The organism is Streptomyces sp. S.PB5, assembly GCF_030403745.1.
In the GTDB taxonomy this organism is placed as follows: domain Bacteria; phylum Actinomycetota; class Actinomycetes; order Streptomycetales; family Streptomycetaceae; genus Streptomyces.
Window position 1 is genome coordinate 1,027,729 of sequence record NZ_JAQMWP010000001.1, and the last position, 53,873, is coordinate 1,081,601.

Here is a 53,873-nt window from a genome sequence, read left to right on the forward strand (position 1 = left end):
TTGGTGACGAGCAGGCTGGTGAGCCGGGAGATGCTGGTGGCGACATGCAGCCCGGCCTCGATCGCACGGTCCTCCAGGAGGTCGCGCTCGGTCGAGGTGTCACCGGAGAACGCGACACGCATGCCCTGCTTGAGCGGTTTGCCCTCTTCGTAGCGGCCTGGGTTGGGATAGGGGCATGCGGGCCTTTTGCGGGCGGGGCGCCAACTGGTCGGCCGATAGCTGCTGTAGCCCGGCGTCTGCTGCTGCCGCGGCACGGACCGGTCCGTCCACTCGGTCAGCGGGCGGCACTCGTGCAGCGGCAGCCGTACGCCGCCCTCGGCCGCGGCCCGCAGGCTCGGCCGGAACGCCTCCGCCAGCACGCGCGCGTCGTCGAGCGCGTGGTGCGCGCGCTGCTGCACGACGCCGAAGTGGGCGGCCAGCGACTCCAGCTTGTGGTTGGGCAGCGGCAGAGCGAGCTCCTTGGAGAGCGCGATGGTGCACAGCCGCTGCCGCACCGGCGCCTCGCGCTCCGCGCGCGCGTACTCCCGCGCGATCATCTGCCAGTCGAAGACCGCGTTGTGCGCGACGAGCACCCGGCCGTCCAGGCGGGCCGAGAACTCCTCGACGATGTCCTGGAAGAGGGGCGCGCCCTCCAGCACGTCGGTCGTCAGACCGTGGATCCAGACGGGGCCCGGGTCCCGCTCCGGATTGACCAGCGTGTACCAGTGGTCCTCGACCTCGCCACGTGCGTCCAGCCGGTACACGGCCGCGGAGATTATCCGGTCGTCCCGGGCGAGCCCGGTGGTCTCCACGTCAACGACCGCGTACCCCTGCGGATACGCGGCCGGCCACGCCGTGGGGGAGGACGCTGCGGTCGTACGGTCTTCGAGCATGGTCCCTGAGGATACGGGCCCCCACTGACAGTGCCGCGCGCACCCGGTCCTGCGCCACGGACCGGCAAGGGTGACGCAACACTCGTCCGGTGCCCGGCACTTCTCCCCTCACCCCAGCGCCGCCACCAGATCCCCCGCCGTCAGGCCCTCCAGGCCGCAGCCGTCCACCGGCCCCGGCAGCAGCCGGTACACCGATCCGGTCGCACCCGTCGGCGCCACACCCCCGTGGACCAGCGCGAGGAACACATGCTTGTCCGTGGCCGCTTCACCCGCGAGGGCGTCGGCGTCGTCCGCCGGCTGCCGTCGCTCCGGCGGCTCCAGCGCACGCACGCGTGCCGCGAACTCCGTGTCCGGCTCCCCGGAGCGCCGTGCGTAGTGCCAGAGCTCGTCGACGGCGCGCGGATCCGGCGCACGCCGTACCACCGCGACCTCGTCGCCCCGCGCGGCCGCCCGCCACACGGCCAGATCCCACAGTGTCGTACGGCCCGACGAGAAGTACTGGTGCAGGTCCTGGGCGACCCGGCCGAGGTCCGCGCCGTGCCGGTACAGGCTGTGGAAGCCCTCGTCGGCCGGCAGATGCAGGTCGGTCCACAGGAACGTACGGCGACGCAGGTCGACCAGCATCGGGACGTGGATGCGCGAGTCGCCCACCAGGTCGTACCGCTGACGGACCGTACGCGGGTCGTACGACGCGTCGCGGTCCTCCTCGGCCGCGGACGGCAGTGCCATGAACCCGGCGAAGGCGTCCAGGAGTTCCTCGAAGGCGACGTCGTTGTAGCTGAAGACGACGGGCAGCGCGAACCGCACCCCGCGCTCGGCGAGCGCGCCCAGGTCCAGGTCGACGTACTCCGTCGCCCCGTCCGGAGCGGGTCCCGAGGTCAGATCGCCGGAGTGGACCGCCGAACGGCCCTCGTGCACGAGGCTGGTGTAGTCGCACAGCCCCGCGAACTCCCACGCCTCGTCGTACAGCGCCACCGACAGATCCAGGTCCACCCGGGTCTTCGCGGGCTCCGTCCAGTGCAGGAAGAGCCGCAGCACCTCACCCTCGGGGAGCGGCTGGGTGCTGCCGCGCGGCACGGTGACGAGCGCCTTGGAGGCGGCGGTCTCGGCGGCCGGCACCGCGAGACCGGTGAGCGCCGAGTCGAGCACGGACAGGTCCAGACGCGGCCCGTCCGCGAGCCGGCGCAGCGCCTCGGCCTCCAGGAGCGCGCACACCTCGCCGGTCACCTTCGACGACAGCGGCACGCGCGTGTCGTCGATCGTGAACGAACGGGTCACCTGGCCCCGCGGGAAGAACACCCGCCGCCCGCCCGGCAGATGACGGATCCGCATCCGCCCGAGCGCGGCCAGCAGCGGCCCGGGGCCCGCGTTGGGCAGCACGCGGCGCAGGACGTCCCCGAACCCCTCCGGCAGTACGTCGAGTTCGCGCAGCCGCAGCAGATGGTCGAGCCGGCGCAGCAGTTCGCCCGGCCGCTGAGCGAGCAGGTCCAGAGCGGCCTCTGCGTCCTTCTCGTAAAGCGCCTGTTCGACGCGTGCCGTCCAGGTGGCCGGCTTGACGCGGTCGCCGTCGACCCGCACCGCGTCCGGATGCTCCGCGGCCGTCCGCAGCAGCGCCTCGCCCAGGTCGCCCGAGGAGGTGTCGGTGGCCCGCAGGACGGCGAAGGCGAGCGCGGCCTTCGGATGGCGGGCGTAGTGCTCGTACGGGTGCAGGATCTCGGCGGCCCGCTTCCAGGCGCCGGGGTGCCGCAGCACGTCCTCGACCAGCGAGGGCATCGCCAGGCCGTCGAGCAGGCCCAGCAGCTGTCGGCGCAGCCCGCGCGGGAGCGACCGCATACGCGGCGGGTCGAGCAGATCGGCCTCGCCGCCGGACCACACGCACAGCAGCCGCAGTACGTCCGTAGCCGTCGTCAGCTGCCCGGCGAGCAGTTCCGTCGCCGCCACGCGCGTGTGCCGGTCGAGCAGCAGCATGCCGAGGGCCAGCGCCTTCGTCTGACGCACCGGGACGTCCTCGGGGAACCAGCCGAGGTCGTGCGGCGCGTGCGACAGCAGGATCTTCACGTCGTCACGGTCCTGCGGCGGCAGCGGAGTCCGCCGGGCCAGCAGCTTCAGCAGTGCCTTGACCGCGTCCGCCTCGGCGTCCTTGCCGAGCGTCAGCAACTTCAGCGGACCCACCGCCACTTCGGGCGCGGTGCGCGGATGCGCCGGCTTCAGGAAGGGATCGGTCCGGTCGATTCGGCGGTGGCAGATCGGGCAGCCCGCGTAGTCCGCGCCGTCCCAGCACTCCCGGCACACCAGATGCGCGCACGGCGACACCGGGTGCACGCTGCCGACCGTGCCGCACAGCACGCACGGCTGCTTCGGCCACTGCAGCAGCAGTGTGAAGACCCGGTCGACGAACAGCTGGAACGTGTCGTCCGGCACCGAGGCCGGGAAGCTGCGGAACATCGGCATATGGGTGCGGTCCGCGCCCAGTTCGGCGTCGATGTGCCGGATCAGCTGCTTCCCCGCCGCCCCGAGACCGGCGGGCCCGAGCCAGGCGAGCGCCGCGTGCAGCTCCGCCGTCGGTACGAATCCCCGGTCCAGCAGCTCGGCTTCGAGCGCGACGAGCCCTTGCGTCGTCGACGGGTCGCCCGGGCGCGGCCCGGCCTGGTCGACGTAGACGGTACGAAGGCGGCGGAGCAGCACGGACGACAGTACGGACAAGCGGAAGCCCCCGGCGGGAAGGAAGAGAGAAGAAGGCGGGGCGGAGAGTGAGCGCGCTGTGGTGTCGTAGAAAAGAGAGAAGGAAGCACGCTTGCGGAGCCGCCCCCGCGATCACGACTGTAGGAGGGCGTTGCAGCGGGCCGCCACCTATTTATTGCCGCCCGGGGACTCGAGCAATGACTGCGTCAACGCCCTCACGGACGTGACGAACAGCCGCTCCTGGTTCACCGGCCGGGCCAGCGCGCGGGCGAGCGCCGGGTCTCCGTACGCGGTCGTCGTCTCCTCCGCGGGCTGCTGCGCCGGCGCGCGCTCGCGATTGCGTTCCACGAGGACGAAGCCCACGACCTGGAACTGCACCGCCCGCACCGCCTCCGCCGCCCGGGCGCCCCGCAGCCCCGCCGCGTGCACCTCCCGCACCAGCGCCTGCTGCGCGGGCAGGAACATCCGCTCGGTCAGGCCGCGTTCATGGACCATCGCGATCAGATGCGGATGGTCCCGCAGCCGCCGCCGCAGAATGCGGGCCACCGAGACGATCCGCTCGACGGGGGTGCGCCCCGCGGGCCGGAACTCGCCGAGGCCGGCCACGGTCCGCCGCACCAGCGCGTCCAGCAGCGACTCCCGGTTGCCGACGTGCCAGTAGATCGAGGTCACCGCGGTCCCCAGCTCCGCCGCGAGCTTGCGCATCGTCAGGGCCTCGGGGCCGTGCTGCTTCACCAGGTCCGCGGCCGTGTCCAGGATCTCCTCCCGGGTGAGCGACGCTCTCGCCATGCTGCCCCCAAGTCCGGCTCGTGCACGCGTATTTACCCGGCAGGCGGTGTGCTGTAACTGTGTTACAGGTGACGGCCCATCAGAAGAAGGGCGGTACGACATGGCACGCGTACGGTACGGCGCACGGACCGAGGCGGAGATCGCCGCAGCGCGCACCGCGAGCTCCAGGCTTCCCGACATCTGGTCCACCGGCGTGGTGGCGATCTGGGAGACCGATCCGGACGCGGTCGCGGCGGTCCTGCCGCCGCCTCTGAAACCCACGGACCGGCCACTGGCCCGCGTCAACATCAGCAAGGTCGACCTGCCCGGATACCCGCTCGGCGCGGGTTCGTTCGCGGTTGCCGCCGCCCATGACGGCGTCGAGGGCTGGTACCCCCTCGTCATGCCGATGACCCACGAACGGGCCCTCATCGGCGGCCGCGAGGTCTTCGGTGAACCCAAGAAGCTCGGCGAGGTCGTCGTCGAGCGCGACGGCCTGGTCGTCCGCGCCTCCCTCGCCCGGCACGGCATCGCCTTCGCCGAGGTGCGCGGCGCGGTCGCGGGCGAGCTGCCGCTTCCGGAGCCGGCCCAGAAGACCGACTTCTACTTCAAGTTCCTCCCCGCGGTGGACGGTTCGGGCTTCGACGCCGACCCGGTGCTCGTGCACTGCCTGCGCAACGAGAAGGTGCGCAGGCTGGAGCGCATCACCGGCGACGTCGTCCTGCGCGAGTCCATGTACGACCCGGTGGCCGACTTCCCCGTCCGCCGCCTCGTCGAGATCACGATCGGCGAGAAGACCAGCGACCAGCGCGGCAAGGTCGTCGCACGGGTCGACGCCCGGGCGCTGCTGCCGTACATCCACCAGCGCTACGACGATCCGGCGCAGGTCCTCGACGCGCCTCCCGAGGGGAGCGTCTGATGCGGCTCGGGGAAGGGCAGGTCGCCGTCGTCACCGGTGCCGCGAGCGGTATCGGTCTCGCGATGGCCCGGCGGTTCGCCGCCGAGGGACTGAAGATCGTCCTCGCCGACGTAGAGGAGGGCGCCCTGGAGAAAGCCGTGGCGGCACTCCGCGCGGACGGTGCCGATGTGCACGCGCGCGTGGTCGACGTCGGCGAGCGGGAACAGGTGCTGGAGTTGGCGGAGTTCGCCTACGAGACGTACGGCGCCGTCCATGTGCTGTGCAACAACGCCGGGGTCGGCTCGGGCGCCGAGGGACGCATGTGGGAGCACGAGCCGAACGACTGGAAGTGGGCGTTCTCCGTCAATGTGTGGGGTGTCTTCCATGGCATCCAGGCGTTCGTTCCCCACATGATCAAGTCGGGTCAACCCGGTCATGTGGTCAATACATCCTCCGGTGACGGCGGTATCGCCCCGCTCCCCACCGCGTCCGTCTACGCCGTCACCAAGGCGGCCGTCGTGACGATGACGGAGTCCCTGTACGCCCACTTGAAGGCCGAGCACGCGCGCGTGGGCGCCTCCGTCCTCTTCCCCGGCCCGCACATGCTCCGCACCGGCCTGTGGGAGTCGCACCGCAACCGGCCCGGGCGGTACGCCAAGGAACGGCCGCGCAGGACGCCGTACCGCAGCCTCGACCAGTGGGAGGCCGCGATGCGGGAGGCGGGCCGGGAGGTGGAGTTCACGCCGGTCGAGGAGGTGGCCGAGACGGTGGTCGACGGCATCCGCGCGGACCGCTTCTGGATGCTGCCGGCGAGCGAGCACAGTGACGCGCAGATCAGGGCGCGGGCACAGTCGATGCTCGACCGCGCGAACCCGTCGTACCTGGAGAACTTCATCTTGGACTAGGGGGACTTCGATGACCGAACCCTGGATCAACCCGATCAACCGGATCAGGAGGCTTCGATGACCGACCGGGACGAGCCGTACCTGATCATCTCCTCCGACTGCCACGCCGGGCTGCCCACCGAGGAGTACCGGCCCTATCTGGACGCCCGTTTCCACCGGGAGTTCGACGACTTCCTCGCCGGACGCGATCGGCGCCGCGAGGAGATGACCCGGCTCGGCATCCGCAACGAGGCGTTCGCGAACAAGTGGTTCCAGGACAACGAGGAGGGTCTGCGCGGCGGTTGGGACACCGCCCAGCGGCTGAAGGAGCTCGACGGCGACGGAGTGGCCGCCGAGGTCGTCTTCCCGGACGCCGATGCCGTCGACAGCCAGACCGCGGCGCCCTTCGGCGTCGGACTCGGGCTCTCCGGCGACCAGGACCCCGAGCTCGGCATGGCGGGCGCCCAGGCCCACAACCGCTGGCTGGCCGACTTCGTCTCCGAGAATCCCGAACGGCACTGCGGGGTCGCCCTGTTGCCGGTCACGGCCCCGACCGAGCGGGTCGTCGCGGAGGTGTACCGCGCCAAGGAGTCCGGCCTCGGAGCGTTGATGATCCCGTCCATGTGGGTCGACAAGGAGCCGTACCACGACCGCCGTTACGACCCGGTGTGGGCGGCGGCGGCCGAGTGCGGGATGCCGGTCGTCACGCACTCCGGGGCGGCCCCGCGCCACGAGTACGGCGACCATCTGGGGATCTATGTGAGCGAGGTGACCTGGTGGCCGGCCCGGCCCCTGTGGTTCCTGCTCTGGTCCGGCGTCTTCGAACGCCACCCGGGGCTGAAGTTCGGCGTCGCCGAGTCCGGCTGCTGGTGGCTGCCCAACCTGCTCTGGTTCATGGACCGCCTCTACCTCGGCGCCCACGGCGGCAAGAAACTCTCGCCCTTCCAGGAGCTCAAGCGCCCGCCGCACGAGTACCTCGACCGGCAGATCTTCATCTGCGCGACCAACACCAAGCGCCGCGAACTCGCCCAGCGCTACGAGATCGGCGTCGACAACATCCTCTGGGGCAGCGACTTCCCGCACCCCGAGGGCACCTGGCCCGACACGCGCGCGTGGCTCGAGCGCACCTTCCACGACATCCCGGTGGCGGAGACCCGCCGCATGCTCGGCCTGGCCGCGGCGGAGGTCTTCGGGTTCGACGTGGCGCGGCTGACCCCGCTCGCCCGCCGTATCGGCCCCACCCCCGCCGAACTCGGCCAGTCCGCCGACCAGACGGCCGTGGAGGCGTCCTGGGCGCGCTCGCGCGAGGTGGGCCGGCACTGGCTGACGGACCACGACTTCCCGGCCCTGGGGGTGACGCCATGAACTCCGTGGGCGAGGAGCGCTACACGGTCATCTCCGCCGACTGCCACGCGGGCGCCGACCTGCTGGACTACAAGCCCTACCTGGAGCGGCGGTACCACGACGAGTTCGACGCGTGGGCGGCGACGTACGTCAATCCCTACGAGGACCTCCTCGCCGACACGGCCGACAAGAACTGGAACTCCGAGCGGCGGCTCGCGGAGCTGGAGGAGGACGGGATCGTCGCGGAGGTGGTGTTCCCCAACACCATCCCGCCGTTCTTCCCGTCCGGCTCGCTCATGGCACCGGCGCCGGACCCGGGGGAGTTCGAGCGGCGCTGGGCCGGCCTGCGCGCCCACAACCGCTGGCTCGCGGACTTCTGCGCGGCGGCACCGGGGCGACGGGCGGGCGTCTTCCAGATCCTCCTCAACGACGTCGAGGAGGCGGTCAAAGAGATTCGTTGGGCCGTCGAGGCGGGTCTCAAGGGCGGCCTGCTGCTGCCCGGCACACCGCCGGGCTCCGGCCTCCCGGAGCTCTACTCGTCGGCGTACGACCCCATCTGGGCCGTCTGCGCAGAGCTCGGTGTCCCCGTCAACCACCACGCGGGCTCGGCCTCCCCGCCGCTCGGCGACGAACCGGCCGCCCGCGCGGTCTTCATGGTCGAGACGACCTGGTTCTCGCACCGGGCGCTGTGGCACCTGGTGTTCGGCGGCGCCTTCCGCCGTCACCCGGAGCTGAAGCTGGTGCTCACGGAGCAGGGCTCGGGCTGGATCCCGAGTGTGCTGGAGATGCTGGACTACTACCACGGGCGCCTGGTCGCCGCCGCGACGAGGGCGTCCACGGCGGAGTCCAAGTTCGGCGCCGGTCTGGCCGCCCGCATGGGCGACGCGCCCTCCGAGGTCTGGCGCGACAACTGCTTCGTCGGGGCCAGCTTCATGCGGCCGCACGAGGTGCCCCTGCGGGACCGGATCGGCATCGACAAGATCATGTGGGGCAGCGACTATCCGCACGACGAAGGGACATACCCGTACTCGCGGGAGGGCCTGCGCTACGCCTACGCGCGCGTGCCGCGCGAAGAGGTCGCCGCGATGGTCGGCGGCAACGCCGCGCGCGTGTACGGCTTCGACCTCGACCTCCTCGATCCGATCGCCGCGAAGGTGGGCCCGACGGTCGAGGAGATCGCCGAGCCGCTCACCGCGCCACCGGCGGACGCGACGAGCCCGGTGTTCGCGAAGGGGGCGTCGGTACGGGTCTGGTGAGACCTCGGCGGGGCGGGCCCGGTGTGCGTCGGTCCGGACCTGCGGGCGCCCGGAGTGCCATCCTCCCGTCTGTGACCGAACCAACGCACGACGAGACCCACGGCGGCGCGCTCGCCGAGCGGCTCAACTGGCTGCGCGCGGCCGTCCTCGGAGCCAACGACGGCATCGTGTCCACCGCGGGCCTCGTCGTCGGTGTCGCCGGCGCCACGGACGACCGCTCGGCCCTCCTCACGGCGGGTATGGCGGGGCTGCTCGCGGGGTCGATGTCGATGGCGGCCGGGGAGTACGTCTCCGTCTCCACCCAACGGGACTCGGAGAAGGCCGCCCTCGCCGTCGAGAAGCGGGAGCTGCGCGAGCGGCCCGAGGCCGAACTGGAGGAGCTCACGGAACTCCTCCAGGACCGCGGCCTGTCCCGGGACGTGGCCAGGGAGGCCGCCGAACAGCTCACCGCGCGGGACGCCCTGCGTGCCCACGCACGCGTGGAGCTCGGCATCGACCCCGACCGGCTCACCAACCCCTGGCACGCGGCGTGGGCGAGCTTCCTGTCCTTCACGGTCGGCGCCCTGCTCCCGCTGCTCGCCATCGTCCTGCCGCCCGCCGACTGGCGTCTGACCGTCACCGTCGTCTCCTCCCTGGCCGCCCTCGTCCTCACCGGCTGGAGCAGCGCCCGCCTCGGCGCCGCCGACCCGGTCCGCGCTGCACTGCGCAACGTGATGGGCGGGGCGCTGGCCATGGGGGTGACGTATGCGGCGGGGACGCTGCTGGGGGCGGCCGGAGTCTGAAAGGGAGGCTGAGGGGAGTCTGAAACCGCCGGTGGTGACTTTGGCGGAGATCGCCAACAAGTAAGCGCGTACTCGCTGTAATACTTGTCAGTAACAACGTCTAGCCGCGGCCGACCAGCGGTTCTACGGTCCCCTTATGCCGAACCTGCCCGATGTCGTGCTGTGGTCGATACCCGCCTTCGTGCTGCTCACCGTGGTGGAGATGATCAGCGTCCGTCTCCATCCCGATGAGGACGCCGCCGGATACGAGACGAAGGACGCCGCGACCAGCGTCGGCATGGGGCTGGGAAGCCTCGTCTTCGACTTCCTCTGGAAGATCCCGATCGTCGCGCTCTACACGGCGATCCACGAACTCACGCCCCTGCGCGTCCCCGTGCTGTGGTGGACGATCCCGCTGATGCTGCTCGCGCAGGACTTCTTCTACTACTGGTCGCACCGCGGCCACCACGTCATCCGCATCCTGTGGGCCTGCCACGTGGTCCACCACTCCAGCGAGAAGTTCAACCTCACCACCGCCCTGCGCCAGCCCTGGACCACGCTGACCGTCTGGCCGTTCTACGTCCCCCTCATCGCCGCCGGCGTGCACCCCGCCGCCCTGGCCTTCTGCTCCTCCGCGAACCTCGTCTACCAGTTCTGGATCCACACCGAGCGCATCGACAGGACGCCCCGGTGGTTCGAGTCCGTGTTCAACACGCCCTCCCACCACCGGGTCCACCACGCCTCTCAGGGCGGCTATCTCGACCGCAACTTCGGCGGCATCCTCATCGTGTGGGACCGGCTCTTCGGGTCGTTCGTCGCCGAGACCGAACGGCCTGTCTACGGGTTGACCAAGAACATCAACACGTTCAACCCGGTCAAGGTCGCCACTCATGAGTACGTGTCGATCGCCAAGGACATCAAGGCCACCCGGGGATGGCGCAACCGCGCGGGACTCGTCTTCCGGGGGCCGGGCTGGAAACCCGATACCGCTCCGGAGCCGGCCGAGGAGATCATCGCCGCGTGACACGCCTCCTCCTTTGGGCCTTCGCCCTCGCGGCCGCCGTCGACCTCGTCTCCCTGGCCGCCGGGTGGGACACCGGGCACACGGTCGCCAAGCCGCTCCTGATGCCGCTCCTGGCCGCGTACGCGGCGTCCAGGGGCGCACCCCGCCTCCTGACGGCCGCCCTTCTGTGCGGCTGGGGCGGCGACACCCTGCTCCTCCTCGACGCCGAACCGGCCTTCCTCGCGGGGATGGCCTCCTTCGCGGCCGGACACGTCTGCTACATCGTGCTGTTCCAGAAGTACGGGACGGACGTGGCGACCGTACGCGCGCGCGGCGGGTTCCTCGCCGTCATCTACACCGTCGTCCTGGCCAACACCGTCCTGTCCCTGTGGCCCGACCTGCCCGCCGACCTGCGGGTCCCCGTGGCCGGCTACAGCGTCCTGCTCACGGTCATGGCCTACCTCGCCGCCGCCCGCATGGGCCGTGTCGCCGGGATCGGCGGCGCGCTGTTCGTGCTCTCCGACCTGCTCATCGCCACCGGCGTCGCGGAGTGGCCCCAGCCGCCCCGGCCGGACCTGTGGATCATGCTCACCTATATCGCCGCGCAGTCACTGCTGGTCACCGGCGTACTCGGCGCGCGGCAGCAGGCGCGGTCGGCGTACGGTGAAGTGCGCTCGACCACCCCCTGAGCGCACGTACGACCACAGACGAGAAGGACCCCCGCCATGCGCGCCACCACCATCCACGCCCCCTTCGACATGCGCGTGGAGGATGTGCCCGACCCCGTGGTGCAGCTGTCCACCGACGCCGTGGTCCGTGTGCTGCGGTCCTGCATCTGCGGCAGCGACCTGTGGGCGTACCGCGGCGACGCGGTCCGGCAGCCGGGTCAGCGCATCGGGCACGAGTTCCTCGGCATCGTGGAGGAGACCGGCTCCGAGGTGGGCACCGTCCGCCGCGGTGATCTCGTGGTCGCGCCCTTCATGTGGTCCGACGGCGTCTGCGACTACTGCCGCGAGGGCCTCAACACCTCCTGCGAACACGGCGGTTTCTGGGGCTCCGTCGGCTACGACGGCGGTCAGGGCGAGGCAGTGCGCGTGCCCTTCGCCGACGGCACGCTCGTCGGGCTGCCCAAGGAGGCGGCCTCCGACGACCGACTGCTCGCCGCGCTGCTGAGCCTGTCCGACGTCATGGGCACCGGCCACCACGCCGCCCTCGGCGCCGGGGCCCGGCCGGGCGCCACGGTCGCCGTCGTCGGCGACGGAGCCGTCGGCCTGTGTGCGGTGCTCGCCGCCAAGCGGCTGGGTGCCGAGCGGATCATCGCGCTCGGCCGTCACGAGGTCCGCACCGACATCGCCCGCCGCTTCGGTGCCACCGACGTCGTCGCCGAGCGTGGGGACGCCGCGGTCGAGGCCGTCCGCGAACTCACCGCCGGCCAGGGCGCGCACGCGGTCGTCGAGGCGGTCGGCACCGAGCAGTCCATGCGCACAGCGGTCGGCATCACCCGCGACGGCGGCACCGTCGGCTGGGTCGGCGTACCGCACGGCAGCGGCACCGGGCTCGACCTCAGCGACATGTTCGACCGGAACATCGCCCTGCGCGGCGGTGTCGCGCCGGTCCGCGCGTACATCCCGGAGCTGCTGCCCGACGTCCTGGACGGCACCATCGACCCGTCGCCCGTCTTCGACCTGACCCTCGGCCTGGAGGACGTCCCGGCCGGCTACAAGGCGATGGACGAGCGGACGGCGCTCAAGGTGCTCGTCGCCGACTGAGGCCGAGGGAGGCCGCCGGGAGGCCGAAGGGAGCCCGACGGGCCTGGCCTGCGCCAACTCACCAGCGGATCGGCACCGGCAGCGCCGTCAGCAGCCCCGACACCACGACCACCACGCCCAGCGCGACGACCTCCGCCCGTGCGGGGGAGCAGGCGGTCAGCGGGTCGGGCGCCCGGCGCAGCCGGATCCGCGCCCAGAGCGCGAGGACGGCGACCGCGGCCACGAGCAGCACCTTGGCGAGGAGCACGCGCCCGTACGCGGTCGACGTCAGCTGGTCCAGGACCGTCTCCTGCGGCATCCGGCGCAGGGTGCTCCAGACGCCGGTCGCGGTGATGACGGCGAGGAGCACGGCGGCTACGCGCGCGTAGAGGCCCAGGAGGGCGGCGCTTGCCTGCGCGGGGGCGGCGACGGGACGGAGACCTCCGTCGGCGGTCGTCCCGCCGGGCACTCCCCGGGCCGCCCCGACTTCCGTGCCTGCCGCTCCCCCTGTCGCCTCGGCTTCCGCGCGTGCCTCTCCCCGTTCCGCCCCGGCCGCTCCCGGATCCGGCTCGGTTCCCGCGGCCGGCCCTGCCCGCTCCGTCCCGGCTCCCGCGACCGGCCCTCCCCGTGCCACCCCGGCTCCCGAGACTCTCCCCGCTCCCCACCCCCGCAGCGTCCGCAAGACGTGCAGCAGTCCGCCCACCCACAGTGCCGCACACGTCAGATGAACCAGCGTGAGCCCCGACCCCACCCACGGGCTGTACTCGGTCGTCGGATGCGCCCGCAGGGCCTCCGCCGCGACGACCGCGGCCAACGGCCACACCTGGCTGCCCGGACGGGCCGAACGGGCGCACAGTGCGGCCGCGAGGAACGCGTTCACCTCGACCAGGGCCAGCTTGCCGTCCCGGGACTCGTAGAGCCCGCCGACATCGATCTCGGCGAGGCTGTGCGGCACGAGATTGCCGGTCGCCACGACCGAGGCGAGCCCCAGCGCGGCGACGAGACCGACGGCCGCCGCATACGGGGCCCAGCTGCGCGGCGCGGCCGGGGGAGCGCCGGGCACGGAACGGGCCAGCCGGTTCACGAACAGCTCACCCACCGGGACGCACAGCGCCGCGAACAGCACCGCCCGCAGCAGCGCGATGCCACCGACGCCGGGCGCCGCGGCCTCCCCGGTGCCGTGCAGTGCGGCGGACGGGCCGAGCAGCGGGATCAGCGCGCCGAGCGCCACCAGGACGAGGACGGCGACGGCTCGGCCGGTACCGGGGCGCGACGTCGGCCCGGTCGCGCCGTCAGCCCCGGCCATGGGTCTTGTCAAGGTCACCTCATGATCTTCACCAGCTGCCCCAGAACCGGGCAAGTGCAGTGAAACAACTGGCGGTACGGCATTCCGCCCATGGATACGTCTTCCGGCCCGCCGCCGCTCACCCCCACGCCTTCCGGCCCCCCGGCCGCCTCTCGCTCACACCCACCGCGCGGGATCCGTCCCCCACGGCCCCGGCGGCCGCGCCCAGTCCGTCGGCCCGCCCGCGAAGGAGACCGGGGGCAGTGCGTACCGCAGCCGCCCGATGCCGCTGTCCGTCTCGGCGAGCCAGGCGCCGGGCCCGTCGTACGGAGCATCCCCGCGCGCGTCGGCCTCGATGCCGTTCATCAGCCACTCCGCAGTCCGGGCCAGCGCCAGCCGTACGAACCGGCTGCCGCCCTCGTCCGCCTGCTCGGTCAGCGCCCGCAGCACGGCCGCCGCCAGCAGATACCCGGTCCCGTGGTCGAGAGCCTGGGCCGGCAGCGCCCCGGGCCGCTCCACCGACCCCTCGACGGCCGCGATCCCGGTCGCCACCTGCACCAGACTGTCGAACCCCCGCCGCTCCCGCCAGGGCCCGTGCGCGCCCCAGGCCGACAACTGCGCCACGACGATGCCGGGCCGCCGCTCCGCCAGCGCCTCGGGCGTCAGCCCGAACCGCTCCAGAGCGCCCGGCCGGTACCCGGTGACGACCACGTCCGCAGTGCCCAGCAGCTCCTCGAAGCTCCGCCGGCCGACCGCCAGGTCCAGCGTCGCCGACCGCTTCCCGAACCCCGTGTCGGCGTGCTGGTCGGGGAGTTCGGGCAGCCGGGGCGGGTCCAGGCGCAGCACGTCCGCGCCCAGCAGGGCGAGCGTGCGGGTGGCGACCGGTCCGGCGATGACCCGGGTCAGGTCCAGGACGCGCAGCCCGGCGGCGGGCAGCAGGGGAGCGGTGCCTTCCAGCGGCGCGAAGGCACGCGCGCGTGCGGAGTCGAGCCGCCCGTGCTCGACGAGCGGCCGCGAGGCCACCGCCGCGGCCTGCGGATGCGCCGCCCACTCCTGTGGCGTGCGCAGCGCCACGGCGAGGCCCCCGGCGGCGTACACGGACTCCTCGACCTCAAGAGCGGACCGTTCGGCGAACGCGGCCTCCAGGCCGTCCGCCGGACCCATCACCTTGAGCAACCGCTCCCTGTGGTGCGGATAGTTGGCGTGCGTCCGCACCCAGCCGTCGGACGTGCGCCAGAACCTCGACAGAGGCGCGAAGTTGACCGGCGCCCGACCATTGATCAACAGATGCCGCTCACTCACGAACGCCGTGCCGACGGCCCTGTCGTCCACCCGCACGGCAGGCACCTCACTCAGCCCGCCCCGCCGCGCCGCCAACTCCGCGGCGGCCTTCGCGCACGCTCCGACGCAGGCACGAGCCAGCTGCCGCACGGGAAGGCGCGCCTGCAGGACGCCTTCGACATTGACTCCAGTCATGACTTCACTATGCAGTATTGATTCAATCAACCTATTGACCGGTCCTCAGGTCCTCAGGTTCTCAGCTCCTCACAGCTCATGCGCATCATGCGAAAGGGCCGGACGGTGGATCCGTCCGGCCCTTCACGCGCGCGCAGGTGCTACTTGGTCACCGCGTCCAGTGCGTCCGCGGTACCCCACCCGTAGAAGCCGTTGTAGTTCTTCGGCCCCTCGCACACCGCGTCGACCTTGCCGTCGCCGTCGATGTCGTACGGGTCGGTGCACGGCGTGGCGTCGGCCTCCGCGTACAGCAGGGCCTTCACCAGGGCCGGGGAGGCCTTCGGGTGCGTCGACTTGATGAGCGCGGCCACGCCCGCGACATGCGGCGAGGCCATCGACGTACCGGCCATGTAGCCCCAGCCGCCGCCCGGCAGTGTGCCCAGGATCAGGCCGCTGGTGGCCGGCGGGGCCGGGGTCTGGAAGCGGGTCGAGTCGCCGCCGGGCGCGGCGATGTCGATGACGCCCAGACCGTGGTTGGAGAAGGACGACTTGATGCCCTTCGCCCCGGTCGCCGCGACCGTCACGACACCCGGCAGCTGGGTCGGGATGTCGTAGCACTCGGAGGGGTCGATGACCCGCTCCGTGGGCGTGGGGACGTCGTTCGGGGAGACCGGGTCGGTGATCTCGTCGGCCGCGAGGTCGTAGTTCTCGTTGCCGGCCGCGGCGACATTGACCGCGCCCTTCTTCTCCGCGTACCGCGAGGCCCGGGTGATGGCGTCGACGAGCGCCTTCTGGTCCGGGTCGTCCTTGCAGTTGAAGTACCACGGGTCGGTGTAATAGCTGTTGTTCGTCACGTCGACGCCGTGCTCGGCCGCCCACACGAAGCCGCAGACCACGGCCTCCGTGTAGAAGTATCCGGCCGTCGTGGACACCTTGATGCCGGACACCTTCACGCCGGGCGCGACACCCGTCATGCCGACGCCGTTCTTGGCGGCCGCTATCTCACCGGCGACATGCGTGCCGTGCGGGCTCTCGCCCGTGGTCGGCCGCCACGCGCCGTCCGTCGTGTCGGGCTTGCCCGTCACGCAGTTGACCGACGCGGCCCGGTCGAAGTTCGGCGCGATGTCCGGGTGCGTGTCGTCGACGCCGGTGTCGATGACGGCGACGGTCACCTTGCTGCTGCCGAGCGACTTCTCGTGCGCCTTGTCCGCCTTGATGGCGGGCAGATCCCACTGCAACGGCTCCAGCGGGTCCTGCCCCTCGGCGGCCTGGACGTCCGCGAGGTCGTCGGCGTCGAGCACCTTCGGCGTGCCCACGTCGGTCGTCGACTGCGCGGGCAGCGGCGCGTTGCGGGTGTTGCCGGCCGACTGCACCCCGCGCACCGTGCGCAGGACCTTGGCGAAGTCGGGGTTCGCCGAGTGGACGACGACCACGCCGATCCGGTCGTACGACGTGACGATCGAGCCACCGGCGTCGGCTATCGCCTTCTTCACATGCTTCGAAGGCCCGTGCCCGGGGCTGACGTTGACGACATAGCTGAGCGAGGTCGCGTCGGCGACGGCGGAGTCCTCCGCCGCGGTCGCCGAGACGTTCGGCAGGAACGCGAGTGCCGTCGCCATGGCCATCCCCACCGGGATGGCCAGCGCACGGCGATAGCGCGGGTCAGGCGCTGTCATGCTGTCTCCAGTTCGTTCGCGGTACGAGCGGACCGTGCGGGTGCTGCTCGTGGACTACTTGACCGCACGCAGCGCGTTGACGATGCCGAAACCGTAGAACCCGTTGACCCGCTTGCCCCCGACGCAGGTCGCGTCCTGCGTGCCGTCGCCGTTCTGGTCGTAGGAGTCCGGGCAGCCCGGGTTGACCGCCTGCACCTTCAGCAGCGCCTGGATCTGCGCCGCGGACGCGTGCGGGTGCGTCGACTTCAGCAGCGCGGCGACACCGGCGGCGTGCGGGGAGGCCATCGAGGTGCCCTGCAGGAAGCCGTACGAGTTGTTCGGCATGGTCGACAGGATGCGGCCGTTCTTCGACGGGGTGTCCGGGATCTGGTAGAGCCGGTCACCGCCCGGGGCCGCGACGTCGACGACGCCGTAACCGTACGAGGAGTAGTACGACTTGAGGTTGTTCACGCCCGTCGCGCTGACCGTGACGACACCCGGCAGCTGGGTCGGCACGTCGAAGCACTCGTGCGGGTCGATGGTGCGCGTCACAGGCGTGGAGTCGTCGGGGCTGCTGTCGTCGACGAGCGAGTCCGCGTCGAGGTCGTCGTTGGAGTTGCCCGCCGACGCCAGGTTGACCGTGCCCTTCTTCTGGGCATACAGCGACGCGCGGTTGACCGCGTCGACGATGGCCTTCTGGTCGGGGTCGTCGAGGCAGTTGTACAGCCACGGGTCCACGTAGTAGCTGTTGTTCGTGACCTCGACGCCGTGATCGGCGGCGAACACGAACGCACAGACGACGCTCTCCGGGTAGAAGAGACCGTTGCTCGGGTCGGTCACGTTGATGGACGAGACCTTGACCCCGGGCGCGACACCGGCCACACCGATGCCGTTGCGGGCGGCGGCGATCTCACCGGCCACGTGGGTGCCGTGGTAGTCGTCCACGGTGTACGGACGCCAGGCGCCCTCGGTGGTGTCCGGGACGCCACCGTCACAGTTGGCCGACTGGGAGGCCGAGAAGTTCGGCGCGATGTCGGGGTGGGTGTCGTCGACGCCGGTGTCGATGACGGCGACGGTCACCTTCTTGCTGCCGGGGTTGATCTGTGCGGCCTTGTCGGCGCCGATGGCGCGCAGGTCCCACTGATCGGCCTCAAGAGGCTCGCTCGCGGCGTCGCCGGCGGAGGCGGCCTCGATCTTCTCAGCCTGTTCCTTCGTCAGGAGCTGCGCCGCGCCCTCGTCCGTGGAGCCCGCGGGGGTCAGCGGCGAGGTGCGTGTGGCGCCCGCCGACTGGACCCCGCGCACCGCGCGTATCTGCGCGCCGAAGTCGGGGTTGGCGGAGTGGACGACGATCACGCCGATCTTGTCGTACGTGATGACGACCGTGCCGCCGGCGGCGGCGATGGCCTTCTTCACGGACGCGATCGTGTGACGGTCCACCTTGGTGTTGACGACGTACGACAGGTTGGGCGAGTCCGCGGCCTGTGCGGTCGGCTCCGCGTACGGGGCGGCCGACGCGGCGGACGGCAGGAAGCCGAGCGAGGCGGTCAGCGAGAGCGCGACGGGTACGGCAAGAGCGAGCCGGCGTCTGGAACGCAGACGGGACATGGGGTCTCCACATCATCCTGAAACGAAACCGCCCGAGACACAGGTGGTGCTCGGGCAGGTACATGACGGGTGTTGCAGGGCGAAGTTATCTCCCGCAGTCCCTGGCCAGCAATGACCTACCCCCGGTGACTTCGGAAAGAAGCCCCGGCGGTTGAACCACTCCTCGCGTGCCGCCGTGACCTTGGGCAGGGAGCACGAGGACGATCGAGCCCCCTGACAACCGCGAGGAACAGAGCCGTCACATGTCCGTCGTACCCAATCCGTCCCCGACCCCCGACCAGCCCGCATCCACTGTGGCAACAGCACCCGCAACGCGAGGAGACTCCGTGGCTACCGACGCACCGCCCCCCTCGAAAGAGCAACACAAACTCCCCAGCACCGAGGAGTTCGCCGCGGTGCAGGAGAGCGCGGAGTTCGGTGAACTGCGCCGCTCCTACCGCTCCTTCGCCTTCCCGCTGACCGTCGGCTTCATCGCCTGGTACCTGCTGTACGTCCTGCTGTCGAACTTCGCGGGCGACTTCATGGGCACCAAGCTCTTCGGCAACATCAACGTCGCCTTCATCCTGGGCATCGCCCAGTTCGTCACCACCTTCCTCATCGCCTGGTGGTACTCGCGGCACGCCGCCGCGAAGCTCGACCCCAAGGCCGAGGCGATCAAGTCCCGTATGGAGGGCGACGCATGAGCTTCGCGCAGCAGAGCGTCCTGGCGGCCGGCGAGGCCAGCGAGCACCGGCCGCTCATCATCAGTCTCTTCGCGGTGTTCGTCGTCGCGACCCTCGTCATCACGGTCTGGGCGGGCCGCCAGACCAAGGACGCCGCCGACTTCTACGCAGGCGGACGCCAGTTCAGCGCCTTCCAGAACGGCCTCGCGGTCTCCGGCGACTACATGTCGGCCGCGTCGTTCCTCGGCATCGCCGGCGCCATCGCCCTCTTCGGCTACGACGGCTTCCTGTACTCCATCGGCTTCCTGGTCGCCTGGCTGGTGGCCCTGCTGCTGGTCGCCGAGCCGCTCCGGAACTCCGGCCGCTACACCATGGGTGACGTACTGGCGTACCGCATGCGCCAGCGCCCGGTCCGCACCGCGGCCGGCACCTCCACGATCGTCGTCTCGATCTTCTACCTGCTGGCCCAGATGGCCGGCGCGGGCGTCCTCGTCTCGCTGCTGCTCGGCATCACCTCCGACGCGGGCAAGGTCGCGATCGTCGCCCTCGTCGGCATCCTGATGATCGTGTACGTCTCCATCGGAGGCATGAAGGGCACCACCTGGGTCCAGATGGTCAAGGCCGTCCTGCTCATCGGCGGCACGATCCTCATCACGTTCCTGGTGCTGCTGAAGTTCAACTTCAACATCTCGGATCTGCTGGGCACCGCCGCGGACAACAGCGGCAAGGGCGCCGCCTTCCTGGAGCCCGGCCTCCAGTACGGCGCCACCGGCACCTCCAAGCTGGACTTCATCTCCCTCGGCATCGCCCTGGTCCTCGGCACGGCGGGCCTGCCGCACATCCTGATCCGCTTCTACACGGTGCCCAACGCCAAGGCCGCCCGTAAGTCCGTGAACTGGGCCATCGGCATCATCGGCGGCTTCTACCTGATGACGATCGCGCTCGGCTTCGGCGCCGCGGCCCTCATCTCGCAGGACGAGATCATCGCCTCCAACCCGTCCGGCAACACGGCGGCCCCGCTGCTCGCCCTGCACCTGGGCGGCGTCGACTCGGCCTGGGGCGCGATCCTGCTGGCCACGATCTCCGCGGTGGCCTTCGCGACGATCCTCGCGGTGGTGGCCGGTCTCACCCTGGCCTCCTCGTCCTCGTTCGCGCACGACATCTACGCCAACGTCATCCGCAAGGGCCAGGCGTCCGGCAAGGAAGAGGTCCGCGCGGCCCGCTGGGCGACCGTCTTCATCGGCATCGTCTCCATCGGCCTGGGCGCCCTCGCCCGCGACCTCAACGTGGCCGGCCTGGTCGCGCTGGCCTTCGCGGTCGCCGCGTCCGCGAACCTGCCGACGATCCTCTACAGCCTCTTCTGGAAGAGGTTCACCACGCAGGGCGCCCTCTGGTCGATCTACGGCGGTCTGGTCGTCGCCGTCGGCCTGGTGCTGTTCTCGCCCGTCGTCTCCGGCGACCCCAAGGCGATGTTCCCGGACGTCGACTTCGCCTACTTCCCGCTGAAGAACCCGGGCATCATCTCCATCCCGTTCGGCTTCCTGATGGGCTTCCTGGGCACCGTCCTGTCCAAGGAGGAGCCCGACGCCGGCAAGTACGCGGAGCTGGAGGTCCGCTCCCTCACCGGCACCGGCGCGCACTAGGCGCTCCGCTGACTGTGTCGATGTGCGGCTCCGCCGCGGGGCGGCGATGTGTCGTCGTTCGACTGCGGCGCCGTCGTGGCTGGTCGCGCACCGCAGCGGAGCTGCCGACGTATACAGCCCCGCGCCCCTTCAGGGCGCTGCCGAACCGTAGCCGACATCCCCGGCCCGCTTAGCGCGATCCGCCCAGCGGCCGCGTCGTAGGTCTCTACGACGCGGCCGCTTCGTACGTCGTGTGATCGGGCTCTGTCGATGTCAGTGCGGTCGCGTAGGCTCGCAAGTGACGGAAATCGAGGAATGCTCCGCGACGCGGGAGGGGGCCCACGTGCTCATCGACACCTACGGCCGAGTGGCCACCGACCTGAGGGTCTCGCTCACGGACCGGTGCAACCTCCGCTGTACGTACTGCATGCCCGAAGAGGGCCTGCAGTGGCTGGCCAAGCCCGACCTGCTGACCGACGACGAGATCGTCCGCCTGATCGACATCGCGGTCACCTCCCTCGGCATCGAGGAGGTCCGCTTCACCGGCGGTGAGCCGCTGCTGCGCCCCGGCCTGGTCGGCATCGTCGAGCGCGTCGCAGCCCTGGAACCGCGCCCCCAGATGTCCCTGACGACCAACGGCATCGGTCTCAAGCGGACCGCGAGCGCCCTGAAGGCGGCCGGCCTGGACCGGGTCAACGTCTCCCTCGACACCCTCCGCCCCGACGTCTTCAAGGCCCTCACCCGCCGCGACCGCCACAAGGACGTCATCGAGGGCCTGCACGCCGCCCGCGAAGCCGGCCTCACCCCGGTGAAGGTCAACTCGGTGCTGATGCCGGGCCTGAACGAGGACGAGGCCCCGGACCTGCTGGCCTGGGCGGTCGAGCACGACTACGAGCTGCGCTTCATCGAGCAGATGCCCCTGGACGCCCAGCACGGCTGGAAGCGCGACGGCATGATCACCGCGGGGGACATCCTCACCTCGCTGCGCACCCGCTTCGAGCTGACGGAAGAAGGCTCGGAGAAGCGCGGCTCGGCCCCGGCGGAACGCTGGATCGTCGACGGCGGCCCCCATGTGGTGGGCGTCATCGCCTCGGTCACCCGCCCGTTCTGCTCGGCCTGCGACCGCACCCGCCTCACCGCCGACGGTCAGGTGCGTACGTGCCTGTTCGCGACGGAGGAGACGGACCTGAGGGCGGCGTTGCGTTCGGGAGCGCCGGACGAGGAGATAGCGCGTATCTGGAAGGTCGCGATGTGGGGCAAGAAGGCGGGCGCGGGGTTGGACGACCCGACGTTCGTACAGCCGGACAGGCCGATGTCGGCGATCGGCGGTTAGGCGCCTTCCGGCGCTTCCCACTCCTTCAGAAGGACCACGTCCTTCAAGAACCCCCGCACCCCGAGGAACTGGGACAGATGCTCCCGGTGCTCCTCACACGCCAGCCACGTCTTCCGCCGCTCCGGCGTGTGGATCTTCGGGTTGTTCCACGCAAGCACCCACACCGCGTCGACACGGCAGCCCTTGGCAGAGCAGATCGGGGTCTCGTCGCTCACTGATCCGTCTCACATCGCGCGGTGAACAAGGCGACGCCGAGCAGCCACGGGGGGAGCTGCCCGGCGTCGGTCTGTCGCTCCGACGGGGGATGCGGAGCGCGTAGGAAGTATGTCACGGGTAACCCGCCCCCCGGCACTGGAACAACATGATTGATCTGAGCTTTTCTTGAGCTTGGCGCGGAGGTGGCTTCCGGATCCGACCCCTCCGCCGAGGTCACGTCCGCTCGCGCGGCTCGCCCCGTACACCCGCCGCGGGACCCCCCGCACCGCCTTCCGGGAACGATTCCGCGGACGGCTCCTGAGCGGTCGGTGGCGCGATCATCGGGGGAGTCGGCGCGGTCACGAACGTCGACGGCAGCGAGGGCACGTTCTCGCGCCCCGCGTTGGCGATCACCACCGCGATGTAGGGGAGGATCATCCCCAGTACCAACGCGACGATCGCGACGTGCCGTTCGACGTTCCAGAGGGTGGCCGCGAGGATCACCGAGACCGTACGCACGGACATCGAGATGATGTACCGCCGCTGCCGGCCGCGTACATCGTCCTGCAGGCTCTGACGGGCTCCGGTGATCCGGAAAACCTCGGCTTTGCCTGCCGCGTGCTGCTTCCGCATCACATTCCACCATCCGCCCGCATCGGACTCTCCCCGGCCCGTACCCGCTCCGCCCCCGGCAGAAGTACCGGACCCGGACACGTCCTACGTTACGCCGCGCCTGCGCCGCCTACGAGACCGGGGCACCTCCCGGCTGGGCGAGCGACCTGCGCCGTAGCGCGTACGGCGTACTCGACATGCGCCGTACCGCGCATGGGCCGACACTGGGCGTAATGCTCACGTCGAGCCGTACTAGGAGGCAGCCATGGGCTGGTTGTGGGCGATCATCGTCGGATTCGTGCTGGGCCTGATCGCGAAGGCGATCATCCCGGGCAAGCAGCACAGTCCGCTCTGGCTGACGACCATCTTCGGCATGCTCGGCGCCATCGCCGGCAACGCGATCGCGCGCTGGGCGGGCGTCGACGCGACCTCCGGCATCGACTGGAGCCGCCACGCCTTCCAGCTGATCGCCGCGGTCATCATCGTCGGCGTGGGCGACATGCTGTACATGGCGACGCTGGGCAAGAGGAAACAACAGGCCTGAGAGCGCCTGCGACGAGAGGGGCGGCCTCCCCGTACGGGAGACCGCCCCTCTCGCTGTGCTCTCGCTGCGCGTGGGCTCAGGCGTCGGTGACCTCGACCGCCGCCAGGTTCTTCTTGCCCCGGCGCAGCACCAGCCACCGGCCGTGGAGCAGATCGTCCTTGGCCGGGACGAAGTCCTCCGCCGCGACCTTGACGTTGTTCACGTAGGCCCCGCCCTCCTTCACGGTCCGGCGGGCCGCGGACTTGCTGGCGACCAGACCGACCTCGGCGAAGAGGTCGACCACGGGACCGAGCTCGGCGACCTGGATGTGCGGCACCTCGGACAGCGCCGCCGCCAGCGTCCTGTCGTCGAGCTCCGCCAGCTCACCCTGACCGAAGAGAGCGCGGGACGCGGCGACCACCGCGGCCGTCTGGTCGGCGCCGTGCACCAGCGTCGTCAGCTCCTCCGCCAGCGCGCGCTGCGCGGCCCGGGCCTGCGGCCGCTCCTCGGTCTGCTTCTCCAGCTCCTCGATCTCCTCGCGGGACCTGAAGCTGAAGATCCGCAGGAACTTGGAGACGTCCCGGTCGTCCGCGTTCAGCCAGAACTGGTAGAAGGCGTACGGCGTGGTCATCTCGGGGTCCAGCCAGACCGTGCCGGACTCCGTCTTGCCGAACTTGGTGCCGTCGGCCTTGGTGATCAGCGGCGTGCCCAGGGCGTGCACCACGGCCTCCGGCTCGACCCGGTGGATCAGGTCGGTGCCCGAGGTGAGGTTGCCCCACTGGTCGCTGCCGCCGGTCTGCAAGGTGCAGCCGTACCTGCGGTACAGCTCCAGGAAGTCCATGCCCTGCAGGATCTGGTAGCTGAACTCGGTGTAGCTGATGCCCGCGTCGGAGTTGAGCCGCCGGGAGACGGCCTCCTTCGCGATCATCTTGTTGACCCGGAAGTGCTTGCCGACGTCCCGCAGGAACTCGATGGCCGACAGGCCCGAGGTCCAGTCCAGGTTGTTGACCATGACCGCGGCGTTCGGCCCCTCGAAGTCCAGCAGCGGGGCGATCTGCGCGCGCAGCCGCTCGACCCACTGGGCGACGGTGTCGGGGGCGTTGAGCGTGCGCTCGGAGTTCGGCTTCGGGTCACCGATCAGACCGGTGGCACCGCCGACCAGACCCAGCGGGCGGTTGCCGGCGTCCTGGATCCGCCGCATCGTCAGGATCTGCACGAGGTTGCCGAGGTGCAGGCTGGGCGCGGTCGGGTCGAAGCCGCAATAGAACGTGACGGGGCCGTCCGCGAACGCCTTGCGCAATGCGTCCTCGTCAGTGGAGAGGGCGATCAGCCCACGCCACTTCAGCTCGTCGACGATGTCCGTCACGGTTCTCGCGTCTCCTTGATGATCTTCGGGCAGCCGAGTGACTACCGGCTACGAGGTTATACGCCCCGACTGACAGAGCTCATATTGAAGTCCGGCACCCGCAGGGCCGGCATCGCAGCCCTAGTGAACCAGTCGCTCCATTCCCTCGGCAGCGTCTTTTCCGTGCGCCCGGCCTCGGTGGCCCGGCCCAGCAGGTCCACCGGCGACTCGTTGAACCGGAAGTTGTTGACCTCGCCGGTGACCTCGCCGTTCTCCACGAGGTAGACGCCGTCGCGGGTCAGGCCGGTCAGCAGCAGGGTGGCCGGGTCGACCTCGCGGATGTACCAGAGGCAGGTCAGCAGCAGCCCGCGCTCGGTGTTCGCGACCATCTCCTCCAGGGAGCGGTCCTCGCCGCCGTCGAGGATCAGGTTGTCGATCCCGGGCGCCACCGGCAGCCCGGTCAGCCCGGCGCTGTGCCGGCTGGTGAGCAGGTTGCTCAGCTCGCCCTCGCGCATCCACTCGGTGGCGGTCAGCGGCAGCCCGTTGTCGAACACCGAGGAGTCGCCGCCGGAGGAGTGCGTGAGCACGAACGGCGCGGACTCCAGGCCCGGCTCGTTCGGGTCGCTGCGCAGCGTCAGCGGCAGCTCGGTCAGCCGGTCGCCGAGCCGGGTGCCGCTACCCGGCTTGGAGAACACCGTCCGGCCCTCGACCGCGTCCCGGCCCGACGCCGACCACATCTGGTAGATCAGCAGGTCCGCGACGGCGGTCGGCGGCAGCAGCGTCTCGTACCGCCCGGCGGGCAGATCGTGCTTCCGCTCGGCCCAGCCGAGACGTACGGCGAGCTCGGCGTCCAGCGCCGCCGGGTCGACGTCCTTGAAGTCCCGCGTCGAGCGGCCGGCCCACGCCGAGCGCGTACGGTCCGGGGACTTGGCGTTGAGCTCCAGCGTTCCGTTGGGCTGGTCGTGCCGCAGCCGCAGCCCCGTCGACGTGCCGAGGTAGCTGGAGACCAGCTCGTGGTTGGCGAAGCCGTACAGTTCACGGCCGCCCGCACGCGCGCGTGCGAAGGACTCGCCGAGCGCCGGGGCGAAGTCGGCGAACACCGCGGAGGAGGTCTCGGCGGGCGCGTCGGTGAAGTCGGGGGACGCCGGTACGTCCCGGACGAGCGGCTGCGCGTCCTCGGCGGGCGCGGCCCCGCGGGCGGCGGCCTCCGCGGCCCGGACCAGCGACTCCAGCTCGTCCATGGTCACCGCGGCCCGCGTGACGACACCGGAGGCGGTGCCTTCCTTGCCGTCGACCGTCGCGATCACGGTGAGGGTACGCGTGCGCGTGACGCCGTTGGTGGTGAGCGCGTTGCCGGCCCAGCGCAGGTTCGCCGTGGACTGCTCGTCGGCGATCACGACACAGCCGTCGGCCTGCGACAGCTCCAGGGCACGCTCGACGATCTCGTGCGGCTTGTTGGTGCGGGCGCTCATCGACCGGCCTCCTGCGTGGTGTTCAGAATGTTGACGCCCTTGAAGAGGGCCGACGGGCAGCCGTGCGACACCGCCGCGACCTGCCCGGGCTGGGCCTTGCCGCAGTTGAAGGCGCCGCCGAGCACATAGGTCTGCGGACCGCCGACGGCGGCCATGGAACCCCAGAAGTCGGTGGTCGTGGCCTGGTAGGCGACGTCCCGCAGCTGGCCGGTGATCCGGCCGTTCTCGATCTTGAAGAAGCGCTGTCCGGTGAACTGGAAGTTGTAGCGCTGCATGTCGATGGACCAGGAGCGGTCGCCGACGACGTAGATGCCCCGGTCGACCCCGCCGATCAGATCCTCCGTCGACAGCCCGGCCGGGTCCGGCTGGAGCGAGACGTTGGCCATGCGCTGCACGGGCACATGGCCGGGGGAGTCGGCGAACGCGCACCCGTTGGACCGCTCGAAGCCGGTCAGCTTCGCGATCCGCCGGTCCAGCTGATAGCCGACCAGCGTGCCGTCCTTCACCAGGTCCCAGGACTGGCCGGCGACGCCCTCGTCGTCGTAGCCGATGGTCGCGAGGCCGTGCTCGGCGGTGCGGTCACCGGTGACGTTCATCAGCTCGGAGCCGTACCTGAGCTTGCCGAGCTGGTCGAAGGTGGCGAAGGAGGTGCCGGCGTAGGCGGCCTCGTAGCCGAGGGCGCGGTCCAGCTCGGTGGCGTGGCCGATGGACTCGTGGATGGTCAGCCACAGGTTCGAGGGGTCGACGACGAGGTCGTACAGGCCCGCCTGGACGCTCGGCGCCCGCATCTTCTCGGCGAGCAGCTCCGGGATCTGCTCCAGTTCCGTGTCCCAGTCCCAGCCGGTCCCGGTGACGTACTCCCAGCCGCGGCCGACCGGCGGGGCGATGGTGCGCATCGAGTCGAACTCGCCGCTCGACTCGTCGACCGACACCGCGTTCAGCGAGGGGTGCAGCCGAACGCGCTGCTGGGTGGTCACGGTCCCGGCGGTGTCGGCGTAGAACTTGTTCTCATGGACGGTGAGCAGCGACGCGTCGACGTGGTTGACGCCGTTCGCCGCCAGCAGCCGTGCGCTCCAGTCCGCGAGCAGCCCGGCCTTCTCCTCGTCGGGCACGGTGAACGGGTCGATCTCGTAGGAGGAGATCCATGTCTTCTCGGAGTGCACCGGCTCGTCGGCGAGCTCGACCCGCTCGTCGGAACCGGCCGCCTTGATCACCTGGGCGGACAGCTTCGCCATCGCCACCGCCTGCGAGGCGACCCGCGCCGCCGCGTCCATGGTGAGATCCACGCCCGACGCGAAACCCCAGGTACCGCCGTGCACGACCCGCACCGCGTACCCGAGGTCGGTGGTGTCCGAGGAACCGGCCGGCTTGGCGTCCCTCAGGCGCCAGGACGCGCTGCGCACCCGCTCGAACCGGAAGTCCGCGTGCTCGGCGCCCAGCGCACGCGCGCGTGCCAGCGCGGCGTCGGCGAGGGCGCGTAGCGGAAGCGCTGTGAAGGCTTCGTCGATGGTATGAGGCACCGAGGTATCTCCCTGCTGTCGTCACCTTTGGACCCCGATCATGTCGCGAGCGCGGGCGTCGGGACCATACGTTTCCGGGCGTGGTCGGCCCGCTTCTGTAGGGACCCGACAGACAGCCCCCTGAGCCACTGTCGGTGCCCGAATGTCCGCACGCCGGGGCAGACCGATAGGTTTCGAAGGAAGCCGCCTGCCCCCCAGGTGCCGGGCGGGTGAGTCAGACCGCTATCGAAAGGGTGATCCGTTGAGCCGCTCGGTTCTCGTCACCGGAGGCAACCGGGGCATCGGCCTCGCCATCGCCCGAGCTTTCGCCGAATCCGGCGACAAGGTCGCGATCACGTACCGCTCGGGTGAGCCACCGGCCGCCCTGATCGAACTGGGCTGCCTCGCCGTCAAGTGCGACATCACCGACACCGAGCAGGTGGAGCAGGCCTACAAGGAGATCGAGGACGCGCACGGTCCCGTCGGGGTCCTGATCGCCAACGCCGGCATCACCAAGGACCAGCTCCTGATGCGGATGTCCGAGGAGGACTTCACGTCCGTCCTCGACACCAACCTCACCGGCACCTTCCGCGTCGTGAAGCGCGCCAACCGCGGCATGCTCCGCGCGAAGAAGGGCCGCGTCGTCCTCATCTCCTCGGTCGTCGGTCTGTACGGCGGCCCCGGCCAGGCCAACTACGCCGCCTCCAAGGCCGGCCTGGTGGGCTTCGCCCGCTCCCTCGCCCGTGAGCTGGGCTCGCGCAACATCACCTTCAACGTCGTCGCGCCCGGCTTCGTCGACACCGACATGACCAAGGCCCTCACCGACGAGCAGCGCGAGAACATCGTGAAGCAGGTGCCGCTCGGTCGTTACGCGCAGCCGGAGGAGATCGCCGCAACGGTGCGGTTCCTCGCCTCCGACGACGCCTCGTACATCACTGGAGCCGTCATCCCGGTTGACGGCGGACTGGGAATGGGTCACTGACACCATGGCTGGAATCCTCGAGGGCAAGAAGATCCTCATCACCGGTGTGCTGATGGAGTCCTCCATCGCCTTCCACACCGCCAAGCTGGCCCAGGAGCAGGGCGCGGAGATCATCCTCACCGCGTGGCCGCGGCCGACCCTCACCGAGCGCATCGCCAAGAAGCTGCCGCAGCCGGAGAAGGTCAAGGTCCTGGAGCTCGACGTCTCCAACGACGAGCACCTCGCCCGCCTGGAGAGCCAGGTCCGTGAGCACCTGGGCGACAAGCTCGACGGTGTCGTGCACTCCATCGGCTTCGCGCCGCAGGACGCGCTCGGCGGCAACTTCCTGAACACGCCGTTCGAGTCCGTGGCCACCGCCATGCACGTCTCCGCCTTCTCCCTGAAGTCGCTGACCATGGCGCTGCTGCCGCTGATGACCGAGGGCGGCTCCGTCGTCGGCCTCACCTTCGACGCGCAGTACGCCTGGCCGCAGTACGACTGGATGGGTCCGGCCAAGGCCGCTCTGGAGGCCACCAACCGCTACATGGCGCGTGACCTCGGCAAGCACGACATCCGCTGCAACCTGATCTCGGCGGGTCCGATCGGCTCCATGGCCGCCAAGTCCATCCCGGGCTTCTCCGAGCTGGCCGCCGTCTGGGACAGCCGCTCCCCGCTGGAGTGGAAGCTGGAGGACCCGGAGCCGGCCGGCAAGGGCGTCGTCGCCCTGCTGAGCGACTGGTTCCCGAAGACCACCGGCGAGATCGTCCACGTCGACGGCGGTCTGCACGCCATCGGCGCGTAACGCCGCCGCTGACGCCGAGCCGATGTAGAGGGGCCGCACTCTTCCGAGGGTGCGGCCCCTCAGGCATTCGCGCGGGTAACCCGTTCGGCGTATCCGATCGGGCGGGGGAGCGGCACAACTGGGCACTCTGGATTACGCGTTCACCACGCTTCCCTCCCCAGCACGGCCGAGGAGGTCCCCCTTGTGCGCCTGTCCCGCAGCCTGGCCTCAGCAGCCGTCGCAGTAGCCCTTCTGCTGTCCCTGCCGCACGACGCGTCGCCGCACGCGCGCGTGGAGAGACCCGGAGCCGAGGCACCGGAGCTCTTCGGCGCCGCCTGCTTCAGCAGAGTCACCGGCTCCCGCGTGACCGCGTACTGCCACAACCCCTACCCCGACGTCGACCGCGTCCGGCTGCACATCGAGTGCGACCGCTGGTGGGACGTCGACAGCGACGGCGCCCCGGTCGAGGCGGGACCGGCCCAGACCGTGCGTCTGACGGGCCGCTGCTGGAAGGAAGTCCGCTCGGTGTGGGTCAGCCACCAGAAGCGGTGACGGTCACTCGCCGGCCGCGCTGAACAGACCCGGACGGCAGTGGAACGGATAGCTCGCCGCCCGCGCCGCGGCCGTCTCCGCGTCGCCCGCGCGGATCGCGTCCACCAGCCCCGAGTGGTCCAGATGCGTCTCCGGCGTCAGCTCCTCGCCCACGTCGTCGCGCAGCCAGTCCCGCAGGACCTCGCCGAGGTCCGCGTACATCGCCGTCATCACGTCGTTGTGGGACGCGGAGACCACCGCCAGGTGGAACGTGGCGTCCGCCGTCACGAAGGCCTCCTTGTCGCCCGACTCCCACGCCTGCTCACGGCGCAGCAGCAGCGCGTCGAGCTGCTTGAGGTCCTTCTCCGTGCGCCGCTGCGCGGCCATCTGCGCCGCGGACGACTCCAGCGTGGAGCGCAGCTCGGCGATGTCCCGGGGATCGGCGTCGGCGAAACGGCGGTGCATCACACCGGCCAGCTCACTCGTCGCCACGACATAGGTGCCGGAACCCTGGCGGATGTCCAGCAGACCGTTGTGCGCGAGCGCGCGGACGGCCTCACGGACCGTGTTGCGGGCCACCCCGAGCTGCTCGACCAGCTCCGGCTCCGTCGGGATTCGGGAACCCACCGGCCACTCGCCCGAGGTGATCTGCTGCCGCAGCGCGGCGATCACCTGCTCGGACAGCGCCGATCGACGAGGGTGGCTCAGAGGCATGGCACACCTTCGCATGGGATCGCCGCCGACGGGCAGTCGAGGGATGGACAACCAATCATCCCATGATTCTATGATGGGCAGCATGGCAAGCGAGGAAACCCGGACGATGTCGTCCCCGCACATCCGCAGTTCCGCGACGAGCGAGGCCCGGGCGACGTCCACGCGCGCGTGGCCGACACGGCTCCTCGTCCTCGGCATCGTCCTGGCCGCCGTCAACCTCCGCCCCGCCATCACCAGCCTCGGCGCCCTCCTGGAGGAGGTCCGCGACGGCCTCGGCATGAGCGGCAGCGTGGCAGGACTGCTGACCTCCGTACCCCCGCTCTGCTTCGCCGTCTTCGGCGTCATGGCCCCCCGCCTCGCCCGCCGCTTCGGCCCCGGCGCGGTGGTCTGCGCCGGCATGGCCGCCATCACGGCGGGCCTGCTCGTACGGCCGTACGCGGGCGGCACGGCAGGCTTCCTGGCCGCCAGCGCCCTCGCCCTCATGGGCATCGCCGTCAGCAACGTCCTGATGCCGGTCATCGTCAAGCGCTGGTTCCCCGACCGCATCGGTTCCATGACCGGCCTCTACTCGATGGCCCTCGCCCTCGGCACCGCGACCGCCGCCGCAGTGACCGTGCCGGCGACCGACCTCCTGGGCGGCGAATGGCAGCCCGGCCTCGCGCTGTGGTCAGGCCTGGCCGCCATCGCCGTACTGCCGTGGATCCCCTTCGTACGACGATCAGCGGCACCGCCCGCCGAACAGGCGCCCGCGCCCTCCGGACCCGCTCACGCGCGCGTGGAGCGGCCCGCGCTGCGGATCACCCGGAGCCGCACCGCATGGGCGCTCGCCGTCTTCTTCGGGCTCCAGGCCACCGCCGCCTACATCACCATGGGCTGGATGGCGCAGATCTTCCGGGACGCGGGCGTGCCCGCCGGCACCGCCGGACTGCTGCTCGCCGTCACGATGGTGATGGGCGTGCCGCTCGCCTTCGTCATCCCGCGCGTGGCCACCCGGCTGCCGCACCAGGGCCCGATCGTCCTCGTCCTCGGCGTCTGCGGGCTCGCGGGATACGCCGGGCTGTACTTCGCGCCCGCTGCCGGGGCCTGGGCCTGGGCGCTCCTGCTCGGTGTCTCCAACTGCGCCTTCCCGCTGGCCCTCACCATGGTCGGGATGCGCGCCAGGACCGGCGCGGGCGTCGCCCAGCTGTCGGCGTTCGCGCAGAGCACCGGCTATCTGATCTCCATCCCCGGACCGCTCCTGGTGGGTGTGCTCTACCAGCACAGCGGCGGCTGGGGCCTGCCGATCGCCCTCATGGCCGCCCTGATGGTCCCGCAGATGATCGTGGGGCTCCTCGCGGGACGCGATCGCACCGTCGAGGACGAGGCCGCCCGCTGACGCCACCCCGGCGGGTCCGGCGCGGGCCCGGGGTGCGAGACTGGCCGTATGCCAGTGCTCGACCCGAACCCGCAGAACGGCCAGAAGAAGATGCTGCTCGTCTTCGGCGCGTTCCTCGCCATCTTCGTGATCATCGCCGTCATCGCGACGATCGCCTCACCCTGAACCGGGAGGGGTGGGGCTAGCCCCACCATCCCCTAGGGGGTGAGTTTCAGGGTCAACTGGGTGGATCACCGGATGGGTTGGGGGCCCGGGATTCCGTAACTTCGAGATGTGACCGCGACACCGTGGATCACCGGCCACTCGAAGAACGCGGAGGCACCATGTCGGCCCCAACGCACACCCCGCCCCACCCGGCGAGCCGGGGACGCGTCGACATCCGGCTGCCCTGGTGGGCCCTCGCCCTGCCGACGCTCGCCTTCATCACCCTGCTCGCGCTGATACTGAACCCGTCCGACGCGCACGCCGCCGCGAGCGACCCCGCGATCACCCAACTCTTCGCGCGCATCCAGCAGTTGTTCACGAGCTGAGCGCCCCCGGGCCGACCCATCCGAACAGGCGTCCCGCACGGGTGAAGCCGCAAGTCAACTCCCTGCGCCCGATGGCGTGTTTCATGCGAAGCTGGGACGCATGAGCGTCGCAGAACCCCGCAGGATTGTCCTCTTCCGGCATGCGAAAGCCGACTGGCCACAGGTGACCGATCACGAGCGGCCGCTCGCCGACCGGGGCCGTATGGACGCCGCAGTCGCCGGACGCAAGCTGGCCGACACCGACGTCCCCATCGATCTGGCCGTGTGCTCCACCGCCAGCCGGACCCGCGAGACCTGGAAGCTCGCCGTGCAGGAGCTTCCGCACCGGCCGAAAACCGTCTATGAGGAGCGGGTCTACGAGGCCTCGCCCGGCGAGCTGATCGCCGTGCTCAACGAGACCCCGGACGACGCGCAGAACGTGGTCCTCATCGGCCACAACCCGGGCGTGCAGGGCCTCGCCGACATCCTGGCGGGCTCGGCCGAGGGCGATGCGCGCGAGCGGATGAGCCGCCGCGGCTTCCCGGCCGCCGCCTTCGCCGTCCTGACCTTCACCGGCTCCTGGAAGGCGCTGGAGCCCGGCGTGGCCACCCTCCTCGACTACTGGGCCCCCTCCGAATGATCCGACCGATGTGAGATCGATGTGAGATCGACGTGAGATCACTGTGAGGGAGGGCCCGGCACCACACGATGCCGGGCCCTCCCTCTGCCGTCCGGGACGGCTCAGAGGATCTCGTCGTGGGTGTCCGCCGCCTCGACCTCTTCGCGGGTCACGCCCAGCAGATACAGGACGGTGTCCAGGAAGGGCACGTTCACCGCGGTGTGCGCGGCCTCCCGGACCACCGGCTTGGCGTTGAAGGCGACCCCGAGGCCGGCCGCGTTGAGCATGTCCAGGTCGTTGGCACCGTCGCCGATCGCCACGGTCTGCGCCAGCGGCACCCCCGCCTCCGCGGCGAACCGGCGCAGCAGTCGCGCCTTGCCCGCGCGGTCCACGATCTCCCCGGTGACCCGGCCGGTCAGCTTCCCGTCGACGATCTCCAAGGTGTTGGCCTGCGCGAAGTCCAGCCCCAGCCGCTCCTTGAGATCATCCGTGACCTGGGTGAACCCGCCGGAGACGACACCGACTTGGTAGCCGAGACGCTTGAGCGTACGGATGAGGGTGCGGGCGCCCGGGGTCAGCCGCACCTCCGTGCGCACCTTGTCCACGACGGAGGCGTCCAGCCCCTTCAGCAGCGCCACACGCGCGTGCAGCGACTGCTCGAAGTCCAGCTCCCCGCGCATCGCGGCCGCGGTGACCTCGGCGACCTCGTCCTCACAGCCGGCGTGCGCCGCGAACAGCTCGATGACCTCGTCCTGGATGAGCGTGGAGTCCACGTCCATCACCACCAGACGCTGCGCCCGCCGGTGCAGCCCGGCCGCGACGACGGCCACGTCGACGCCGAGCGCGGCGGCGTCGGTCACCAGCGCGGTCCGCAGAGGTTCCGTCTCCACGCCGGACACCGCGAACTCCACCGCCGTCACCGGGTACTTGGCCAGCCGGAAGATACGGTCGATGTTGCCGCCGGCCTTCGTGATCCGCGCGGCGATCGCGGCGGTCGACTCCGCGGTGAGCGGATGCCCGAGCACGGTGACGAGGGAACGGCCGAGCCCGCGGGGCCGGTTGTCGCCGAGCCCGGAGATGATCTCGGCTTGCATCTTCATCGACTCCGCCCAGCTGTGGACGGTGGCCCGCAGATCACCTTCGAGCCCGCGCGGCGGCTCGGTCACGAGCGCGCACAGGACCATCCGGCCACGGGTGACGACCTGCTCGATGTCGACCACGTCGACGGAGTAGGCGGCGAGAGTGTCGAAGAGCCCGGCCGTGATGCCCGGCCTGTCCTTGCCGAAGATCTTGACGAGAAGCGTGGGGACGTCGGAGGTCTGCGAAGCGCTCATGGTGTACCCACCGTATCCGGCACGCAGTGCCTTCCGCCCCTGAGGTCCGCCTGGCGGACAGGGAACACTCTGTGACGCGCAGGTGGCGGAGGGCTTACGTGGCGGCCACGGCTCTCTCGGCACATGGGGGGCGACCAGGGGACGGATAACGGCCGCGGGGTGGGCGTGTTGGGCGGGGGAGAGGGGGGAGGGGGAGAGGGGGGAGGGGGAGGAGCGCCGACCTCAGGACCTCGGACACGCGAGACCGAGGGCACGGCACGACACCAGGACCTCGCTGTGCGACTGCCGGGTGCGCGCGGTGCGGCTCGGGATGCCGGGTGGGGTGCCGGTCGGGGTGCCCGACGAGGCGTGAGAGGCCTTGAGCCGGACCCAGGATCGGGCTCATACCGGGTCCCGGTCCGGGCCCCACGCCTGGTTCACGCCCCACTCAGGCTGGGTTCCATGCCTGGGCTCACGCCCGACCCAGCCTGGGTTCCACGCCTCGGCTCACGTCGGCCCCAGCTCGGTACCCACCCCCGGGCTCATGCCCGGCCCCAGGACCGGGCCATGCCCGACCCCGCGCCGGGCCCGGCCCCGGATGCCGTCCGATACTCGCCGGTCACCTCCGCCCCTTCGGCCTCCCCGGCGGCGGAGGGGGAGGTGGTGGTGGCGGTGGCGGGGGAGGCGGTGGCGGTGGCGGTGGCGGTCCCTCGTCCGGCGAGGACGGCTCGCGTCCCGCAGGCCGCGATCCGGGAGACCTGCGCGGTGACCGGGGCGGCGGCTCGATGGGCCGCACCATGGTGGGCGCGGCGTACAGATCGTCACCGGTCAGCGGTTCCTCGGGCATCTCACCGGCCGCCCCCTCGTCCCCGGGCACCGGCCCATTCCCCGGCGGCTGCGGGCCCCGCCCACCGGGACCCCCACCAGGCCGCCAGACCCCTTGGGTGGGTTGGGCTTCCGGTCCGGGGCGTCGCGTGCCTTGTGGTCCGGCTCCGGGTTCGGGTGGTGTTCCGCCAGGTTGCCGGGTGCGGTCGTTCGGATGTGCACCCGGCCGCCGGCCCACATCGGTCGGCTGTGCTTGCTGTCCCGGTCGCCAGGCACCCTCCGCGGGCGGAGGCCCTTGCCTCGGTGGTCCCGGGGGTGAGCCGTCCTGGCCCGGGGAAGGTGTTCCCCGTCGCCAGCCGCCTTCCGAGGACTGGGCTCGGCGCTCCGGTGGTGCGTCGTCCGGTGCCCGGCGGCGGTCGGGCGGCGCGTCCCTGCGCGGCGGAGCCGTTGCGCTTGGGCCCGGTGCGTCGGACGGCCGGGCGTCCTCCGGTTCGCGCAGCTCGTCGGGCACCCGCAGGTACGGATTGGTGGCCGGGTTCGGGGGCCGGTACGGAGCACCAGGCTCGTACGGCCCGGACCCGCCACCCACGGGCGGATTACCGGCGTCGCCTCCGCGAGGTGTGCCCCGGGATTCCCCCGGGTGCCGTCCGGCCTGAGAACCGCCCGCGCGCGGGACCGTCCCCGCTGCCCCGCCGTACGGCGCCTCCGGCGACGACCCCTCGTGCGGAGCCGAACCGGACCCGCCCGGGTACCGCCCAGCTCCTGACTCTCGCAGGTACGCCTCATTTCCGCCGGGGTGCCGCGTACTTCCGGGATCCCCTGGGCGCGCCTCGGCTCCGCCCGGGTACCCCGCGGTCCGCGCTTCTCCTGGGTACGCCTGATCCCCGCCGGGGTGCCGCGTGCCTCCCGGATCCCCTGGATGAGCCCCGGCCCCGACCTCGTACCCCGCGCCCCCCGCCCTTCCTGGGTGAGCCTCAGCCCTGCCTGGGTACCCGGCGCCCCCAGTCCCGCCCGGGTGAGCCTCGGCCCCGCCCGGATATCCCGCGCCCCCCGCCCCGCCCGGATAGGCCGCGGCCTCGCCCTGATACCCCGCAGCCCCCACTCCTCCCGGATACGTCCCGGCCGCGTCCGGATACCCCGAGCCCCCCGCCCCTCCGGGATACACCCCAGCCTCGCCCGCACCCCCCGGCTGTCCGTCCCCCGGCCGGCCACCCCCCGGCACCGCCGCCCCGTCACCGAGTGCCAGCGGCGCCGCCCGATTACCCGCCGCCCCCGTCGCACGGGCGAGCAGTGCCCCGGCGGCTCCCGCGCCCGCTCCCCACAGGGCACCGATAAGCAGTGCCATACCGAGATGCCCGTGCAGTTCGATGCCCGCGCCGAACGCGTCGAAGCCGAGCACCGACAGCGAGGCGTTCACGGAGATCTCCGTCAGCCACGCCAGCAACGGCAGCGCCAACGCCGTGACGACCCCCAGCCGTAGCGCACAGCGCCCGGCGAAACCGAGGGCCCCTGGATCCCGTACCCCCGTCGAGCCCGCGCCCCCTTGACCGCCGGCTGCTGGATCCCGTACCCACGCCTCACCCGTACCGCCCGCGCCCCCGCCCCCCGGATCCCGTCCGTACGTGGAACCGGCCGTCGAACCCCAGCCACCCGCACCGCTCTGAACAGCGGCGCCCGGAGTCCATGCTCCCGCCGACCCCGTACCGCCCGCGCCCCCGCCCCCCGGATCCCGTCCGTACGCGGAACCGGCCGACGACCCCCAGCCACCCGCACCGCTCTCGACACCGGCCCCCGGCCCCCGTACCCCCGTACCGCCCGCGCCCGTGACGCCGGTCCCGGCCCCCGTACCGCCCGGGACACCACCCCCCGGATCCCCCGCAGCAACCCCCACCGGCGTCCGCACCGCCGTCAGTACCCCCGCGAACAGCATCATCATCGCCGCCGCGACCCCCAACAGCCACACCCGTCCGTCCAGTTCCGCCAGGCGCGACAGCGACACGGACTGGTCGCGTTCGGAGCTCAGGAGGTCGTCCAGGGGGGCGGGGAGGAAGTTGGCCAGGGGGCCCGTCGCGCGGCCGTCCCAGGGCACGAACAGGCCGATCGGGATGCCGAGCCAGGTGCCGTTGGGCGTGCCCAGGAGCGCCGCGCCCGCGATGCGTTTCGGGTGGTCGTCGCCGATCGAGGCGTACGCCGCGGCCGCGAGCCCCGCCGCCACCGCGACCAGCAGGACGGTCACGAGGGCCGACACCGCGGGGCGTACGACCCGGTGCAGTGCCTCCCAGCCGCGGGGGAGCGGCGTACGGCGTGAGGCCAGCAGGGCGATGAACAGGATGCCCGCCGACCAGCCGAGCCCGCCCAACAGCGTCGGGACGGTGTCCACCGTGAAGCCGACCGCCGCCTTCGCGTCGACCAGGTCGCCGATCTGGTCCGGCAGCAGCCCGCCGATGTCCCCGACGTCACCGAGCCCGGGGATCTCCAGACCGCCCCCGCCGCCCCCGCCGCCGGGCAGGTCGTCGAGCCCGAGGGCGCTGCCGTCGATCGTGATGACGTCGTGACCTGCCCAGGCCAGTCCGCCCAGCGTGGCCACGAAGAGGGCCACCACCGCGCCCGCGCGTGCGAGGAGTTCGGCCGGTGCGATCACAACTCCCGCCGACCGTAGGGACCGTAGGAAGAACCATGACAAAAGGAGCGCACCGACCAGGCTGACACCCAATGGCGTGATCTCGATGGCCGTCGCCGCCTCCGCGCCGGTCAGCCCGAACGTGGACACGTCGCCGGACGGTGTCACCGAACCACCCGCCCCGAGCGCCACAACAGCCGCAGTCATCGGGCCCAGTGACGCCGTCGAGTCCGCCTCCAGCAGATGCAGACCGAGGGCCGCGACCCCCGCCATACCGATCAACGCCCAGCTCACGGCGGCGATCGCGGACAGCAGGATGTCGCCCCAGGGCAACTTCACGCCGTGCTTGCCGGTGTCGACGCTCATGGACGCACTCATGGCAGACCCCCCGATCCGCAGCGCGGCTGTCCGCCGCGCATGTCCCCCTCGCGTGGATTACCACTCTCCGGGTCGGTTTCAACCCCGTCAACGGAACCGGTCGAAGCGTGTGCGCGTGGTCTTCACAAGGCCCGACTTTCGGTCAGGGGGCGGAAACTGAAATAGTTCCCGACGATGTTCGACATCCCTAGACTCCCTGTGTTGGGGGTAACTCGGGGGACTACTCATGGGGCATGGAGTGCCGGAACTCGTACTGGAATTGAATGGACGTACCTGGACGCTCGACGTGTCCAGGCCCTACACCCTCGGACGCGATCCGCAGGGTGACATCGTGCTCGACGACGCGAGGGTGTCCTGGCGGCACGCCACGCTCACCTGGAGCGGCCGCAGTTGGGTCATCGAGGACCACGGCTCCACGAACGGCACGTTCGTGCAGGGCCAGCGGATCCACCAGCTGGAGCTCGGCCCCGGCTCGGCGGTCCACCTCGGCAACGCGACCGACGGCCCGCGCGTGAGCCTGACCGGCACCGCGGCCCCGGCCGCACAGCCGCAGGCCCAGCCGTACGCCGCCCAGGGCGCCCAGGGCGGCGCTCCGGCCGCGAACCCCGGCTGGGCCCAGCAGGCCCCGCCGCAGCAACAGGCCCCGCAGGCCGGCTGGCAGCAGCCGCAGCAGCCCGCCGCGAACATCCCGCCGCAGCAGGGTGCCGGCGTCGGCGCGGGGGCGCCGCCGGTCTACGGCGACCGCAGCCCGACCACGTTCCACCAGTTCTCCATCGGCCGCGTGATGCGCATCGGTCGTGCTCTGGAGAACGAACTGGTCGTCTCCGACCTGCAGGTCTCCCGTCACCACGCCGAGTTCCACTCGACGCCCGACGGCCGTATGGAGATCCGCGACCTCGGCTCGCACAACGGCACGTACGTCAACGGCCAGCCGATCCCCAAGGGCGGCTCGATACTGCTCGGCCCGACGGACATCGTCGGCGTCGGCCACTCGACCTTCCGGATCGTGGGCGACCGGCTCGAGGAGTTCGTCGACACCGGTGAGGTCTCCTTCTCGGCCCGCCATCTGACGGTGACGGTCGACGGCGGCAAGCAGATCCTCAAGGACGTCTCCTTCGGCGTCCCGGAGAAGTCGCTGATCGCGGTCATCGGCCCGTCCGGATCCGGCAAGTCGACGCTGCTCAAGGCGCTGACGGGCTACCGGCCCGCCAACCAGGGCGACGTCCTCTACGACAACCGGAACCTCTACAAGCAGTTCGCCGAGCTGCGTCAGCGCATCGGTCTGGTCCCGCAGGACGACATCCTGCACAAGGAGCTGACCGTCAAGAAGGCCCTCAAGTACGCGGCCAAGCTCCGCTTCCCCGCCGACACCACCGGCGCCGAGCGCGAGGCCCGGATCGACGAGGTGCTGCGCGAGCTGAAGCTGGACATCCACAAGGAGAAGAAGGTCACCTCCCTCTCCGGCGGCCAGCGCAAGCGCGTCTCGGTGGCTCTGGAGCTCCTCACCAAGCCGTCGCTGATCTTCCTGGACGAGCCCACGTCGGGCCTCGACCCGGGCATGGACCGCGACGTCATGCAGCTGCTGCGCGGCCTCGCCGACGACGGCCGCACGGTCCTCGTCGTCACCCACTCGGTGGCCGAGCTGGCGATCTGCGACAAGCTGCTGGTGATGGCGCCGGGCGGTGCCGTGGCGTACTTCGGCCCGCCCGAGGAGGCCCTGAACTTCTTCGGCTACGACACCTGGGCCGACGTCTTCTCCGCCTTCGAGAACTACCGCGACTACGACTGGGCGGGACGCTGGAAGGGCTCGCAGCACTACCAGATGTACGCCGCGGACATCGACGCCGTTGCGCCGCAGTCCGTACAGATGCCGCCGATGCAGGCGATGCGGCCGCCCAAGCCGCAGGGCTGGATGTCCCAGTTCGGCACGCTGGTGGGCCGCTATGTCTCGGTGATCGCCTCCGACAAGGGCTTCCTGGCCCTGTCGATCATCCTGCCGCTCGTCCTCGGCTCGGTGAGCCTGCTCATCGACTCGGGCAAGGACCTCCTGGTCAACACGGAGAAGAACCCGACCACCGGTCTGCCCGTCGCCAACGGCACGGCCCTGACCGTCCTGCTGATCCTCGCGGTGGGCGCCTGCTTCGCCGGCGCCGCCAACTCGGTGCGTGAGCTGATCAAGGAACGGGTCATCTACGAGCGGGAGCGCGCGACCGGCCTGTCCCGGTCCGCGTACCTGATGTCCAAGGTGTTCGTGCTCGGCCTCATCACCGTGCTCCAGGGCCTGATGGTCGGCCTCATCGGCTTCTCCAGCCGCAAGGTCCCGGACGAGGGCCTGCTCCCCGGCGTCCCGATCCTGGTGGAGCTGTGCATCCCGATCATGGCGCTGGGCTTCACCGCCATGATGTTCGGCCTGATCATCTCGGCCCTGGTGAAGACCGCTGAGAAGACCATGCCGCTGCTGGTCATGTTCGCCATCGTCCAGGTCGTCTTCACAGGCTGTCTGTTCCCGCTGGCCAACTCGGTCGGCGTCAACGAGCTGTCGTACCTGATGCCGTCGCGCTGGGCGGTCGCCGCGGCGGGCGCCACGCTCGACTTCAACAACATCAGCCCGCCCGCCAAGGGCGACAGCAACGACCCGCTGTGGGAGAACACCCTCGGCGCCTGGGGCATGGACATGGCCGCCCTGATCGTCCTGGGCGTGATCTGCGGCTTCTTCGTGGCCCGCTTCCTGCGCCGCCACGAGCCCGAGGTCATGCGCAAGTAGTCGCAGTCGTACGACGCCGAAGGGCGGCACCCCCGTCGGTGGGGTGCCGCCCTTCGGCGTAGCCGCAGCTGAGGTCCGCGCAGCCTCAGTACGCGCCGTTGACGTTGTCGATCGAGCCGTACTTGTCGGCCGCGTAGTTGGCGGCGGCGACGATGTTGGCGACCGGGTTGTACTGGCTGTGGACCGTGCCCTCGACGTGGTACGCGTCGAAGGTCGGCTTGATGATCTGGAGCAGACCGATCGACGGCGTGCCGTTGATGGCGTTGATGTCCCAGTTGTTGATCGCGTTCGGGTTGCCCGAGGACTCCCGCATGATGTTGCGGTACAGCCCGTTGTAGGTACCCGGGATGTTCTTCTCGTCCATGATGGCGAGGGCGTGCTTGATCCAGCCGTCGAGGTTGTTGGCGTACTTCGGGGCGGCGGCCTTGACCGCGGCACGCTTGGCGGACCGGCTGGCGGCCTCCTTCGCCTTGCGCTCGGCCTCGGCCTTCTTCTTGGCGGCGGCCTGGGCAGCCGCCTTCTTCTTCGCGACGGCGTCGGCGGCTGCCTCGGCGGCGGCCTTCTTCGCGGCGGCTGCCTCGGCGGCCTGCTCCTGCAGGCTCGTGTCGGCGAGCTGCTCGGTCACGTCCGACTGCAGGTCCTTGAGCTGCTCGGAGCTGTACGCCACCGCGGCCGAGGAAGCGGCCTCGCTCGTGGTGGTCTCCGCGTTGCTGGGAACGGCGGAGAACGCGAGGGCGGCGGCACCGAGGGTGGCGACACCGGCGATGGCGACCTTGTGGCGCTTGGTCAGCGCGCGACTGTGGCTCTTCTTCGACATGCGGATGGACCTCTTCGAATAGCGCGGAGGCCGCTCTGCGTACAAAAGCCGCGGGGGGAACCCGCGGCGCTGAGCGACGGCAGCCATTCTTAGCGACCGCAAAAATGTGTGGCAAAGGTGTGACCTACGATCCCGGGTAGTGGATCAGGGAAGGGCAAAACGGGACAGACAGGAACGTCTGCCCCGCTCACCCAGGACCGCTTTATCTCCTATCCGCCTTCGTACGTGATGTGCGCCCTATGCGCGGGCTCACATCGGACGCATGACAGTCTCACCAGCAGTTGCTGCAGCAATGCTCAGCGTGAGGGTCCTCCTCCGGGAGGATGAGATGGGTGTCCCCGAACTCGTGCCACAGGTAGCGACCACGCAGCGCCTCCTCATAGGAACGGTCGATCGCCGCCCGCCCTGCCACCGCCTCCAGCATCAGCAGATGCGAGGCCTCCGGCTCGTGCAGCCCCGTCAGCAGCCCGTCCACGACCCGCACCCCGCGCTCAGGGGTGACGACGAGATCCGTCCACCCCGCACGCGCGCGTACGAGCCCGTCGGCACCGACAGCGGACTCCACGGCCCGCACGGCCGTGGTCCCGACGGCGATGACACGTCCACCCCCCGCCTTGACGGCATTGATCAACCGCGCGGAAGCCTCCGACACGGCGAACCGCTCCGCATACGGCGCCTCGTGCGCCTCCGCCGAAGCCACCCCGGTGTGCAGCACGACCGGCGCGAACTGCACCCCCCGACTCACCAGCTCCGCGACGAGCCGAGCGGTGAAGGGCCGCGCGGCACTGGGCATCTCCGCACTGCCGGCCCCGTCGGGAGAGGGCAGCGCGAACACAGTCCGGTAGACGGAGAGCGGCTGATCACGCTCGGTGTAGGAGTAGCGGATGGGCCGCCCGTACTCCCGAAGAAGCCCCGACACGACGGCCCCGGCATCAGCACCACCCGGGCTCCTGGCTTCGCTCGTGCCACGGCCCCCGTGATCGGCCGCGCCCGGGTTCTCGGCGAACGCCTGCCCCGGATTCCCGCCGCCCGCGTCGCTCACTGCCGCTCGCGGGCGGTTTCCACTCTCGACGGCCGCCGGCGCCGGTGTGCCGGCCGCCGCGTCCCGGGTCTCGGCGAATGCCGGCCCTGGCATCCCCTCGCTGCCGTCCTCCGCTGCCCCCGGCGCGCGACTGTCACCCCCGGCCGCCGGCGCCGACGCCGGTGTGCGGGTCGCGTCCAGGGGCTCGGTGAACGTCTGCCCTGGAAGCCCGCCGCCCGAGCCGCCCTCCGCCCCCGGCGCGCGGCGGCCACCACCCTCGGCGGTCGCCGACGCCGGTGTGCCTCCACCACTTCCGGCCTCCCGCGCCCGCGCCCACCACAACCGTCCGCTCTCCGCGCTCAGCGGTTCCTCCAGGCGCAGCCGCACACCTCCGGGCAGCTGTACCTCCGTTCCCGCGGGGCCGCCCGCGCGCGGACGCGTGGTGCCGCGTTCGTCGGGGTCCCGCAGCTCGATGGCCCACCGTCCGTCGTCGCCGCGCGTGGAGAAGTGCACCACCACGCGCGCGTGCCCGATCCGCCCGTCCACGGCGGCCGCCAGCGTGGGAGACGTGTTGACGACGAGCAGGTCACCGGCGCGCAGCAGCCGCGGCAGCTCCGCGAACGCGTGGTGCGACACCGCCGTCCCACGCGACACCAGCAGCCGTACGGCATCCCGGTCCAGCCCCGGCCCACGCTGCTCGGCCGGGACACGGGCCGACAGCTCCTCCGGGACACGCAGCACTGTTGTCACCGCCGCACCCCGCCCCAGCCGGCCGAGCCGCACGCCCATGGCCCGTCCGAGAGGCCCCAGACGACCCTCACCGCTCCTCCACCAGCGCAGGTGCGGCATACCGGCCGCTCGCGGGCCGCTCGTCCAGCAGCCGCAGGAAGCCCGGCACCACGGACACCGGGTCGGGCCGCGGGGCGGAGTCGTCCGGGACGGCCGCCGCGTAGAGCTCGGTGGCCATGTCCCCGGGGTCGACCGCCCAGACCCGCAGCGCGGGTTCCTCCTCGCCGAGGACCGACGCGAGGTGGTCCAGGGCGGCCTTCGACGCCCCGTAGCCACCCCACGTCTCATACGCCTCGGCGGCCGCGTCCGAGCTGACCGCGATCACCGCCCCGGCCCCGGACGCCTGCAGCAGCGGCAGCGCCTCCTGGACCAGACCCAGCGCGGCCACCACGTTCACTTCCAGCGCCCGCCGCAGCCCCTCCAACGGCAGCGCGTCCAGCCGTACGAGCGGCTCGGCGCCCAGCGCGCTGGCGTTGCTCACCACCAGGTCGACGCCGCCGAACTCCGCCGCGGCGGCCACCAGCTCCGACCGGTGCCCGGCGTCCGTGACATCCCCGGCCAGCGCCGCCACGCGCGTGCCGAGCTTCTCGATCCCCTCCGCAGCCTCGCGCAGCGCCCCCGCCCCTCTGGCGTCCAGCACCAGATCCCAGCCGCGCCCGGCCAGCGCCTCGGCGAGCGCGCGCCCCAGACCCTTCGAGGCCCCCGTGATGATCGCTACCGGCATGACACAGTCCCCTTGTCGATCTCGACGCCCTGACGATCGGCGTGCCCTCAACCTAGGAACCGGTCCACCCCGCCCGCGTCGGACGCGGGTCGCGAGACGCTGGGGCCCTTTGCCCTAGGCCCACCGCCCTAGGCGGCCGCCGCCACAGGGCCGATACGGACTGTCACACCCCGCCGGTAACGTGAGGGCATGAGTCAAGGCCCCAGGTCCGGCCTCGCCGCGGTGAGCTCCGCGTTGCTGGCCATGAGCAGGCATCTGGAGGTGCGCGACGTCCTCAAGACGATCGTCGCCTCGGCCCGCGAGCTGCTCGACGCCCAGTACGCGGCGCTCGGTGTCCCCGACGACCACGGCGGCTTCGCCCAGTTCGTGGTCGACGGCGTGAGCGACGCACAGTGGAAGGCCATCGGCCCCCTCCCGCGCCAGCACGGCATCCTCGCCGCGATGCTCCAGGACGCCAAGGTCGAGCGCCTCGCGGACGTGCGCAAGGACCCCCGTTTCGAGGGCTGGCCCTCGGCCCACCCCGACATGTCCGACTTTCTGGGCCTGCCCATCCGCGACGGCGACGAGGTCATCGGCGCCCTGTTCCTCGCGAACAAGCTGCGTCCTGTGGGGGGAAACCCCCCACACCCCCCCTGCCCCAAGCCGGAGGGAAGCTGTGGCTTCACCGCCGAGGACGAGGAACTGCTCTCCATCCTCGCCCAGCACGCCGCGATCGCCCTCACCAACGCCCGCCTGTACGAACGCAGCCGCGAACTGACCATCGCGGAGGAACGCTCCCGCCTGGCCCACGAACTGCACGACGCGGTCGCCCAGAAACTGTTCTCCCTGCGCCTGACCGCCCAGGCCGCCGCCGCCCTGGTCGACCGTGACCCCTCCCGAGCCAAGGGCGAACTCCAGCAGGTCGCCACCCTCGCCGCGGAGGCCGCGGACGAGCTCCGCGCCGCCGTCGTGGAACTGCGCCCCGCCGCCCTCGACGAGGACGGCCTCGTCGCCACCCTCCGCACCCAGGTCCAGGTCCTCGACCGCGCCCACACCGCGCGCGTGACCTTCGACAGCTGCGGCGTACGCGCCCTGCCCGCCGCGCAGGAGGAGGCCGTCCTGCGCGTCGCCCAGGAGGCGCTGCACAACGCCCTGCGGCACTCGGGCGCCGAGCACGTCGACGTGACGCTCGCCCGCCGGGCCGGCGGCGCCGTCCTGCGGGTCACCGACGACGGCGGCGGCTTCGACACGCAGCGGACCCGCCGCGCGGGACGCCACCTCGGACTGGTCTCCATGCGGGACCGGGCAAGCGGCGTCGGCGGTGTCCTGACAGTGGAATCGGCGCCCGGGAAGGGCACCACGATCGAGATGGAGGTCCCTGGTGGCTGACGCAATCAAGGTGCTGCTCGTCGACGACCACCAGGTGGTCCGCCGCGGACTGCGCACCTTCCTGGAAGTGCAGGACGACATCGAGGTCGTCGGCGAGGCCGCCGACGGCGCCGAGGGAGTCGCCCGCACCGAGGAACTGAAACCCGACGTCGTCCTCATGGACGTCAAGATGCCGGGCATGGACGGCGTCGACGCCCTGCGCAGACTCCGCGAACTGAACAACCCCGCGCGCGTGCTGATCGTCACCAGCTTCACCGAACAGCGCACCGTGATCCCGGCCCTGCGCGCGGGCGCCGCCGGCTATGTCTACAAGGACATCGACCCCGATGCCCTCGCCGGCGCCATCCGCTCCGTCCATGCGGGCCACATCCTGCTCCAGCCCGAGGTAGCGGGCGCCCTTCTCTCCCAGGAGGAGGCCAACAACGGCCAGGGAAGGGCGGGTTCGCTCACGGAACGCGAGCGCGAGGTCCTCGGCCTGATAGCGGACGGCCGCTCCAACCGCGAGATCGCCCGCGCCCTCGTCCTCTCCGAGAAGACCGTCAAGACCCACGTCTCGAACATCCTGATGAAACTCGACCTGGCGGACCGAACCCAGGCCGCGCTCTGGGCGGTACGTCATGGGGTGACCGGTTGATCCACCACGCGGACGGCAATACGGAGGGTTCCGTTCCGGACTGAGATTCATACCGTCGTGGGAATGTCCCCCGGATGGCGCATCCTTCGTCGATCTCCACCGTTCTCCAGTGCGTGCTGCGGCGACTGCCGCGGCAATCGCTAGGAGGGCTCAGAAGTGAAGAACCTGAAGAAGGCAGCGGCCGTGACGATGGTGGCCGGCGGTCTGATCGCTGCCGGAGCCGGTATGGCCTCCGCCACCGACGGCTCGCACGCCGACGGCAAGGCCGTGGGCTCGCCCGGCGTCGCCTCGGGCAACCTCGTCCAGGCCCCGGTGCACATCCCGGTGAACGCGGTCGGCAACAGCGTCAACGTCATCGGTGTGCTGAACCCGGCGTTCGGCAACCTGGGCATCAACCGCTGACCTCCGTCCCGGAGCAGCAGTGACTTCCGGCCCCCCAGGCCCTCACTCCTGGGGGGCCGGTCAGTTTGTCGGTCAATGATCCGAACCGCCGTGGCCCTCACCGTCGCCGGTATGGCCACGGGTGCCGCCGCCGGTGCCGCTGTCGCCGACGCGGGTGCCGACGGCGCGGCCGTGAAGTCGCCGGGCGTCGGCTCGGGCAACCTCGTCCAGGTCCCCGTCCACGTCCCTGTGAACGTCGTCGGCAACACGGTCAACGGCATCGCCGCCCTGAATCCCGCCTTTGGCAACGAGGGCACGAACGACTGACGTCGGGTCATCGCCGAGAGGGGCTCCGCAAGTCAATGGCGACCTGCGGGGCCCTTCGCCATGCCGGGGGAGGGGGGCGCGTGTTCGTCTGCGGTCGAGTGGGGGGCTGATCGCGCAGTTCCCCGCGCCCCTGGGTATCTCCAGCCAATGCCAGCCGCCGACGCAGCGGACACGCGGTGTCTCCCAGGCCAGCCCAGCCTGCGGGCATTCGTGCCGCCCAGGACGGCACGGGCGGGCGCTGAGGGTCCCCCTCTGGGGGAGGCGCCCCGTCGCGCCGGGCTGCGCACCAATCCCCTCGCTCAGCCCGCACCCGTCGCGCCGGCTAACGCACCCCCCGCTCCCGCTCCTCCACATACGCGTTGTACGCCGCAACCTGCGCCCGCCGAGCCGTCCGCTCAACCGGCCGCAACGCCGAGGCCCGCGCCGCCATCTCCCCCGCACTCACCGCACCCCCATGCCCGTTCTCATAGGCCACGGAGACCAACAACCCCACCCGCTGCGCCAGCTCCAGCACCCGCACCGCCCGAGGCGGATACCCAGGTGCCAACACCTCCCGCCCTCGCTCGGCCCGCGCCCGATACGCATCGACCGCCGCCTCCGCCACCGGCCCCGACCCCGCCACATCCAGCCGGGTCAGCACCTCCGTCGCCTCCCGCAACGCCTCGGCCAGCTCCCGCTCCGCCTCACCCAGTGACGGCACATCCGCAGGCGGAGCCTCCCGCACCGGCAGCACATGCCACACGACCTCGACATGCACATCACCGGAAGGCCCGGCCTCGTGCACCTCAGGCACCAGCCCCAGCGCAGCGCCCTGGCAGATCACCGCCTCCTCGGCCTCGAGCGCCCGCGCATTGAACTCCGGCGGCCCGCTGAGCCCCAACGGATGCCCGGGCGCCGGCAGAGCGACCCGCAACCCGGTCACCCCGAGCGCCCGCAACCGCCCGAGCGCGAGCGTGAGTCCGACAGGCGCCGACTCACCCGGCAACCCCTCCACCCGGTGCACGGCGTCCTCGCCCACAATCGCGAGCACGGCGTCGTCAGGTGACACAAGTCCGGCAAGAAGGCCATTTCCCCAAGCGGCAAGACGTCCAGAGCGTGGTTCCGAGAGCATGCCCCCACCCTAAGGACCGGACCGATGGAATGGAGCGGCCGACCGGTGGCGTAGATTTCCTTGAGGGCTGCGCCCGAAAATGCGCGCACGCGACAGCCGAGACGCCGAGACCGGTCACACTGCAAGGGGAGACAACGCGCTCATGAGCGATGTTCTGGAGCTTCAGGACGTATCCGTGGTCCGTGAGGGCCGGGCTCTGGTGGACCAGGTCTCCTGGTCGGTCAAGGAGGGCGAGCGCTGGGTCATCCTCGGCCCCAACGGCGCCGGCAAGACCACCCTCCTGAACGTCGCGTCCAGCTACCTCTACCCCAGCAAGGGCACCGCCACCATCCTCGGCGAGACCCTCGGCAAGCCCGGCACCGACGTCTTCGAGCTCCGCCCCCGCATCGGCATGGCCGGCATCGCCATGGCCGACAAGCTTCCCAAGCGCCAGACCGTCCTGGAGACCGTGCTGACCGCCGCGTACGGCATGACCGCGGGCTGGCAGGAGGAGTACGAGGACATCGACGAGCAGCGCGCCCGCGCCTTCCTCGACCGCCTCGGCATGAGCGACTACCTGGAGCGCAAGTTCGGCACGCTCTCCGAGGGCGAGCGCAAGCGCACCCTCATCGCCCGCGCCCTGATGACCGACCCCGAGCTGCTTCTCCTCGACGAGCCCGCCGCCGGCCTCGACCTCGGCGGCCGCGAGGACCTCGTACGCCGACTCGGCCGGCTCGCCCGCGACCCGATCGCCCCCTCGATGCTGATGGTCACCCACCATGTCGAGGAGATCGCCCCCGGCTTCACCCACGTCCTCATGATCCGCCAGGGCAAGGTCCTCGCCGCCGGCCCGCTGGAGCTCGAACTGACCTCCCGCAACCTCTCCCTCTGCTTCGGCCTCCCGCTCGTCGTGGAGCAGGTGGGCGAGCGCTGGACGGCGCAGGGCCTGCCGCTCTCCTGACGCTCCTCGCGCCCTGTCCGCAGCGGGACTTGCGGACCTACCATGACCATGTGAACGACATCGACGCATGGGTGTGGTGGCTCATCGGCGCGGCCGCGCTCGGAATCCCTCTCGTGATGACGGCGATGCCGGAGTTCGGCATGCTCGCGGTAGGCGCCGTCGCCGGCGCGATCCTCGCAGGCCTGGGCTTCGGCGTCGTCGTGCAGGTGCTCGCCTTCGTGGTCGTATCGGTCGCCCTCATCGGCGTCGTACGACCCATCGCCGCCCGGCACAGCGCCCAACGCCCCCGACTCGCCACAGGAGTGGAGGCGTTGAAGGGAAAACAGGCGGTCGTCACGGAACGCGTCGACGGCTCCGGCGGTCGGATCAAGCTGGCCGGAGAGGTCTGGTCGGCCCGGGCTCTCGACGTCGACCGCGCCTACGAAGTAGGACAAGAAGTGGACGTCGTGGAGATCGAGGGAGCGACCGCGATCGTCATCTGACCTCGTACGACTCAACTGAACCGAACAGCCCACGAGTTGCTCGACGGTCTGTCAGACTCGACCAGCAAGATCTTCAACAAGCCTAAGATCTTCCGAAAGCGCCGAGGCGGAGAGAGGTACGGGGAAGCGACGATGGAACCGGTCATCATCGTTTTGATCATTCTGGTGGTGTTGGTCTTCATCGCCCTGATCAAGACGATCCAAGTCATCCCGCAGGCCAGCGCCGCCATTGTGGAGCGCTTCGGCCGCTACACGCGGACGCTCAACGCGGGCCTCAACATCGTCGTCCCGTTCATCGACACCATCCGCAACCGCATCGACCTGCGTGAACAGGTCGTCCCGTTCCCGCCGCAGCCGGTGATCACCCAGGACAACCTTGTCGTCAACATCGACACGGTCATCTACTACCAGGTGACCGACGCGCGGGCCGCGACCTACGAAGTGGCCAGCTACATCCAGGCCATTGAACAGCTGACGGTCACCACGCTCCGCAACATCATCGGTGGCATGGACCTCGAACGCACCCTGACCTCCCGCGAGGAGATCAACGCGGCCCTCCGCGGCGTCCTCGACGAAGCGACGGGCAAGTGGGGCATCCGGGTCAACCGCGTCGAACTCAAGGCGATCGAACCCCCCACCTCCATCCAGGACTCGATGGAGAAGCAGATGCGCGCCGACCGTGACAAGCGCGCCGCGATCCTCACCGCGGAAGGTACGCGCCAGGCCGCGATCCTCACCGCAGAAGGCGAGAAGCAGTCCCAGATCCTCCGCGCCGAGGGTGAGGCCAAGGCAGCGGCCCTGCGCGCGGAGGGCGAGGCCCAGGCGGTCCGCACGGTCTTCGAGGCCATCCACGCCGGCGACCCCGACCAGAAGCTCCTCTCCTACCAGTACCTCCAGATGCTCCCCAAGATCGCCGAAGGCGACGCCAACAAGCTCTGGATCGTCCCCAGCGAAATCGGCGACGCCCTGAAGGGCCTCTCCGGCGCCATGGGCAACTTCGGCCCCCTGGGCGGCGGTTCAGGAGGCGGCGGCAACCAGGGCAACGGCGGCTCAGGCACCGAACGCCGAGAGAAGCCGTCGATCGACTAACACCGCGGCGGTCATACGACGATGGGGCCCCCCTCAGGAAGAGGGGGACCCCATCGTCGTACGGGTCATGTCGTACGGGTCATGCCGCCGGCTGCGCGAGCCAGTCCGGAAGCGCGTCGAAGTCCTCGTGACCCAGGGACAGCAGCATCGCGTCCGCCGGTGTCGGCTCGAACGGCTGGCGCAGCAGAGGCATACCGGCCTGGTCCGGAGTCCGGTCCGCCTTACGGTGGTTGTCCTCCGCGCAGGAGGCCACGGTGTTCAGCCACGAGTCCTGACCACCCTGCGCCCGCGGCACCACATGGTCCACCGTCGTCGCCCTGCGCCCGCAGTACGCGCACCGGTGCCTGTCCCTGACCAGCACACCCCGCCTGGACCACGGAGCTTGTCTTCGGAAGGGCACCCGCACGTACCTGCACAGCCTTATCACCCGGGGCGCCGGTATGTCGACCGCGGCTCCGCGCATGCGCAGTTCGGGGTGGGACTGCTCGACAACGGCCTTGTCCTGGAGCACCAGAACGACGGCACGGTTCAACGTCACCGTCGACAGCGGCTCGAAGCTCGCGTTCAGTACCAGCGTGTCCCGCATGACCAGCCCACCTCCTGCGCTCACCCGCCCACCTCCTTGGCGGGCTGGGATCAACTCTGGCCGGGCACGCCGAGATGGACAACGAAATAAAAAGTGCCCGCCCCTGATCACTTCCAAGACCAGGGGCGGGCAAACGTTCCATGAACGTTCGGCTTGTTCAGCTTTCGGCGGGGTTCTCGTACTCACCGATCAGCTGCGCACGCGCGATCGCGTGGAACCGCAGATTGAAACCGACGACGGCAGGAGAGGCGTCGGCATCCGGACCGAGCTTCTCCTGGTCGACCGCGTACACCGTGAAGACGTACCGGTGCGGCCCGTCCCCGGGCGGCGGCGCGGCCCCACCGAAGTCCTGGCTGCCGTAGTCGTTGCGCGCCTGTACGGCACCCTCGGGCAGCCCCTCGAACTTGCCGCTGCCCGCACCCACCGGCAGCTCGGTCACCGAGGCCGGGATGTCGAACAGCACCCAGTGCCAGAACCCGCTGCCCGTAGGGGCGTCGGGGTCGTAGCAGGTCACGGCGAAGCTCTTGGTCTCGGGCGGGAAGCCCTCCCACCGCAGCTGCGGCGAGGTGTTGCCGGCCGCGTAGACCTGAGCGTCCTTGAGGGTGGCCCCTTCCTCGATGTCCTCGCTCGTCACCGTGAACGACGGAACGGGCGGGTGGAAGTCATGGGGGAGAGGCCGCCGCTTCAGCTCGGTCACCTCGGTACCTCCTGATCAATTACCGGAATCAGCAGTCCCGAGCCTAGAACCAGTTGCGCTTGCTGCCGACCTCGGAGAGCCACTGGTTGAGGTACGCCGCCCAGTCGGTGCCCTGGTAGTCGTGCAGACCCACCTGGAAGGAACGGAAGGTGTCACTGCCCTCGCTGAACAGACCGGGCTTCTTGTCCATCTCCAACACCACGTCCATGACGTTCGCGTCGGCCACGAAGCTCAGCTCGACCTGGTTGATCCCGCGGTACTGCTGCGGCGGGAAGAACTCGATCTCCTGGTAGAACGGCAGCTTCTGGCGGGTGCCACGGATGTGACCGCGCTCCATGTCCGCGTTCTTGAACCGGAAGCCCAGCTGGATGAAGGCGTCCAGGATCGCCTTCTGCGCCGGCAGCGGGTGCACATTGATCGGGTCCAGGTCACCCGAGTCCACGGCACGCGCGATCTCCAGCTCGGTGGTCACACCGATGTGCATCCCGCGCAGCGCCTGCCCGTCGATCGTCGTGATCGGCGTCTCCCACGGGATCTCGAGCCCGAACGGCACCGCGTGCACCGCACCGGCCTGCAGCTCGAAGGCACCACCGAGCCGCACCTTCGTGAACTCGATGTCCTGCTTGTACTCCTGGTCGCCGCTCTCGATCTCGACCTTGGCCTGCAGCCCGACCGAGAGCCCCTCGATCTCCTGATTGACGGACCCGCCCTGGATCCGCACCTCGCCCTGGACGACACCACCCGGAACGACGTTGACCTCGGTCAGCACCGTCTCGACCGAAGCCCCGCCGGCCCCCAGGCTCGCGAGCAGCTTCTTGAACGCCATGACTCTCCCTCTTACGTCGTCCTGCGACTTGCTTCTCGATATGAACGAGTTGCACGTGGACCCTTGATCCATACCAACGCGATCCGGCCGTGGCCGGTTCCGCGCCCTCACCCTTCCAAGGCGAGCGCCGCCTGACCACCCCGTTGCAGCCACCCGTCTGCACTACCCTCGGACGGCATGATCGCGACCCCCGACCGTACGCCCCTCCCACGTGAGTTCTTCGACCGGCCCGTACTGGAAGTCGCCCCCGACCTCCTGGGCCGTCTCCTCGTACGCACCACCCCGGACGGTCCGATCACCCTCCGCCTTACGGAGGTGGAGGCCTACGACGGCCCGAACGACCCCGGGTCCCACGCCTATCGCGGCCGCACGGCCCGCAATGACGTGATGTTCGGTCCGCCCGGTCATGTGTACGTCTACTTCACCTACGGCATGTGGCACTGCATGAACCTGGTGTGCGGTCCGGACGGTACGGCGAGCGCGGTGCTGCTCCGCGCCGGCGAGATCGTCGAGGGCGCCGAGCTCGCGCGTAAACGTCGAATCTCGGCCCGAAACGACAAGGAACTGGCCAAAGGCCCGGCCCGCCTGGCCACCGCCCTGGACGTGGCCCGCCCTCTGGACGGCACGGACGCCTGTGCCGCCGGAGAGACCCAGCTGCGGGTCCTCGCCGGCACCCCGGTCACCCCCGACCAGGTACGCAACGGTCCCCGCACCGGAGTCTCCGGTGAAGGAGGCGTCCACCCCTGGCGCTTCTGGGTCGCCAACGACCCGACGGTGAGCCCTTATCGCGCCCATACGCCGAGGCGTCGTTCAAGTTGACGCGCCGTTCCAAGGTGCGTAACGTAGCCCGAGCCGCTTGAACCGGGTACTGCGATCGTCAGCAGCCGGAAGCGGCCAAACCACTACCTAGAACCACCCCTCAGCGAGGGCCGATTCGGCGTGCCTGCATGCCTGAATTCGAACTCGCGAAACTCGATTATGAGTTGGCGAGAGGATGGGCTAACGTAGTGAATATCGAAAGGCCGACGGGCGAAAGCCAGAAGCCCACGACAAATCCCGCCGACTGGGAATCGGGACCGGAAACGGTCTGATAGAGTCGGAAACGCAAGACCGAAGGGAAACTGCCCGGAGGAAAGCCCGGAAGGGTGAGTACAAAGGAAGCGTCCGTTCCTTGAGAACTCAACAGCGTGCCAAAAATCAACGCCAGATTAG

51 protein-coding genes (1 of these 51 running past the window's edge) are annotated in these 53,873 nt (G+C 70.7%); 28 read left to right on the forward strand and 23 right to left on the reverse strand.

Features of this window, described 5'->3' with window-relative positions:
• The 3 genes from PH203_RS04675 to PH203_RS04685 form a co-directional block, all read right to left on the reverse strand.
• Positions 1–872 carry the 5' portion of a DEDDh family exonuclease gene (locus PH203_RS04675; RefSeq protein WP_289916472.1) on the reverse strand. The gene continues 118 nt to the left of window position 1, outside the view, so the window shows 872 of its 990 coding nt (coding positions 1–872); it begins with the start codon at positions 870–872; the stop codon falls past the left edge of the window.
• Positions 873–980: 108 nt separating this feature from the next.
• On the reverse strand, positions 981–3,575 hold the full coding sequence (locus tag PH203_RS04680) for an MXAN_6230/SCO0854 family RING domain-containing protein (RefSeq protein ID WP_289916474.1): 2,595 nt from the start codon (positions 3,573–3,575) through the stop codon (positions 981–983).
• 147 nt (positions 3,576–3,722) lie between these two features.
• A complete protein-coding gene (locus tag PH203_RS04685; protein WP_289916477.1) occupies positions 3,723–4,343 on the reverse strand; it encodes a TetR family transcriptional regulator in 621 nt (206 codons plus the stop codon).
• 100 nt (positions 4,344–4,443) lie between these two features.
• Between PH203_RS04685 and PH203_RS04690 the strand changes: the two genes are divergently transcribed.
• The 8 genes from PH203_RS04690 (at position 4,444) to PH203_RS04725 (ending at position 12,237) form a co-directional block, all read left to right on the forward strand.
• The gene (locus tag PH203_RS04690; RefSeq protein WP_289916480.1) at positions 4,444–5,241 is read left to right on the forward strand and encodes an acetoacetate decarboxylase family protein; all 798 of its coding nucleotides are present in this window, start codon (positions 4,444–4,446) and stop codon (positions 5,239–5,241) included.
• Positions 5,241–6,125 (forward strand): SDR family NAD(P)-dependent oxidoreductase, encoded by an 885-nt coding sequence (locus tag PH203_RS04695; protein WP_289916483.1) that lies wholly within the window; start codon positions 5,241–5,243, stop codon positions 6,123–6,125. Before PH203_RS04690 ends, PH203_RS04695 begins: the two co-directional genes overlap by 1 nt.
• Before the next feature lie 57 nt (positions 6,126–6,182).
• A complete protein-coding gene (locus PH203_RS04700; RefSeq protein ID WP_289916484.1) occupies positions 6,183–7,469 on the forward strand; it encodes an amidohydrolase family protein in 1,287 nt (428 codons plus the stop codon).
• A complete protein-coding gene (locus PH203_RS04705; RefSeq protein WP_289916486.1) occupies positions 7,466–8,704 on the forward strand; it encodes an amidohydrolase family protein in 1,239 nt (412 codons plus the stop codon). Before PH203_RS04700 ends, PH203_RS04705 begins: the two co-directional genes overlap by 4 nt.
• 71 nt (positions 8,705–8,775) lie before the next feature.
• Complete coding sequence (locus PH203_RS04710) at positions 8,776–9,486, forward strand: VIT family protein (RefSeq protein ID WP_289916488.1); 711 nt, start codon at positions 8,776–8,778, stop codon at positions 9,484–9,486.
• A gap of 136 nt (positions 9,487–9,622) precedes the next feature.
• Positions 9,623–10,489 carry a sterol desaturase family protein gene (locus PH203_RS04715; RefSeq protein ID WP_289916490.1) on the forward strand — a complete coding sequence of 289 codons (867 nt, stop codon included), beginning with the start codon at positions 9,623–9,625 and terminating at the stop codon, positions 10,487–10,489.
• Entirely contained in the window at positions 10,486–11,157 is a 672-nt protein-coding gene (locus PH203_RS04720) for a lysoplasmalogenase (RefSeq protein WP_289916492.1), read from the forward strand. The genes PH203_RS04715 and PH203_RS04720 overlap by 4 nt, the downstream gene beginning before the upstream one ends.
• A 36-nt stretch (positions 11,158–11,193) precedes the next feature.
• Positions 11,194–12,237: a zinc-dependent alcohol dehydrogenase family protein gene (locus PH203_RS04725; RefSeq protein ID WP_289916495.1), complete on the forward strand. Its 1,044-nt coding sequence runs from the start codon at positions 11,194–11,196 to the stop codon at positions 12,235–12,237.
• Between the two features lie 58 nt (positions 12,238–12,295).
• On the opposite strand, the gene PH203_RS04730 is transcribed toward PH203_RS04725, so the two are convergent.
• From PH203_RS04730 to PH203_RS04745, 4 genes are all read right to left on the reverse strand, one after another.
• Positions 12,296–13,522 carry a CopD family protein gene (locus PH203_RS04730; RefSeq protein ID WP_289916497.1) on the reverse strand — a complete coding sequence of 409 codons (1,227 nt, stop codon included), beginning with the start codon at positions 13,520–13,522 and terminating at the stop codon, positions 12,296–12,298.
• Between the two features lie 156 nt (positions 13,523–13,678).
• The gene (locus tag PH203_RS04735) at positions 13,679–14,977 is read right to left on the reverse strand and encodes a CoA transferase (protein WP_289916499.1); all 1,299 of its coding nucleotides are present in this window, start codon (positions 14,975–14,977) and stop codon (positions 13,679–13,681) included.
• Between the two features lie 140 nt (positions 14,978–15,117).
• Positions 15,118–16,632, reverse strand: coding sequence for a S8 family serine peptidase (locus PH203_RS04740; RefSeq protein WP_289916500.1), 1,515 nt, complete (start codon positions 16,630–16,632; stop codon positions 15,118–15,120).
• A gap of 54 nt (positions 16,633–16,686) precedes the next feature.
• Positions 16,687–18,216 (reverse strand): S8 family serine peptidase, encoded by a 1,530-nt coding sequence (locus tag PH203_RS04745; RefSeq protein WP_289916502.1) that lies wholly within the window; start codon positions 18,214–18,216, stop codon positions 16,687–16,689.
• Positions 18,217–18,542: 326 nt separating this feature from the next.
• Here PH203_RS04745 and PH203_RS04750 point away from each other — a divergent pair, with 326 nt between their 5' ends.
• The 3 genes from PH203_RS04750 (at position 18,543) to moaA (ending at position 21,833) form a co-directional block, all read left to right on the forward strand.
• Positions 18,543–18,899, forward strand: coding sequence for a DUF485 domain-containing protein (locus PH203_RS04750; RefSeq protein ID WP_289916505.1), 357 nt, complete (start codon positions 18,543–18,545; stop codon positions 18,897–18,899).
• A complete protein-coding gene (locus tag PH203_RS04755; protein WP_289916507.1) occupies positions 18,896–20,521 on the forward strand; it encodes a cation acetate symporter in 1,626 nt (541 codons plus the stop codon). Before PH203_RS04750 ends, PH203_RS04755 begins: the two co-directional genes overlap by 4 nt.
• Positions 20,522–20,843: 322 nt before the next feature.
• Complete coding sequence (gene moaA, locus PH203_RS04760) at positions 20,844–21,833, forward strand: GTP 3',8-cyclase MoaA (RefSeq protein ID WP_289916508.1); 990 nt, start codon at positions 20,844–20,846, stop codon at positions 21,831–21,833.
• Here moaA and PH203_RS04765 read toward each other — a convergent pair.
• Positions 21,830–22,048 carry a hypothetical protein gene (locus PH203_RS04765; protein ID WP_289916510.1) on the reverse strand — a complete coding sequence of 73 codons (219 nt, stop codon included), beginning with the start codon at positions 22,046–22,048 and terminating at the stop codon, positions 21,830–21,832. The genes moaA and PH203_RS04765 overlap by 4 nt on opposite strands.
• A 214-nt stretch (positions 22,049–22,262) precedes the next feature.
• Positions 22,263–22,661, reverse strand: coding sequence for a DUF3099 domain-containing protein (locus PH203_RS04770; protein ID WP_289916511.1), 399 nt, complete (start codon positions 22,659–22,661; stop codon positions 22,263–22,265).
• 244 nt (positions 22,662–22,905) lie between these two features.
• On the opposite strand from PH203_RS04770, the gene PH203_RS04775 reads away from it, so the two are divergent.
• Positions 22,906–23,184 (forward strand): GlsB/YeaQ/YmgE family stress response membrane protein, encoded by a 279-nt coding sequence (locus tag PH203_RS04775; protein ID WP_289916513.1) that lies wholly within the window; start codon positions 22,906–22,908, stop codon positions 23,182–23,184.
• Positions 23,185–23,260: 76 nt separating this feature from the next.
• Here the strand turns inward: PH203_RS04775 and tyrS are convergent, their stop codons facing one another.
• Genes tyrS through PH203_RS04790 form a run of 3 tightly spaced genes read right to left on the reverse strand, consistent with a single transcriptional unit; the run spans position 23,261 to position 27,500 of the window.
• Positions 23,261–24,529 (reverse strand): tyrosine--tRNA ligase, encoded by a 1,269-nt coding sequence (tyrS, locus tag PH203_RS04780; protein ID WP_289916515.1) that lies wholly within the window; start codon positions 24,527–24,529, stop codon positions 23,261–23,263.
• Between the two features lie 56 nt (positions 24,530–24,585).
• Entirely contained in the window at positions 24,586–25,980 is a 1,395-nt protein-coding gene (locus tag PH203_RS04785) for a metallopeptidase TldD-related protein (RefSeq protein WP_289916516.1), read from the reverse strand.
• On the reverse strand, positions 25,977–27,500 hold the full coding sequence (locus tag PH203_RS04790) for a TldD/PmbA family protein (RefSeq protein WP_289916518.1): 1,524 nt from the start codon (positions 27,498–27,500) through the stop codon (positions 25,977–25,979). Before PH203_RS04790 ends, PH203_RS04785 begins: the two co-directional genes overlap by 4 nt.
• A gap of 241 nt (positions 27,501–27,741) precedes the next feature.
• Between PH203_RS04790 and fabG the strand changes: the two genes are divergently transcribed.
• From fabG to PH203_RS04805, 3 genes are all read left to right on the forward strand, one after another.
• Complete coding sequence (gene fabG / locus PH203_RS04795; protein WP_289916521.1) at positions 27,742–28,461, forward strand: 3-oxoacyl-[acyl-carrier-protein] reductase; 720 nt, start codon at positions 27,742–27,744, stop codon at positions 28,459–28,461.
• A gap of 4 nt (positions 28,462–28,465) precedes the next feature.
• Positions 28,466–29,242 carry an enoyl-ACP reductase FabI gene (gene fabI / locus PH203_RS04800; RefSeq protein ID WP_289916523.1) on the forward strand — a complete coding sequence of 259 codons (777 nt, stop codon included), beginning with the start codon at positions 28,466–28,468 and terminating at the stop codon, positions 29,240–29,242.
• A 183-nt stretch (positions 29,243–29,425) separates the two neighbouring features.
• The gene (locus tag PH203_RS04805) at positions 29,426–29,773 is read left to right on the forward strand and encodes a hypothetical protein (RefSeq protein ID WP_289916524.1); all 348 of its coding nucleotides are present in this window, start codon (positions 29,426–29,428) and stop codon (positions 29,771–29,773) included.
• 3 nt (positions 29,774–29,776) lie between these two features.
• Here PH203_RS04805 and PH203_RS04810 read toward each other — a convergent pair whose 3' ends face one another.
• Positions 29,777–30,466 (reverse strand): FadR/GntR family transcriptional regulator, encoded by a 690-nt coding sequence (locus PH203_RS04810; protein WP_289916525.1) that lies wholly within the window; start codon positions 30,464–30,466, stop codon positions 29,777–29,779.
• 70 nt (positions 30,467–30,536) lie between these two features.
• On the opposite strand from PH203_RS04810, the gene PH203_RS04815 reads away from it, so the two are divergent.
• The 4 genes from PH203_RS04815 to PH203_RS04830 all read left to right on the forward strand — a co-directional run bounded on the left by PH203_RS04815 (position 30,537) and on the right by PH203_RS04830 (position 32,990).
• Positions 30,537–31,841, forward strand: coding sequence for a CynX/NimT family MFS transporter (locus tag PH203_RS04815; RefSeq protein ID WP_289916527.1), 1,305 nt, complete (start codon positions 30,537–30,539; stop codon positions 31,839–31,841).
• A gap of 48 nt (positions 31,842–31,889) precedes the next feature.
• Positions 31,890–32,006: an SGM_5486 family transporter-associated protein gene (locus PH203_RS04820; RefSeq protein ID WP_289916529.1), complete on the forward strand. Its 117-nt coding sequence runs from the start codon at positions 31,890–31,892 to the stop codon at positions 32,004–32,006.
• Positions 32,007–32,164: 158 nt separating this feature from the next.
• Positions 32,165–32,371: a hypothetical protein gene (locus tag PH203_RS04825; RefSeq protein WP_289916530.1), complete on the forward strand. Its 207-nt coding sequence runs from the start codon at positions 32,165–32,167 to the stop codon at positions 32,369–32,371.
• Positions 32,372–32,471: 100 nt separating this feature from the next.
• Positions 32,472–32,990 (forward strand): histidine phosphatase family protein, encoded by a 519-nt coding sequence (locus PH203_RS04830; protein WP_289916533.1) that lies wholly within the window; start codon positions 32,472–32,474, stop codon positions 32,988–32,990.
• 101 nt (positions 32,991–33,091) lie between these two features.
• Here PH203_RS04830 and serB read toward each other — a convergent pair whose 3' ends face one another.
• Both serB and PH203_RS04840 read right to left on the reverse strand, forming a co-directional pair.
• On the reverse strand, positions 33,092–34,303 hold the full coding sequence (serB, locus tag PH203_RS04835) for a phosphoserine phosphatase SerB (RefSeq protein ID WP_289916535.1): 1,212 nt from the start codon (positions 34,301–34,303) through the stop codon (positions 33,092–33,094).
• A gap of 598 nt (positions 34,304–34,901) precedes the next feature.
• Positions 34,902–38,093: a streptophobe family protein gene (locus PH203_RS04840; protein WP_289916537.1), complete on the reverse strand. Its 3,192-nt coding sequence runs from the start codon at positions 38,091–38,093 to the stop codon at positions 34,902–34,904.
• A 250-nt stretch (positions 38,094–38,343) separates the two neighbouring features.
• Here PH203_RS04840 and PH203_RS04845 point away from each other — a divergent pair, with 250 nt between their 5' ends.
• A complete protein-coding gene (locus tag PH203_RS04845) occupies positions 38,344–40,869 on the forward strand; it encodes an FHA domain-containing protein (RefSeq protein WP_289916652.1) in 2,526 nt (841 codons plus the stop codon).
• Positions 40,870–40,954: 85 nt separating this feature from the next.
• Here the strand turns inward: PH203_RS04845 and PH203_RS04850 are convergent, their stop codons facing one another.
• The 3 genes from PH203_RS04850 to PH203_RS04860 all read right to left on the reverse strand — a co-directional run bounded on the left by PH203_RS04850 (position 40,955) and on the right by PH203_RS04860 (position 44,220).
• Complete coding sequence (locus PH203_RS04850; protein ID WP_289916539.1) at positions 40,955–41,686, reverse strand: transglycosylase SLT domain-containing protein; 732 nt, start codon at positions 41,684–41,686, stop codon at positions 40,955–40,957.
• Between the two features lie 271 nt (positions 41,687–41,957).
• Positions 41,958–43,457, reverse strand: a complete 1,500-nt coding sequence (locus tag PH203_RS04855; RefSeq protein ID WP_289916541.1) for an S-adenosylmethionine:tRNA ribosyltransferase-isomerase — start codon at positions 43,455–43,457, stop codon at positions 41,958–41,960.
• A gap of 67 nt (positions 43,458–43,524) precedes the next feature.
• Positions 43,525–44,220 (reverse strand): SDR family oxidoreductase, encoded by a 696-nt coding sequence (locus PH203_RS04860; RefSeq protein ID WP_289916543.1) that lies wholly within the window; start codon positions 44,218–44,220, stop codon positions 43,525–43,527.
• Between the two features lie 189 nt (positions 44,221–44,409).
• Here PH203_RS04860 and PH203_RS04865 point away from each other — a divergent pair, with 189 nt between their 5' ends.
• The 4 genes from PH203_RS04865 to PH203_RS04880 all read left to right on the forward strand — a co-directional run bounded on the left by PH203_RS04865 (position 44,410) and on the right by PH203_RS04880 (position 46,930).
• Positions 44,410–45,588: a GAF domain-containing sensor histidine kinase gene (locus tag PH203_RS04865; RefSeq protein ID WP_289916545.1), complete on the forward strand. Its 1,179-nt coding sequence runs from the start codon at positions 44,410–44,412 to the stop codon at positions 45,586–45,588.
• Positions 45,581–46,222, forward strand: a complete 642-nt coding sequence (locus tag PH203_RS04870) for a response regulator transcription factor (RefSeq protein ID WP_289916549.1) — start codon at positions 45,581–45,583, stop codon at positions 46,220–46,222. The genes PH203_RS04865 and PH203_RS04870 overlap by 8 nt, the downstream gene beginning before the upstream one ends.
• 156 nt (positions 46,223–46,378) lie before the next feature.
• Entirely contained in the window at positions 46,379–46,624 is a 246-nt protein-coding gene (chpE, locus tag PH203_RS04875; RefSeq protein ID WP_289916551.1) for a chaplin ChpE, read from the forward strand.
• 75 nt (positions 46,625–46,699) lie between these two features.
• Positions 46,700–46,930: a chaplin family protein gene (locus PH203_RS04880; protein WP_289916552.1), complete on the forward strand. Its 231-nt coding sequence runs from the start codon at positions 46,700–46,702 to the stop codon at positions 46,928–46,930.
• A gap of 322 nt (positions 46,931–47,252) precedes the next feature.
• On the opposite strand, the gene PH203_RS04885 is transcribed toward PH203_RS04880, so the two are convergent.
• On the reverse strand, positions 47,253–48,041 hold the full coding sequence (locus PH203_RS04885) for a hypothetical protein (RefSeq protein WP_289916554.1): 789 nt from the start codon (positions 48,039–48,041) through the stop codon (positions 47,253–47,255).
• A gap of 142 nt (positions 48,042–48,183) precedes the next feature.
• On the opposite strand from PH203_RS04885, the gene PH203_RS04890 reads away from it, so the two are divergent.
• The 3 genes from PH203_RS04890 to PH203_RS04900 all read left to right on the forward strand — a co-directional run bounded on the left by PH203_RS04890 (position 48,184) and on the right by PH203_RS04900 (position 50,552).
• Positions 48,184–48,981: an ABC transporter ATP-binding protein gene (locus tag PH203_RS04890; RefSeq protein WP_289916555.1), complete on the forward strand. Its 798-nt coding sequence runs from the start codon at positions 48,184–48,186 to the stop codon at positions 48,979–48,981.
• Positions 48,982–49,031: 50 nt separating this feature from the next.
• Positions 49,032–49,463 (forward strand): NfeD family protein, encoded by a 432-nt coding sequence (locus PH203_RS04895; RefSeq protein ID WP_289916557.1) that lies wholly within the window; start codon positions 49,032–49,034, stop codon positions 49,461–49,463.
• A 132-nt stretch (positions 49,464–49,595) separates the two neighbouring features.
• A complete protein-coding gene (locus PH203_RS04900; protein WP_289916559.1) occupies positions 49,596–50,552 on the forward strand; it encodes an SPFH domain-containing protein in 957 nt (318 codons plus the stop codon).
• 79 nt (positions 50,553–50,631) lie between these two features.
• On the opposite strand, the gene PH203_RS04905 is transcribed toward PH203_RS04900, so the two are convergent.
• The 3 genes from PH203_RS04905 to PH203_RS04915 all read right to left on the reverse strand — a co-directional run bounded on the left by PH203_RS04905 (position 50,632) and on the right by PH203_RS04915 (position 52,661).
• Entirely contained in the window at positions 50,632–51,138 is a 507-nt protein-coding gene (locus tag PH203_RS04905; RefSeq protein ID WP_289916655.1) for an HNH endonuclease, read from the reverse strand.
• A 157-nt stretch (positions 51,139–51,295) separates the two neighbouring features.
• Positions 51,296–51,835 (reverse strand): YbhB/YbcL family Raf kinase inhibitor-like protein, encoded by a 540-nt coding sequence (locus PH203_RS04910; protein ID WP_289916562.1) that lies wholly within the window; start codon positions 51,833–51,835, stop codon positions 51,296–51,298.
• A gap of 43 nt (positions 51,836–51,878) precedes the next feature.
• A complete protein-coding gene (locus PH203_RS04915) occupies positions 51,879–52,661 on the reverse strand; it encodes a sporulation protein (protein ID WP_289916564.1) in 783 nt (260 codons plus the stop codon).
• Between the two features lie 177 nt (positions 52,662–52,838).
• Here PH203_RS04915 and PH203_RS04920 point away from each other — a divergent pair, with 177 nt between their 5' ends.
• A complete protein-coding gene (locus PH203_RS04920) occupies positions 52,839–53,480 on the forward strand; it encodes a DNA-3-methyladenine glycosylase (RefSeq protein ID WP_289916565.1) in 642 nt (213 codons plus the stop codon).
• Positions 53,481–53,637: 157 nt separating this feature from the next.
• On the opposite strand, the gene PH203_RS04925 is transcribed toward PH203_RS04920, so the two are convergent.
• Positions 53,638–53,873 (reverse strand): hypothetical protein (locus PH203_RS04925; protein ID WP_289916567.1); only part of this gene is annotated, 236 nt, incomplete at its 5' end.

Excerpts from the sequence above, each read along its gene's own strand:
- PH203_RS04685 (WP_289916477.1), bottom strand. The coding sequence starts at position 4,343 with ATGGCGAGAGCGTCGCTCACCCGGGAGGAGATCCTGGACACGGCCGCG.
- PH203_RS04690 (WP_289916480.1), top strand. The coding sequence starts at position 4,444 with ATGGCACGCGTACGGTACGGCGCACGGACCGAGGCGGAGATCGCCGCA.
- PH203_RS04695 (WP_289916483.1), top strand. The coding sequence starts at position 5,241 with ATGCGGCTCGGGGAAGGGCAGGTCGCCGTCGTCACCGGTGCCGCGAGC.
- PH203_RS04700 (WP_289916484.1), top strand. The coding sequence starts at position 6,183 with ATGACCGACCGGGACGAGCCGTACCTGATCATCTCCTCCGACTGCCAC.
- PH203_RS04705 (WP_289916486.1), top strand. The coding sequence starts at position 7,466 with ATGAACTCCGTGGGCGAGGAGCGCTACACGGTCATCTCCGCCGACTGC.
- PH203_RS04715 (WP_289916490.1), top strand. The coding sequence starts at position 9,623 with ATGCCGAACCTGCCCGATGTCGTGCTGTGGTCGATACCCGCCTTCGTG.
- PH203_RS04725 (WP_289916495.1), top strand. The coding sequence starts at position 11,194 with ATGCGCGCCACCACCATCCACGCCCCCTTCGACATGCGCGTGGAGGAT.
- PH203_RS04730 (WP_289916497.1), bottom strand. The coding sequence starts at position 13,522 with ATGGCCGGGGCTGACGGCGCGACCGGGCCGACGTCGCGCCCCGGTACC.
- PH203_RS04735 (WP_289916499.1), bottom strand. The coding sequence starts at position 14,977 with ATGACTGGAGTCAATGTCGAAGGCGTCCTGCAGGCGCGCCTTCCCGTG.
- PH203_RS04740 (WP_289916500.1), bottom strand. The coding sequence starts at position 16,632 with ATGACAGCGCCTGACCCGCGCTATCGCCGTGCGCTGGCCATCCCGGTG.
- PH203_RS04745 (WP_289916502.1), bottom strand. The coding sequence starts at position 18,216 with ATGTCCCGTCTGCGTTCCAGACGCCGGCTCGCTCTTGCCGTACCCGTC.
- PH203_RS04755 (WP_289916507.1), top strand. The coding sequence starts at position 18,896 with ATGAGCTTCGCGCAGCAGAGCGTCCTGGCGGCCGGCGAGGCCAGCGAG.
- PH203_RS04770 (WP_289916511.1), bottom strand. The coding sequence starts at position 22,661 with ATGCGGAAGCAGCACGCGGCAGGCAAAGCCGAGGTTTTCCGGATCACC.
- PH203_RS04775 (WP_289916513.1), top strand. The coding sequence starts at position 22,906 with ATGGGCTGGTTGTGGGCGATCATCGTCGGATTCGTGCTGGGCCTGATC.
- PH203_RS04785 (WP_289916516.1), bottom strand. The coding sequence starts at position 25,980 with ATGAGCGCCCGCACCAACAAGCCGCACGAGATCGTCGAGCGTGCCCTG.
- fabI (WP_289916523.1), top strand. The coding sequence starts at position 28,466 with ATGGCTGGAATCCTCGAGGGCAAGAAGATCCTCATCACCGGTGTGCTG.
- PH203_RS04810 (WP_289916525.1), bottom strand. The coding sequence starts at position 30,466 with ATGCCTCTGAGCCACCCTCGTCGATCGGCGCTGTCCGAGCAGGTGATC.
- PH203_RS04815 (WP_289916527.1), top strand. The coding sequence starts at position 30,537 with ATGATGGGCAGCATGGCAAGCGAGGAAACCCGGACGATGTCGTCCCCG.
- PH203_RS04820 (WP_289916529.1), top strand. The coding sequence starts at position 31,890 with ATGCCAGTGCTCGACCCGAACCCGCAGAACGGCCAGAAGAAGATGCTG.
- PH203_RS04825 (WP_289916530.1), top strand. The coding sequence starts at position 32,165 with ATGTCGGCCCCAACGCACACCCCGCCCCACCCGGCGAGCCGGGGACGC.
- PH203_RS04830 (WP_289916533.1), top strand. The coding sequence starts at position 32,472 with ATGAGCGTCGCAGAACCCCGCAGGATTGTCCTCTTCCGGCATGCGAAA.
- serB (WP_289916535.1), bottom strand. The coding sequence starts at position 34,303 with ATGAGCGCTTCGCAGACCTCCGACGTCCCCACGCTTCTCGTCAAGATC.
- PH203_RS04840 (WP_289916537.1), bottom strand. The coding sequence starts at position 38,093 with ATGAGCGTCGACACCGGCAAGCACGGCGTGAAGTTGCCCTGGGGCGAC.
- PH203_RS04850 (WP_289916539.1), bottom strand. The coding sequence starts at position 41,686 with ATGTCGAAGAAGAGCCACAGTCGCGCGCTGACCAAGCGCCACAAGGTC.
- PH203_RS04860 (WP_289916543.1), bottom strand. The coding sequence starts at position 44,220 with ATGCCGGTAGCGATCATCACGGGGGCCTCGAAGGGTCTGGGGCGCGCG.
- PH203_RS04865 (WP_289916545.1), top strand. The coding sequence starts at position 44,410 with ATGAGTCAAGGCCCCAGGTCCGGCCTCGCCGCGGTGAGCTCCGCGTTG.
- PH203_RS04880 (WP_289916552.1), top strand. The coding sequence starts at position 46,700 with ATGATCCGAACCGCCGTGGCCCTCACCGTCGCCGGTATGGCCACGGGT.
- PH203_RS04885 (WP_289916554.1), bottom strand. The coding sequence starts at position 48,041 with ATGCTCTCGGAACCACGCTCTGGACGTCTTGCCGCTTGGGGAAATGGC.
- PH203_RS04890 (WP_289916555.1), top strand. The coding sequence starts at position 48,184 with ATGAGCGATGTTCTGGAGCTTCAGGACGTATCCGTGGTCCGTGAGGGC.
- PH203_RS04900 (WP_289916559.1), top strand. The coding sequence starts at position 49,596 with ATGGAACCGGTCATCATCGTTTTGATCATTCTGGTGGTGTTGGTCTTC.
- PH203_RS04905 (WP_289916655.1), bottom strand. The coding sequence starts at position 51,138 with ATGCGGGACACGCTGGTACTGAACGCGAGCTTCGAGCCGCTGTCGACG.
- PH203_RS04915 (WP_289916564.1), bottom strand. The coding sequence starts at position 52,661 with ATGGCGTTCAAGAAGCTGCTCGCGAGCCTGGGGGCCGGCGGGGCTTCG.
- PH203_RS04920 (WP_289916565.1), top strand. The coding sequence starts at position 52,839 with ATGATCGCGACCCCCGACCGTACGCCCCTCCCACGTGAGTTCTTCGAC.